Source organism: Bacteroidales bacterium, assembly GCA_035353855.1.
Lineage (GTDB): Bacteria > Bacteroidota > Bacteroidia > Bacteroidales > CG2-30-32-10 > DAOQAK01.
In genome coordinates this window covers 1-50,193 of record DAOQAK010000028.1, presented here as the reverse complement: position 1 = coordinate 50,193, position 50,193 = coordinate 1, and the positions used below count along the sequence as shown (strand labels likewise).

The window sequence follows — 50,193 nt, the reverse complement described above, 5'->3', positions numbered from 1 at the left end:
ATTCAACTATTTATAAACATTTACTGTTCATAACTCTTATCCCGAACTCAGGTTAATACGATGTCTTCATAAAAAAATATTGGAAAGCAAACTTAGTAAAAAGAAGCATTTAATAAATCACAATTTTTTCAAAAGTGTTTTTATCTCCCGAAATAATGGTTATAAAATATATCCCTTCATTATATGAAAATGCAGGTATTGATGTGGATTCGCTTATGGTATATTCGTAAATCTTTTGGTTGGTAGTGGAGTATATTGTTACGGTATAAATATTATTTTCTTCATTATTAAATACAATATTTATATTATCACTTTTTTTAATGTAACTTGGTAAAACAGTTATAAAAGGAGCGTCAATAGAATATTCTATATATATAATTATAGAATATTCGTACTTCCCGTCAAAATCAGTTTGTTTAATTCTGTAATAGTTTACCCCTTCAATTGGATTATTATCAGCATAACTGTAATTGATTAATGAATTGCTATTCCCAGAACCTTTAATTATTGAAAGAGGTAAAAAATTTATTCCATCAGATGCTCTTTCAATAGTGAAATAATCATTATTTGTTTCGGAAGCAGTAGCCCAATTTAAATCAATGTGTTCATCATCTTTAACAGCATTGATATCAATAAATTCAACAGGCATAGGATCATTTTTAAATCTCCAGCTGAATTTAGCTAAAGTATCTATTCTGAATCCATCCCACCATGTATTCATGGTTCTTACATCTCCAAATAAATATGGCCAAGTATGTGCCGGTCCATACTCACCTTCTATATTAGTTGTTCCATCAGTGAAGTTAGAATCATCCCAGTAAATTTTACAAGAGCCGGAAACAGGGCGGATCCGGTTTACGATATACCCTTTATCGTTTGTTTCCGGATCATAAAGGGGGAAATTAGTAACACCAGAGTAAAATGCAGCTGAAGAAACAACAACTTCATCGGATTCAACAGTAATACCTTCACCATCTTTTCCATCCCATGAAACAGTATCAATAGTACCACCAGTTACCGCTTTTACAATTACTACATCTCTTGAGTTAGGCTGGTATCCGGGGGTTCCGTTCAACTCAATAACCATTTCAATTGTTCCGGATTCACTCATCTTTAAAGTAAATAAAGCAGGTTCACCAACAAAAGGTGTATCAACAAGCGCCAGGTTTTCCATCATGATAGGTATATCACCGGAAGGATAACAATTTATATCAGGATCGTTAAGGAAAATTTTATATTGCGGTCTTGTTGAATTTCCGGCAACGGATTTTCTGTTTTCATTTGCATCGCCTGTAACAGAAGTTCCGGAATTATTACAAGAAATAGTAAAACCAAAGGGTTGAATCCCATTCATACTAAACTCCGAAACATACATATCTTCGGAGTAACTGTAAAATTTACCCCAATACCTGTTCGAGTAACTTCTGGTATTTAGATCCCAACAATATGACCACATTCTGCCTTTTATCCTGTTTGTTGTAGATGTTGCTACTGTTAAATCAAATAAATCAAAATGATATGCTGTAGTTGTGCCTTCGTAACTTGTAGTAAATTCAATGTAATAATCCCCATTCATAGTGGGTGTGAATACAATTGGTGTATAACCTTTAACGGGTGTTCCTGAAATTATTGGTCCGGCTACAGCCTGGGAATAATATTTTATGTAACCAGTTCCTGATGCGGGAATAGTTTTCCTGGTTTTAGCTACATTCCCATTGGGATCCATAATTCTATACGTTGCAGTTTCAGAACCTGATAATACATGTTTAAAACCAATATATACTTTTTCAGTGGTGTAATCTTTAATGTGAAAATATAAACGGTGCATTAAATCGCTATTTGATTCTAATGCAAATGGACGCCCCATGTCATTGATTTGCATGTTTCCATAATAGGATGAATCTGGTCGGAATTCTTTTGTCCCTTCAGCTTTTACAATAATGATATTTAAAAAATAGAAAAAAGAATAAAGCAGTATGGTTATTTTGAAGGATAATGTGTAAAAATTGGGTTTCATTAAAATCGTTCATTATAATATTGCTTTCTTATCTCCAATATAAGAAATTTTTCATGAAAAGTCAATAGAGATACTATTGTTTAGTGCTAATACCAATTATTATAATACAAATATTTACAATCAGTCGATGACAATAAACATGAAAGTAATTAAAATATCAATAAAATAGGGGAGATTACCATTCTGATAAAAGGGAGTCCATTTCGCGTCTGTCTTTTTTAGTGGGACGTCCGCTTCCTTTGTCGCGTGTAATGAAATTAGATTTATGTATCATTTCAATTTTTTTATACTCTTCAGGGGGAGTAAGGTCTTCAACAAATTGAACGGCCAGCTTTGCTGATACCCGATTTTCTGTCAAGCCGATGACTTTTATTTTTTTATTTAATTGACCAATTCTTACATAAATAATTTCACCGATTTTCACTTCACGTGAAGCTTTAACAGTTGCTTCACTAATTTCAACTTTCCCTCCTTTACAGGCATCAGCTGCAAGACTGCGGGTTTTAAAAATACGAACAGCCCAGAGCCATTTATCAATCCTGACACTTGTTACTGTCATCATTTTTTCCTGAAAAATATTTGAATAGGTACACCTGAGAAATCAAATAGTTCGCGTAGTTTGTTCTCCAGGAAACGTTTATAAGAATCACGGATATATTGTGGAAGGTTACAGAAAAAAGCAAATGAAGGTGCATGAGTGGGCAACTGGGTTATGAATTTTATTTTTACAAATTTACCTTTTACAGCAGGCGGAGGGTTTCTTTCAATAATTGGTAAAAAAGTTTCGTTTAATTTTGATGTAGGTATTTTTTTATTGCGGTTTTCGTAAACTTTATTTGCTATTTCGAGTGCTTTGAAAATACGTTGTTTTTTTAATGCAGAAATAAAAATTATTGGAATGTCAGTAAATGGAGCAATCTCATTTTTTATTTTCTCTTCAAAAGATTTTGAAGTATTTGTTTCTTTTTCCATCAAATCCCATTTGTTCACACAAATAACAATACCTTTTCTATTCTTTTCAGCCAGGTGCAGGATATTCATATCCTGTGCTTCAAAACCCAGTGTAGCATCAATCATTAAAATGCATACATCACAATTTTCAATGGCACGAACAGAACGTAAAACAGAATAAAATTCAAGATCTTCATGAACTTTTGCTTTTTTTCTTAACCCGGCTGTATCAACTAAAACAAAATCAAGCCCGAATTTGTTATAACGGGTATAAATCGAATCACGTGTTGTTCCGGCAACGGGTGTTACAATATGTCTTTCTTCTCCAAGCAAAGCGTTTATTAATGAAGATTTGCCTACATTCGGTCTTCCTGCTATTGTAAATTTAGGTAATTCGGGAACTTCTTCTTCTTTATTTATTTCAAATTCTTTTACAATTTCATCAAGCAATTCACCTGTTCCTGAGCCATTAATTGCAGAAATACAATATAACTCACCCAGTCCGAGCTGGTAAAATTCAGCTGCCTCATGGTGTTTGTTTATGGAATCTACTTTATTTACAACAAGATATTTTTTCTTCTCGCTATGACGTAGGATAGATGCTACATCTTTATCCATATCAGTAAGCCCTTCCTTGAAATCAACAACAAAAACGATAACAGAAGCTTCTTCAATGGCCAGTTCTACCTGTTTTTTTATTTCAAGTTCAAAAACATCATCAGAATCATTAACATAACCCCCGGTGTCAATTACTGAGAATTCGAATCCGTTCCAATCAGTGCGACCATAATGCCGGTCGCGTGTAACACCGCTGAAAGAATCAACTATAGCCTGACGCTGACCTATTAACCTGTTGAATAATGTTGATTTACCTACATTCGGGCGACCAACTATAGCTATTATATTGCCCATGATTCTTAATTTAGAAAGCATGCAAAGTTAATGGTTTTTAATTTAACACTGTAAAAGGAAATTTTTTTGGAAAAATTTTGTTAAAAAACATTCATATTAAAACATTGATTACTAAAAATTAGCATATTCAAAAGCTTTTTATATTTTTGCAGCTGCTTAAAGCTGTTTTTTATCAAGGGTTTATAGCAATATGAAAATTAATTTCAAAATATTGTTAACAAATTTGTTAAATAAAAAATTAGTTTTACCTTTGCACTCCCGTTTTATAAGGGGATTTTTTATTTTTTTGAAATAATAACATTTAGTAATGGATACATTAACGTATAAAACAAAATCTGCAAATAAAGATACTGTCAATAAAGAATGGCTGTTAGTTGATGCAGAAAATGAAATTCTTGGAAGGCTTGCATCTGTTGTTGCACGGTTACTTAGAGGAAAATTAAAAACTGAATTTACACCTCATGTTGATTGTGGTGATAATGTAATTATTATCAATGCTGAGAAGATAAGACTTACTGGTAATAAGATGACCGATAAAGAATATGTTCGTCATACTGGTTACCCGGGTGGACAAAGATTTGCAACTCCTAAAGAACTTCTGGCTAAGAAACCGGAAGCAGTTATTGAAAAAGCAGTAAAAGGAATGCTCCCCAAAAACAGGCTTGGTGCCCAGATTTATAAAAATCTTTATGTTTATACAGGAACAGAACATCCTCATGCTGCACAGCAACCTAAAGCTATTAATATTAAAACAATCAAATAATATATGGAAGTTATCAATGCAACTGGTAGAAGAAAAAATGCTATAGCCAGTGTTTTTATAAAGGACGGAAACGGAAGTATTACAGTTAATAATAAAGATTATAAAGTATATTTCCCTACACCTACATTACAATATGTAGTGAATCATCCTCTCGAAACGGTTGAAGCAATAGGAAAATATAATATTATTGCAAATGTAAACGGCGGTGGTGTTACCGGTCAGGCTGAAGCTTTAAAACTTGCTATTGCAAGAGCTTTATGCAAAATCAATCCTGAATCAAGACCTCCTTTGAAAGCAAAAGGTTTGATGAGAAGAGATCCCAGGATGGTGGAACGTAAAAAACCCGGTCAGAAAAAAGCCCGCAAAAGATTTCAATTTAGCAAACGTTAATATTTTACAGGAAATAAATATCACATGACAAAAGTTAGTTATAATGAATTGTTAGACGCAGGTGTTCATTTTGGTCATCTGAGAAGAAAGTGGAATCCTAATATGGCTCCTTATATTTTTATGGAAAAAAACGGGATTCATATTATCGATCTAAATAAAACAGCTGCAAAAATTGATGAAGCTGGTACTGCTATTAAACAAATAGCAAAATCTGGAAAGAAAATCCTTTTTGTAGCAACAAAAAAACAGGCTAAAGATATTGTTGCCGAGCACGTAAAACGTGTTAACATGCCTTTTGTTACTGAAAGGTGGCCTGGAGGTATGCTTACAAATTTTGCTACTATTCGTAAAGCAGTGAAAAAAATGTCGGGTATCGACAAAATGTTCACCGATGGTACTTCTGACAATATGTCGAAAAAAGAAAGACTTCAGATTACCCGCGAAAGAGCTAAACTGGAAAAAAACCTTGGCAGTATTGCCGATCTTACAAGACTTCCTGCTGCTTTATTTATAGTTGATATTTCTAAGGAACATATTGCTGTTGCTGAAGCCAAAAAACTCAGCATTCCAACTTTTGCAATTGTTGATACCAACTCAAACCCAAATGAAGTTGATTTCCCAATTCCTGCAAATGATGATGCTGCAAAATCAATTTCACTGGTAGTTAATGCAATGGTTGAAGCTATCGAAGAAGGTCTAGCTGAAAGAAAATTTGATAAAGACAAACAAATTGAAGATGAAAGAGAAGAAGCATTTGAAGCTGCAGAATTAAAATCAAAAACAATAGTTGAACTTGAAGCACAGGAAGATGAAGAAGAAGTGAAGAAAACCAAAAAAGCTGCTGCTAAACAAGTGTTGAAAGCTAAAGATACTGTAGATACTGAACCTATTGAAAGAAAAGATAAAAAATTCATTCCACGCGGACCCAAACCACAATTAAGTGTTAAAAAGCCCGGTATTGGAAAGAAACCTATTAAATAATTTTAAATAAACTGTACAATGGCAAATATTACTGCAGCCGATGTAAATAAATTACGTCAAATGACTGGTGCGGGAATGATGGACTGCAAAAAAGCTTTAGTTGAAGCAAATGGCGATTTTGATGCAGCCATTGATTACCTAAGAAAAAAAGGACAAAAAGTGGCAAGCAGCCGTGCCGACAGAGCTGCAAATGAAGGCATGGTATTAGCTAAAACCTCTGCTGATTCTAAAAAAGCTATTATTGTAATGATTAGTTGTGAAACAGATTTTGTTGCTAAAAGTCAGGATTTCATGAAACTAACTACTGATGTTGCTGAATATGCAATTAATAATACTCCAGGGAATATCGATGAATTGAAAGCTGCAAATTTGAATGGACGTTCAGTTCAAGAAAACCTTACCGATTTAATAGGTAAAGTTGGTGAAAAAATGGAAGTAGCCCGTTATCAGGTTATCGAAGCTGCAAGAACATACGCATATAATCACCCGGGAAACCGCTTGGGAACAATCGTAGGTTTTAATAAAGACAGTGTTGAAGGACTTGACATGGTTGGAAAAGAAATTGCAATGCAGATAGCAGCTATGAGTCCTGTTGCTATTGATAAAAGCGATGTTACCCAGGAAATGATTGATAAAGAAATTGAAATTGGAAAAGAACAAGCAAGACAAGAAGGAAAACCTGAAGAGATGCTTGAAAAAATTGCCCAGGGTAAATTAAATAAATTCTTTAAGGAAAGTACTTTATTAAATCAGGAATTCGTAAGAGATAATAAAAAAACCGTAGGACAATATATTACGGAAATTGATAAAGATCTTAAAGTAACGGCATTTGCTCGTTTAATGTTAGGAGCATAATTAAAATCAATCAATAAAAAACAAATAATAATTTTATTAAAATGGCAAATCAATACGAAACCGTTTTCATAATGACTCCCGTTTTATCTGAAGACCAGATGAAGGAAACGGTAAGCAAGTTTCAGAAATTGCTTGCAGAAAAAGGTGCTGAGATAGTCTACCAGCACAACTGGGGATTGCGTAAAATGGCATATCCTATCCAGAAAAAATCAACTGGGTTTTATTACCTGATTGAGTTCAAAGCAGAAGGTAATACTGTGAGAGATCTCGAGATTAACTATAAACGCGATGAACGCATACTTCGTTTTTTAACGGTAAAACTCGACAAATATGCAATAGCATATAACGAAAAAAAACGTACTAACGAAAAAGAAAAAGCTAAGCCTTCTAAAGAAAGAGCAGAAGCGTAACCAGGTAATCATTTAAAAAATTATTAAAATGGCACAACAAGGTTCAGAAATAAGATATTTAACACCCATTAATGTTGATATCAAAAAGAAAAAATATTGTCGTTTCAAAAGAAGCGGTATTAGATACATTGATTATAAAGATGCTGATTTTCTTCTGAAATTTATTAACGATCAGGGAAAAATATTACCTAAACGTATTACAGGAACATCTGATAAATACCAAAGAAAAATTGCTCAGGCAGTTAAAAGAGCTAGACACATTGCACTATTACCATTCGTTGGTGATATGTTAAAATAAAATCAGGAGGAAAAGAAAATGGAAGTTATTTTAAAACAAGATATACATAACCTCGGATATAAAAACGATGTGGTTAAGGTTAAAGAAGGATATGCTCGCAATTTCCTTATTCCTAAAAATATGGCTACAGTAGCTACTGAAACTAACCGGAAGATACTTGCCGAAAACATGAAGCAGAGAGCTTTTAAAGAAGAAAAAATTAAAAAAGAAGCTCAGAAAGTTGCTGAAACCCTCGGAAGCATTACTCTTAAAATTGGTGCTAAAGCAGGTACATCAGGTAAAATTTTTGGTGCTGTTAATGCTCTTCAAATTGCTGAAGCAATACAAAAACAATTTAATGTTGAAATTGACCGTAAAAAAATTCATGTTGACGGTGAATCAATAAAAGAACTTGGAACTTATTCAGCTAAAGTTATTCTTCATAAGGAAGTTAAACTTGATGTGAAATTTGAAGTGGTTGCTGAGTAATTAGTTATAAAAATATTTAAACCCGCTGAGAAATCTGCGGGTTTTTTTATTCTCAAAATTATTTTAATTCATAATGAAAGAAAAGTTATTCAACAATAAAATTGTATTAAATTTGACACTTAATTTAGAATGAGATTTTTATGACCGTATTAATTAAAGAAGTCAAAAACAAATCGGATATTAAACAATTTGTTAATTTCCAATTCGATTTATATAAGAATAATAAATTCTGGGTTCCCCCAATAAAATCAGCAGAAATTAAATCATTGCTTCCTGAAAACCCTGCAAATGATTTTTGCGATTCACGTTTTTTCCTTGCATTTAAAAACAACAAATGTGTTGGAAGGATTGGTGCTATAATTAATAAAAATTATAACGAAAAAGTAAATCAAAAATTCGGAAGAATTAATCGTATTGAATTTATTGATGATTATGAAGTAAGCGAAAAGCTTATCAATACAGCTATCGAATGGTTTAAAGAACAGCAAATGGAATTTGTTCACGGACCACTAGGTTATACTAATCTTGATACTCAGGGATTATTAATAGAAGGTTTCGATTATTTGCCTTCTATTGCTTCGGTTTATCATTTGCCTTATTACAAAGACCATTTTGAAAAATTGGGTTTTGAAAAAGAAAATGATTGGATTGAATTTCGCATGACTATTACTGAAGAGCCTTTGAATAAAGCAAAACGCGGTGCAGAAATTGTAAAAAAAAGATCCGGAGTACAGGTGCTTAATTTTACAAAAAGGAGTGAATTATTACCTTACAGCGAGAAAATGTTTGAAATTTTAAACGATGCTTTCCAGTATTTGCCTTATGTTTCGCCACTTAACAATAAAATGATAAAATTATATTCCGATAAATATTTTAATATACTGAATCCAAAATTTGTCAAGATAGTTGTAAAAGATAGTAACCCGATTGGGTTTTTCGTAGGATTACCATCATTGTCAGTAGCAATGCAAAAAACAAAAGGGAAATTATTTCCATTTGGATTTTTTCATATTTTGAAAGCATTGAAGAAACCAGAAGTGGTTGATATGCTGCTTACCGGTGTTTTGCAGGATTTTCAGAATGCCGGGATTGCTGTAATATTAATTTCTGAATTACAAACCGAAATGATGAAAGCAGGAGTCAATACTCTTGAAACAACAGGTGTTTTTGAAACCAACCAGAATGTTATTGCAAACTGGAAAAACTACGAACATATCCAGCATAAAAGAAGAAGGTGCTTTGTGAAAAAAATATAACGTAAAAAGATTCAGTTATACTGAGTGTTAGAGGTTGCAAGTATATTGAGCCGTAGTCGAAATACGCAAACTCATTCAGCCGAAGTATAAATAATATTTTTGCTACTTGTTCCGTATCGGTATAAATTCAATAAATTTGCATAAATAAAAGCATTATAATGCAAATTAAAACAGATTTTCTGGTAATAGGTTCTGGCATTGCAGGGCTTAGTTATGCGCTTAAAGTTGCTGAATATGGAAAAGTAATTATTATTACTAAGGAAGAAGCGCGGATTTCAAATACAAGTCTTGCACAGGGAGGAATTGCAGCAGTGATGTATAATCCCGATACTTACGAAAAGCACATTCAGGATACTATTGAGGCTGGTGCCGGGTTATGTAATGAAAATATTGTTCGTATCACTATCACAGAATCAAAAGAAAGAATAGATGAATTAGTTAAGTGGGGAACAAACTTTGATAAAACTGTTTCAGGAAGGTACGATTTGGCAAAAGAAGGAGGGCATTCCGAGTATAGGGTACTTCATCATAAAGATAATACAGGAAAAGAAATTATAAGAGCTTTATTAGAGCAGGCAAGGAATCATCCCAATATTGAATTTTATGAAAATTATTTTGCTGTTGACTTAATAACACAGCATCATTTGGGACAAATAATTACCAAAAAAACCCCTAATGTTACTTGCTTTGGAGCATATGTACTAAATCCTAAAACCAATTTAATTGATAGCATATTATCTAAATTTACTTTAATGGCAACAGGTGGGGGAGGTAATGTATATTCAATTACTTCTAATCCTCCTATTGCTACAGGTGATGGCGTTGCTATGGTTCACCGGGCGCGTGGAAAGATTGAAAATATGGAATTCATCCAGTTTCATCCTACTATGTTATATAATCCTTCTGAGAGACCTTCTTTTTTAATTACTGAAGCATTAAGGGGTTTTGGTGCTGTGCTTAAAACAACAGATGGCAATGAATTCATGGAAAAGTATGACAGAAGAAAATCACTGGCACCCAGGGATATTGTTGCAAGAGCTATTGATAATGAAATGAAGATTTCTGGCGATGACTACGTATATCTTGATTGCAGGCATTTGAATAAAAATGATGTGATCAATCATTTTCCAAATATTTATGCAAAATGTTTGAGTATAGGAATTGATCTTTCAAAAGATATGATTCCTGTTATCCCTGGGGCGCATTATTCTTGTGGTGGCATACTAACTAATGAACTGGGGCGGTCTTCAATAAATAATTTATATGCTGTTGGAGAATGTGCATGTACAGGTTTACATGGCGCTAACAGACTTGCTTCAAATTCTCTGCTTGAGGCATTGGTCTTTTCTCACAGGGCTGCTGTGGATTCAATAGGATTAGTAGATTCGGTTAATATTAATGAAGAAATTCCTAGTTGGGATGCTGAAGGTACAGTTCTTAATGAAGAAATGGTATTAATTACGCAAGCAGTTAAAGAATTACAGTTTATTATGTCATATTATGTTGGTATAGTTCGTTCCAATTTACGACTCAAACGTGCTTTAGATAGGCTACAGATTATTTATAGAGAAACAGAAGATTTATATGAAAAATCAATAGTTACCCGAAAAATATGCGAATTACGAAACCTCATTGATATTGCATACCAGATTATAAAATCTGCAATGCGAAGGAAACAAAGTCTGGGACTTCATTATTCATTGGATTATCCATCAGTTAAAAAAAAGTGATATGGCTATAATAAAAACATTAAAAGGGGTTACCCCAAATTTTGGCGATAATTGTTTTTTAGCTGATACAGCAGTAGTAATAGGTGATGTAATTATGGGCGATAATTGCAGCATTTGGTTCAACGCTGTTGTTCGCGGTGATGTTCATTATATTAAAATGGGGAACAAAGTGAATGTACAGGATGGTGCTATCATACATTGTACTTATCAAAAAGCTCCGGTAAATATTGGTAATAATGTATCTATTGCTCATAATGCTGTAGTTCATGGATGTACTATTCATGATAATGTTTTGATAGGAATGGGTGCCATTATAATGGATCATGCGGTAATAGAAAGCAATTCAGTAATTGCAGCGGGAGCATTAGTTCTTGAAGATACAGTTGTTGAATCGGGAAGTGTTTATGCTGGAGTGCCTGCTAAAAAAGTGAAAACAATTGATAAAGAATTACTCGAGGGGCAAATAAACAGAATAGCCAACAGCTATATTATGTATTCTGGATGGTATAAAGAAAAAGAGGAATAAAAAAACCCGCATTTGCGGGTTTTTTTATTATTTATTTTATTCCTAATTTCTTTTTTACTAAAGGCATGATATCATCTGTTTCTGTAGAGTAAAGAATAACTCCGAGAGCACTGTCGAAAACATAAGTAAACCCATTTTCTTTAGCCACTTCTTCTATAGCTTTTTTAGCTTTATCAATAATAGGTTGAAGCAGTGATGTCTGTTTTTTCTGCAATGAATCGGAAGCATCAGTCTGGAATTTTTCGATACGAGTTTGTAAATCCTGTAATTCTGCAAGTTTTGTTTGTTTTATTAATTCAGATAAAGTAGTATAATTTGTTTGGTATTCAGATGCTTTAGTTTCGTATTCTGAATTCATAGTAGCAAGTAATTTTTGATACACAGCAGCTTCTGCCTGTATTTTAGCAATAGCAGAATCTCTTCCCGGCATCAGCTTTAATAATGAATCGGAATTAATGTGACCAAGTTTAACTTTAGCTTGAGCAAATACGTTAACGGCACAGAAAACCATCAGGATAACAACAGTAGTTTTTACTAAATTTTTCATATTACTTAATTAGGTTAATGTAAATTGTATTAAAATGAATTCCGGGCAAAATTATAATAATTAATTAAAAATCCATTTAATAAGTGATGAATTTATATTTTTTTTTGAAAATACCCGGTAATGATAATTATTCTTTCGTTTTATCATCTTTTACTGTTCCTGGTTTGTATCCAAGTTTTTCAAGTACTTCATCGCTTTTATCAAGTTTAGGATTTGTGTATAACATTGTCAGAGAACCCGATTTATCGAATATAATTCCATAAGAACCTTCTGTTGCCAATTCTTCAATAGCATTATAAACTTTATCCTGTATAGGTTTTACCAATTCCTGACGTTTTTTATATAAGTCGCCATCAGTTCCAAAGCGTTTTTTCTGTAATGCTTTAGCTTCTTTTTCTTTGGTGATAATATCATTTTCTCTTTTGGTTTTTAGATCTTCCGGCAAAAGAACAGATTCCGTTTCAAATTTTTTGTATAAACTGTCAATTGTTTTAAATTTAGCTTCAATTTCTGCCTGCCATTCTATAGAGAGTTCATCAAGTTTGTCTTGTGCTGCTGCATACTCAGGTATATTCTCCAGAATATAATCGCTGTCAACATAAGCATATTTTTGCTGCGAGAAAGCTACTGAACAGAAAAGAGCGAACGCTATTACTAATACTGAACTTTTCATGGTTTATTCCTCCGTTAATTTAATATTTATTTTGCTTAAAATTTATTTGATTAATCAATGGATTGGTTTATTGAAAAATGGAATTGTGATTTATTTGCTCCTGAATCGCCAGGAATTTCGTCGAAGCCATAGCCCCAGTCGAGTCCAAGTAATCCAAACATCGGTAAATAAATACGTACACCAACACCGGCAGAACGTTTAACATCAAATGGATTGAATGTCTTAAAATTACCCCATGTATTTCCTGCTTCTAAAAATCCAATAGCATATATAGTTGCCATAGGATTCAATGATACAGGATATCTTAACTCAAGTGTATATTTATTAAAAATGATACCCCCGATATAATCGCCATCGGAATTAGTTTGTGTTAAAGAATTGTTTGAATATCCTCTCATACCTATTATTTCTCTGCCATCGAGAGCGAAGCCTGATAATCCATCACCTCCAAGATAAAAACGTTCGAAAGGCGGAGGTCCAACTTCTTTTTTGTAATAACCTAAAAATCCAAACTTCGTTCGCGAGCTTAATACCAAATCTCCTGCCAATTTTGTATATACCGATGCTCCAAATTTCCATTTATGGTATTCGAGCCATTTATATTTTTGTTGAGCAGTTAATGAATCATAGTTTCTTTCATTTCCGAATAATTTTTCTAAAACAGAATATGGTGGTGTAGCCTGTATTGTTAATGAGAATTCAGAACCTGAACGTGGATATATTGCATAATCGATAGAATTCCTGTTTAACATCCAGCTGTAATAAAAGTTATTAGATTTTCCGTTAGTGAATGCAAAAGAAGTATAATTTGTAACATTATATACCTGGAAATTGAGTCCATGGTAGCGATTAAAATAATCGTCAGGCCATTTAAGTTGTTTTCCAAGTTGAACAGAAATACCATCAATTATAATAGATTGACGATTCGTTTCACTTTTTGCCACTCCATTTGATTGAACAGAATGATATGCTGAAACGCTTAATGCATTAGGTTTTTTACCTCCCAGCCAGGGTTCAGTAAATGATGCATTGTATGATTGGTAATATATTCCATTGGATTGGGCTCTTATACTTAACTTTTGTCCATTGCCTGATGGCAAAGGTCTCCAGGCATCTTTTTTAAAGAAATTACGAGCAGAAAAATTATTAAATGATAATCCAAGAGTACCGACAATACGCCCAGCTCCCCATCCTCCTGAAAGTTCAACCTGGTCAGAGGAAGTTTCTTCAACTACATATTCAATATCAACGGTACCATCAGCTGCATGGGGGGTAGGGTTGACGGCTAATTTTTCTTCATTAAAATATTTTAATTGTGCCAGCTCACGTTGGGTTCGTATAATATCTGCACGGCTGAATAACTGTCCGGGTTTTGAGCGAACTTCACGAAGGACAACATTATCATTTGTTTTTGTATTGCCTGTTACTGTTACTTTGCTTATTACAGCTTGTTTTCCTTCATATATCCTTATTTCAAGATCAATAGAGTCATTTTCGACTTTTACTTCAACAGGTGTAACTGAAAAAAATAAATAACCATCGTCAAGATAAAGTGAACTAATATCTTTGCTGTCGGTGTTCATGTATAGATTTGCATCAAGAGCTTTCTGATTGAATACGTCTCCTTTTTTTACTTTAAGGATTGCATTCAGGATATCAGAAGAATAGATAGTATTTCCAATCCATGTTACATTTCGAAAATAATATTTGTGTCCTTGATTCACATTAATATCAACATTGATTGTTTTATCATCAAATTTATACACGGTATCTTTTATGATTTTGGCATCCCTGTACCCATATTCATTTAACTTTTCAATGAGGTTGACTTTATCATCTTTATATTCGGATTCAGTAAAACGTGAAGTTGAAAAAATTTTATAAAAGTGTTTTTCCTTGGTTTTCTTCATTGCGTGTTTAAGTTTACCGGATTTTACATCTGTTATTCCGCTTATATTAACCTGGTTGATTTTGACTTTACTTTTTTTATCTACATTGATATAAAGTACAACACCGGTTGAAGTTGCGGTATCTTTTTTCTGAACAATATTAACAGTTGAAAATAAGAAACCTTTATCAGTAAAATAATTTAATATTTTATTTTTTGTGGTCATGATAAGGTTTTCTGTAACCGCATCACCTCGCTGGATTTTTATTTCATCACGGAGTTTATCGGCTTCCGATTTTTTTACACCATTAAATGAAAATCTTGATAACTTGGGTCTTTCAGAAATATAAATATCAAGAAAGATTGTAGTACCAACAATTTTAGAGGCAGAGATTTTAATATCTTCAAAAAGTCCTTGTTTCCATAGGTTATCAATAGCTTTGGTGATTTTATCACCGGGGACTTTAATTTTATCTCCAACAGTTAATCCAGATAAAGTAATTAAAACATTATTATCATAGTTTTCAACACCGGAAACTGTAATACCGCCAATTTCGTAATCTTTTGGATTTGAATAATCAATTTTTGTGTTATCGTCAGATAGAATAACCTGGGAAAAAACAGAATATGAGTTAAACAGTAAGATTATTATTCCAGTAAAAATTTTTTTCATCATCATTTCTTTTTAATTTGTTCGCTTGTCATACCAAACCTTCTTTCTCGATTCTGGAAATCAACTATTGCTTTATAAAGGTCTTCTTTTCTGAAATCGGGCCATAATTTCTGGGTGAAATAGAATTCCGTATATGCAATTTGCCAGAGCAGGAAATTGCTAATGCGGTATTCTCCGCTTGTTCTTATTAACAGTTCAGGATCAGGAATTCCAATCGTAGTTAAATAATTACTGAACATTTTCTGGTCAATTTCATTAATATTTATTTTCCCTTTTTGTACTTCTTGAGCAATTCGTTTAGTTGCATTAACAATTTCCCATTTTGAGCTATAGTTCAATGCCAAAATCAGCGACATTCTTGTGTTTCCTGCAGTTAAATCAATGGCTTCTTTTAGTTCTTTTCTGCAATCTGCTGGAAGCCCATCGGTGTCGCCAATTGTTAGCAAACGAATATTATTCTTTTTTAGTGTTTTGGTTTCTTTATAAATTGTTTTAACCAATAAATTCATCAAAGCATCTACTTCTTTTTGAGGTCTTTTCCAGTTTTCAGTAGAGAATGCGTAAAGTGTTAAATATTTTACTCCTAGTTCTGCAGCTGCTTCTGTAGATTCCCTGACGGATTTGATGGCATTATAATGCCCAAATATTCTTGTTTTTCCCTTTTGTTTTGCCCAGCGTCCGTTGCCATCCATAATGATAGCAATATGCAGAGGCAATTTATTTGTGTCAATTTTTTCTTTTAAACTCATTAAAAAAAATATTTATAAAAAAGACCTCATTGTTAAAAATGGATGAGGTCATAATGAATAACCAATATTTAAACTATATTCAATCTTTTCTTAAAAAATCTCTAAACTTATGATGTTTGCTGCTAACGCCGGGACATGGAATATCACCGCCAGTTTTAAATTTAAAAGTAATAAATCCTCCGACGAAAGAATACCAATCTTTGGTAACGGAATTTCCTCGCTGTAATCCGGTATTATCGCTATCACCTGTTTTGTCGGCCAGAGCTGCTGCAACGACACCATTTTCGGCAGAAAGTATTGCTGGGTCAGCATATGTGGTGCTTACATCATCAATGTAATCAGTAATAGTTTTTCGTAAACCCCATTCTAAACCAACTGAAACTTTTTTCCCGATACTATATTTAAATCCCAGTCCAAAAGGAAACGATATATTGGTTAGTGAATATGGTTTTCGTACAGAAGAATATTGTGAAGTTCCTTGTCCTTCGGTTCCAAGCGGTTTTAAGTCATACCAAGTACCGTTATATTCTGCTTTAGGGTTAAAACTGAAAATTGCAATGCCTCCAAAGATGTATGGTGTGAAATAATTTTTTTCTTTATTACCGGTAATATAAGGCAGAAAATTCAACTCCAGTTGAGGAGATATTTCAAAAATATGAGATTTAAAACTAAGATTACGTTGTTCATTAAATTTTGCAACAGCATCATCACCTTCAACATTTCCGTACAGTCCATCAATTTTTAAAGCCCACCGCGGATTGAAAATATACCTGTAAATAATGCCTCCTGCTGGTTTTGACAGAAGAAAATGTTTATATGGATTCAAATCGCCAAGATAGTATGTTGTTCCCAGCAGAATGCCAATTTCATTACGTTGAGCAGAAACATTCAAAGCAAAAGAGTAAGTACAAAACAGTATTATAATTATTTTTTTCATTTAGGAAAAGTACCTTATTTAAATTTAGGTAACGTAAATCTACCCTTAGGTATTTTGTAATAGAACGTAATTATTCCAAACATATAAGAATCTTTATCGCGTACATCTCCTCGTTGTTGCCCGGGATAGGTTACATTATAAGGATTTCCGCATTCGGGTGGTAAAGAATAATTTGTTGGGTTTGAAAAGTATGCTGCTAAATCACCTTTTTCCTGTTGAAGAAAATGTGGGTTCACATATGTTTTGCTTACATCATCAATATAATCAGTAAAAGTTTTTCGAATTCCATATTCGATACCAACCGACCAATCTGTGCTTAATGCATATTTGAATCCCATACCAAAAGGAATTATACATTGAATTGACGAATATTTTCTTCGTGTTGGTAAAAATCCTTCTCCTTCTGTACATAAGGGTTTTAAAGCATACCAACTACCATCTTTTTCTCCTTTGGGATTAAAATACATCAGACCTATTCCGGCGAAGAAGTAGGTTTGTACCTGGATATACCTCCATCCTCTGATACCTTTCAAATTGTAAATGTGCCCGGGACGTTCCCTGCCAACAACGTATTCGTATTGTGAAGAAAGTTCAATAACCGGTGAACGAAAATTACAATTCCTATTCTGACGAAACGGTTCTTTTGTTAATTTATCATTTCCATATAAGAAAGCATAAGCCAGGTTAAATTTGATTGCAGTTTCTTTTGTAGTACGATAACGGTAACCTACATAGAAATCAGGGCGTATAGCGGGGAAATCAAAATCGCGTAACCCATTTGTACCTACCTGGTTTGCACCACCTAAATCACCAAGAAAATTGTTTGCACCTGCTCCAAAAATAAATTCTCTTCTTCTTCTTCGCCATAAAGTAGTCTGGGCTTCACAGAAATCCTGTAAGCCTAATATTATTAACAAAGTAAGAATAATTATCTTTTTCATTTGGAAAAAGTTGAAGCCAAGTAAGATAATATCAATAAAAAATGAGTGTTTATATATTTTGCAAAAATATTCTTTTTTTAAAGAAAATGCAAAATTAATTAATCGCTTCTGTTAAAAAGTCTTAATACAAGTAACGAAGTAATTTCCAATAAATTATTTATATAATCGATTTTACTGAAAAAATTAAATTTCATAATCAATATAAACACGTTTATTGCGAATATTTTTCAGTAATTGAATTATCTTAATATGTTCAGGATGTTCCTGGTATTCTTTTAATCCTGAAATATTTTCAAATTCGCAATACAACGCAAGATCAAAAGCTCCATCTCTATGAGTAATATTAATGCCTGTTTCAAGTTTTCTTACTGAAGGTATTTTATTTTTTAAACCTTCAAGTCCATTTATCGCAAGCTGAATATTTTCTTCTTTGCTTCTGCCTTCGGCTGTTTCGTGAAATGTCCAAAAAACAATATGTTTTACCATGATAAATTATATTTTATTTCAAAAATACGATTTTATGTTTTATTAAGAAAATTAGAAATTTTACAGAAAGAAAATTATTTTAAATTTGTCAAAAACTCATATTATTCATAATGGAAAATTTTATTGTATCGGCAAGGAAGTATAGGCCTGTAACATTTGATACGGTTGTGGGGCAGAATGCCATTACTTCTACGTTAAAAAATGCGATCCGAAATAATCATCTTGCACAGTCGTTTCTGTTTTGCGGACCACGTGGAGTTGGCAAAACTACATGTGCGCGGATACTTGCAAAAACTATTAACTGCGAGAATTTGACATCAAATGTTGAAGCTTGTAACCAGTGTAAGCCTTGTCTTTCTTTTAATACATCAAACTCATTCAATGTTTTTGAACTTGATGCTGCTTCGAATAATTCGGTTGATGATATAAGGAACCTTATTGATCAGGTGCGAATACCGCCGCAAATAGGGCAATACAAGATATATATCATCGATGAGGTTCACATGTTGTCGTCTTCTGCTTTTAATGCTTTTCTTAAAACTCTTGAAGAACCACCGGTATATGCAAAATTTATTCTGGCTACAACGGAGAAACATAAAATAATTCCTACGATACTTTCACGCTGCCAGATTTTTGATTTTAATCGCATAACTATTGATGATATTGCAAAACATTTAGCATATGTTGCACAAAGTGAAAATGTAGAAGCAGAAACTGACGCATTACATATCATTGCCCAGAAAGCTGATGGTGCATTGCGCGATGCACTTTCTATTTTTGACCAGATAGTAAGTTTTGCCGGAGGAAATGGAATTACTTACAAAACAGTTATTGAAAATCTAAATGTTCTTGATTACGATTACTTTTTTCATGTTACCGATTATTTATTACAGGGAAATATTCCTTCAACACTTTTGATTTTAAATGATGTGATTGAACATGGCTTTGATGGGCATCATTTCATCAGCGGGCTGGGCGAGCATTTCAGAAATCTTCTTGTTTGCAAAGACGCTTCAACATTAAAACTTCTTGAAGTGGGCGATAATATTCGCGATAAATATAAAAGCCAGGCACAAAGTTGTCCAATTGACTTTCTGCTTAAAACCCTTGATGTTGTTGCAAAGTGCGATGTAAATTATAAAACAGCAAATAATAAACGTTTACTTTTAGAACTTGCATTGATGCAAATGTGCTGTATCCTTCAGCAAAGTAATCCGGCAAATATAAAATCCGAAACGATAAAGCCTATTGTCAAAACCAGCACTACTCCTGTAGTTCAGCAAAAAGAAATTGCAAAACCTATTGAAGAAAAAAAAACCGAAGCTCCTGTAGTGCAAAATGAAAATGTTGTAAATGAAACTCCACCGGTTAAACAAGTTGTTAAAAAAATTGTAACAGGAACCAGTTCAATATTGGAGAACCTTGCCGAGGAAGAAGAAAGTAAATTATCGAAACAATCTTCATCCCAGGTTAACGATAATTTTGAAAAGCCACAAGAAAAATACACTCCAGAACAATTTGAAAAAGCCTGGTTAAAATTTGCCGGACATTATAAAAATACAAACCCGGATTACTATAGTACACTTACATCACGGATGCCTGTGCTGAAAGAAGAAAATTTGATTGAACTTACTATTGAGAATAAAGTTCAGGAAAAAGAAATCAGCGACAGAAAATTGGATATTCTATCTTTCATTAGAAAAGAATTGAATAATTATAGTATTCAATTACAAACGGTGATTAATAAAAGCGCTGAAAAAATAAAACCATTTACACCACAAGATAAATTCAATAAAATGGCTGAAAAAAATCCGGCAATTAAAAAATTAAAAAATGAATTTGATTTGGAGATAGATTTTTAATTGAAAAAATTAGAATAATTAAAAAGATTGATGACTTTGGATGCTAAATAATATTTTTGTTTAAATAGTTAAAATTATGGGCGAAAAAATTAATCAATTTGAAGATATTGAAATATGGAAACGGGCTGTTGAAATTGCAATTGAAATATATAAAATTACTGAGGATGGGAAATTAGCGAAGGATTTTGGGTCAAGAGACCAGATCCGTCGTTCAGCAACTTCTATATCAAATAATATTGCAGAAGGGTTTGAATACAACAATAATAAAGAATTCGTGAGATATTTAAAATATTCAAAAGGTTCAGCAGGAGAGTTGAGAAGTCAATTACATATTTTATTTAAATCGGATTATATTCAAGAAGAATTTTATTTTGAGATGCATGATAAATTAATAGCGCTATCGCAGCAAATAGCTAATTTTATTAAATATTTAAGAAAATATGAAAGAGATAAACTTATAAAAAATATTGCGAGTTTTTTCTTTTTTATGAAATAACATAAAACAAATTTTTCAATCTTTTAATCTTTACAATCTTTCAATTAATAAATATTTTTAAAATAATAAAACATGAGAAAATTAAATTTACTGCTTTGTACAGCAATTTTTTCGTTCCTTTTCTGTTTTTCATACGGACAAAAAGGAAACGTTAATCTAAACGATTCGCTTAAGGTTGACCCTAATGTTGTAATAGGTAAGCTTGATAACGGGATTACATATTATATCCGGAAGAATGCTAAGCCCGAGAAACGTGTTGAACTTCGTTTGGCTGTAAATGCGGGTTCAATTATGGAAAATGAAAGCCAGAAAGGGCTTGCTCACTTTACCGAACATATGTGTTTTAATGGAACAAAAAATTTTCCACATAATGAATTGGTGGATTTTTTACAGAAAACAGGTGTAAAGTTTGGCGCTGATATCAATGCTTACACAAGTTTTGATGAAACGGTGTATATGTTACAAGTCCCGACAGACAATAAAGAATTAATTGAAAAAGGAATGCAGGTTATTGAGGACTGGGCACATCAGGTTACATTCGATGGGAAAGAAATTGATAAGGAAAGAGGCGTTATTACTGAAGAATGGAGATTAGGATTAGGCGCAGATGACCGTATGCGTAAAAAATATTTCCCTGTAATTTTTAAAGATTCACGTTATGCAGAACGTCTTCCTATTGGTGATATTAATGTGATTAAAAATTTTGCTCACGATACCATCCGTAAATTTTACAGCGACTGGTATCGTCCCGATTTGCAGGCAGTAGCTGTTGTTGGTGATATTGATGTTAAAGAAATGGAAGCCATGATAAAGCAACATTTCGGAAGTATTCCTAAACCTGTAAATCCACGTCAGCGTACAATTTTCGATATTCCCGATAATAAGGAACCGCTCATAAGCATTGTTACCGATAAAGAAGCCACAAGTTCTGCAGTGATGTTATTTTATAAACATGATTCAAAAGAAAATGTTACTGTTGGTGATTATAAACAATATCTAACAGCAACGTTATATACCGAAATGCTGAATGCTCGCTTGAATGAAATTACTTTAAAGGCTGACGCACCTTTTATTATGGCTCAGACTGATTACGGCAGTTTTCTTGCACGTACAAAAGATGCATACGAATTATTTGCAGTATCAAAAGAAAATCAAATTGAAAAATCATTACAAACATTATTGATAGAAAATCAGCGTGTGAAACAATTCGGGTTTACAGAAACCGAGATGGAACGTATAAAAGACCAGCTACTCAGCGATTATGAAAAAGCAGCTAAAGAATTTGATAAAACTGAATCGGGAAGATTAGTTGGAGAATACGTTAGTAATTTTTTAAGCAAAGACCCGATCCCCGGTGCACAGGCTGAATTTAAACTAGTGAAAAAACTTCTGCCTGAAATAAAATTAGAAGATGTAAATGCATTAGCTTCAAAATGGATTACTGATAACAACATGATTATTGTTGCCACTGCTCCCGAAAAAGAAGGCATTACAGTTCCTACCGAAAAACAATTACTTAATGTAATTGCGGAATCTAAAAAAGCTGTAGTTACTGCATATGTTGATAAATTCAAAGCAGAACCTTTGGTAAAAGATGAACTGAAAGGAACAAATGTAACTTCCAAAAAAGAAAATAAAGAATTAGGATATACTGAACTTACTTTTGGTAATGGAGTTACTGCAATCATAAAAAAGACCGATTTTAAAAATGATGAAATTCTGGTAAAAGCATACAGTACGGGCGGAACATCATTATATTCCGATAACGATTATGCTTCTGCTTATTTTGCAAGCAGCATAATTGACCAGTGTGGTATTGGCAATTTCAGCAATACGGAATTAGAGAAAAAATTAAAAGGAAAAGATATAAGTCTTAGTCCGTATATAGATGATATTAAACAGGGATTGTCTGGTAAATGTGGGCCTAAAGATTTTGAAACGTTATTACAACTTACCTATTTATATTGCAAAGCACCACGAAAGGACACTGCTGAATACAATGCATTTATGTCGAAAATGAAAACACAGTTAAAATTTTTAGGTTCAAATCCTATTTATGCATTTTATGATACATTATTCAAAGCAGCTACCAGCAATAGTCCCCGGGTAATTGTTATTCCAAAAGAAAAACAATTAAACCAGGTTGACCTCGACCTTGCATATAAAATTTATTCTGAACGGTTTGCCAATGCTAACAATATGAAATTTTTTATCGTAGGAAATATTGATGTTGATTCCATTACACCTATGCTCGAAAAATATCTTGGCGGACTTCCCGGAACAGGCAAAGAAGAAGTATGGCAAAATAAAAATCCGAAATTCCCTGTAGGAGTAACCGATTTTGTTATAAATAAAGGTACAGAACAGAAAAGTATGGTTGGAATTATGCAGAATGAAAAATTCGACTGGAACGATAAAAACCGTATCTGCCTTGCAATGATAAAAGAGATTATGAGCATTAAACTTATTGAAGTGATTCGTGAAAAAATGAGTGGTGTATATTCTCCACAGATACAGCTTTCAGCTGATCAATATCCTGAATCGGAATACAGCCTGATGATTATGTTCGGATGTTCTCCTTCCAGCGCGGATAAATTAACTAAAGCCGTATTTAAAATAATGAAATCTATTCGCGATAAAGGACCAGAGGAAATAGATTTATCAAAAACAAAAGAAACACTTATCCGTGGAAGAGAAGTGGATGTAAAAACAAATAAATTCTGGCTCGACAGGCTTGAATCATATTATTTCAATAAAGATGATGCTGAATTAATTACAGATTATACAAATAAAGTAAATGCAATCACTTTAAAAGATATCCAGGAATGTTTTTCAAAATATTTCCCGAAAGATAATTATGTAAGAGTTGTATTGAAACCAGAAGAAAAGAAATAAAATGCGATTGACATTTTGAACAAGATACATTGAACATTATTAATCGTTCGTTTAAACTTCCGGTATTTTTATCGGAAGTTTTTTTTTAATTAAAAAAATTAAAATACTTTTAACGCATTAAAAATATAAATTATGAAAACAAAATTTTGTTATTTGTCAGCGATAACATTAATGATGCTGATATTTATTCTGCCTGTAAAGAGTCAGAAAACCTACACTTACGACACCGTTCCAAACGATCCGTTAAAAGCAAGGATTTATAAACTGGATAACGGACTTACTGTATACATGACCGTATATAAAGATGCTCCAAGAATTCAAACTTACATTGCAGTAAGAGCTGGTAGTAAAAACGATCCTTCCGATGCAACAGGTCTTGCGCATTATTTCGAACACCTGATGTTTAAAGGAACAAAAAATTTCGGAACAGCAGATTATGCAAAGGAAGAACCCTATTTAAATCAGATCGAAAGTTTGTTTGAAGTTTATCGTGTAACTACAGATTCTTTAAAAAGATTAAGTATTTACGAAGATATTGATAGCTTATCACAGCTGGCTTCACAGTATGCTATTCCAAATGAGTACGACAAACTTGTAGGATTAATAGGCGCTACCGGAACCAATGCTTATACTTCGGTTGATCAAACTGTTTATGTAAATGATATTCCATCGAACCAGGTTCAGAACTGGCTTGAAATAGAATCCGACCGGTTTAAAAATAATGTGATTCGTTTATTTCATACGGAATTGGAAACTGTATATGAAGAAAAAAATATGACTCTTGCAAGCGATCAGCGTAAAGCATCGCAGGCAATGATGGAAGGGCTTTTTAAATATCATACTTACAAAGTACCAACTATTGGAGTTGCTGAACACCTGAAAAATCCGTCAATAACAAAAATTAAAAATTATTATAATAAATATTATGTAGCAAGTAATATGGCAATATGTCTTTCCGGCGATTTTGATCCTGATGCAACAATAAAATTGATTGATAAATATTTTGGTTCATTTGAGAAAAAAGAAGTTCCTGCATTTACATACAAACCTGAAGATCCTATTACTTCTCCTGTTGTTAAAGAAGTTGTTGGTCCTGATGCAGAAAATATTACTATTGCTTTTCGCTTTAATGGTGCTTCATCAAAAGATGCCGATATGCTCACGATGATAGATATGATTTTGTCAAACAGCACAGCAGGCTTGATTGACCTTAATCTTGTTCAGAAACAAAAAGTATTAAGTGCATCTTCGGGTTACTATGATATGAATGATTATACTGCTGAAGTATTATCTGGTAAGCCTAAAGAAGGACAAACACTGGAAGAGTTACGCGACCTGCTGCTTTCGCAAATTGACCTTATTAAAAAAGGCGAATTTCCTGATTGGCTGATGACCGCCATAATCAATGATATGAAACTGCAACAGATGAAAAGCTATGAAGATAACGGATCCAGAGCATCTGCATTTGTAAATTCATTTGTTCTTCATATTCCATGGAAAGATGAAGTTGGTAAAATAGACCGTCTTTCTAAAATCACCAAACAGGATGTGATAAATTTTGTGAAAGAAAAATTCACAGAAAATAATTATGTGATTGTTAACAAGCGCACAGGTGTTGATAATAGCATTGTAAAAGTTGCTAAACCCAAAATAACACCTCTTAAAATAAACAGAACGGATCAATCGGCATTTTATAAAAAAATTGAAAGTAATAAAGTCAATGAGATCGAACCTGTTTTCCTTGATTATACAAAGGATATAACTACGCTGAAAACAAAAAGCAATATTGAAGTTGTTTATAAACAAAATATTGAAAATGGAACATTTAATTTTGATTATAAATTTAATATGGGCAAAAACAATAGTGCAAAATGGAGTATTGCCCTTAAATACCTTGAATATCTGGGAACTTCGAAATACACAGCAGAAGAATTAAAACAGGAATTTTATAAAATTGCATGTTCCTATAGAATTACTGTTGGTGATGAAGAAACTTATCTTACACTTTCCGGTTTAACTGAAAATATTGGAAAAGCTATGGAATTGTTTGAAAGCATGCTTTCCGATCCAAAATCAGATAAAACATCATTAGATAATTTAGTAAGCGATATTCTTAAAAAACGAAAAGATGCAAAATTAAGCAAACAAAGTATTGTAGGCGCTCTCAGAAGTTATGGCGAATGGGGTGCCAATGGTCCTTATAAAAATATTCTTTCCGAAACAGAATTGAAAGCGCTTACTCCTGAAGAATTGATTTCTGTAATTAAAGGAGTAAACTCATATGAACATCGGGTGGTATACTATGGAAGCCAGGGCAAAGAAGCGTTATTAGCATCATTGGAAAAGTATCACAAAGTACCGGCTGCATTTGTTCCGATACCTGCTACAAAAATATTTGCTCAACAACCTACTTCGAAGAACCAGGTTTATTATGTTGATTTTACTATGAAACAAGCGGATATTTATTTGCTGAATAAAGGAGATTTATTTAATAAAGAACTTCAGCCTACGATTACTTTATTTAATGAATATTTTGGCGGAAGCATGAATTCAATAGTATTTCAGGAGCTTCGTGAAGCAAGAGGTTTGGCATATACAGCAAGATCATTATATCAAATACCACAGGATAAAAATAAATCGTATTTCAGTTTGTCATATATAGGTACACAAGCCGATAAACTTGGAGAAGCTATGAACGGAATGTTAGACCTGATGAATAAAATGCCTGAATCTGAAAAATCATTTGAACTGGCAAAAAGCACGATAATTCAGCAAATGAAAACCGACAGAATTACAAAATCAGATATCTTATACAATTATGAAAAAGCAAGAAAATTAGGTCTTACTTATGATATTCGCAAAGACGTTTATAATAAAGTTTCAAGCCTTACTTTTGCCGATGTTAAAGCATTTGAAGAAAAATATCTGAAAGATAAACCTCATACAACATTAGTGGTAGGAGATAAAAAGAATATTGATTTTACATTGCTTGGAAAATATGGAGATATAACTTCTCTGACACTTGAAGATATTTTTGGTTATTAATGCTGGAAGGCTTTGTATATAAGCAATCCAATATTTTAAATTTTAATATCATTGAAAAGGCTGAATTTTTCAGCTTTTTCTAATTTTATACTCGTTCTTATCAGGTTTGCAAAGGCAAAACTGTTTAGAACGAGTTATACCGTACAGAAAACAAAAAATATTTTTGCAAACCTTTTCTGTCGGTATAATATTTTTTGAAATTAAAAAATTTCTACTTTTAATGCCTCAAATACAAAAAAATGAAAACAAAATTATTTTATCTGTCAGTTATCACAATGTTGATACTGGTATTCGTTCTGCCTGCAAGAAGCCAGAAGACCTACACTTACGAATCGGTTCCCAACGATCCGATGAAAGCACGAATATATACACTTGACAATGGATTGAAAGTGTATATGTCGGTATACAAAGATGCTCCTCGTATTCAAACAGCTATAGCTGTAAAAACCGGAAGTAAAAATGATCCTCATGATAATACCGGGTTATCGCATTACCTTGAACATATGATGTTCAAAGGAACAGATAAGTTCGGAACACAGGATTACGCTTCCGAAAAAGTTCAGCTCGATAAGATTGACAGCCTTTTTGAAGTGTATAAAAAAATTGCCGATACCGTTCTTCGTAAAAAAACATATCATAAAATCGATAGTATTTCCGGTATTGCAGCAAAATTTGCTATAGCAAACGAATATGACAAAATGCTGGCTGCTATTGGAGCCAAAGGTACCAATGCTTATACCTCAGTTGAACAAACAGTGTATATTAACGACATCCCTTCAAATCAGCTTGAAACATGGCTTTCGATAGAAACAGAACGATTCAGACATCCGGTTTTTCGTTTATTCCATACCGAACTGGAAACTGTGTATGAAGAAAAAAATATGAGCCTTGATAATGATGATGAAAAAGCCTGGGATTCGCTAACTTCAGGAATTTTTCAAAAGCATACTTACGGAACGCAAACAACAATAGGTACTGTAGAACATCTGAAAAATCCTTCACTGAAATCATTGCGTGAATATTATAATGAAAAATATGTTCCTAACAACATGGCTATTTGTATCAGCGGTGATTTCGATCCCGATGAAACCATAAAGCTTATTGATGCAACCTTTGGCAAACTTCCCAAAAAAGAAGTAAAACCTTTCATTCCTCCAGTTGAGGATGAAATCAAAGCGCCTATTGTAAAAGAAGCTATTGGCCCAAATGCAGAATCGATGATGGTTGCTTTCCGCTTTGGTGGCGCTGCAACTAAAGATGCCGATTTGCTTGCACTTACCGATATGATACTTTCGAATAGCGTAGCCGGACTTATCGATTTAAACTTAAACCAGGAACAAAAAGTTCTGTCTTCCGGAACTTATGCTGATGTAATGAAAGATTACAGTATGCATGTTTTCTGGGGCAATCCCAAAGAAGGACAGAAGTTAGAAGAGGTAAAAGATTTATTATTATCACAAATTGAACTTGTGAAAAAAGGCGAATTTCCCGATTGGTTATTACCTGCAATTATTAATGATATGAAATTAGCTGAAATTAAATCGGAAGGAAGTAATATGTCGCGCGCTTTTGCAATGGTAGGGTCTTTTACATCAGATATTCCATGGAAAGATGAAGTAAATCGTATGGACCGTTTATCAAAAATTACAAAACAGGATATTATTGATTTCGCAAATAAAAATTATAAAAATAATTATGTTGTAGTTTATAAAAGAACAGGCGAACAAAAGGATGTAAAAAAAGTGATCAAGCCCGAACTTACTCCAGTTACTATAAACCGCGATGTGCAATCCGATTTTGTAAAAAATATTTTAGCACGCGAACCCAAATTAGTTGAACCTGTTTTCCTGAATTATGATGATATAAAGAAAACTCAAATTAAAAACGGACAGGTACAGATTTTATATAATGCCAATACCGAAAATAAAACTTTCGATATTTATTATGTTTTCGAAATGGGAAACAATCATGATAAAAAACTCGGACTAGCTGTTGATTATCTTTCATACTTAGGAACAAAAGACCTTACACCTGCTCAAGTTCAGGAAGAATTATATAAAACAGGATGTTCGTTTAATGTATTTTCTTCTGAAGATAAGGTTTACGTAAGTCTAACCGGTCTTACCGAAAATTTCGTGAAAGGTTTGCAGTTGTTTGAGAAACTTCTTGCCGATGCACAGCCCGACCAGGAAACATGGGATAACATGGCTGCCGATATTTTAAAACAACGTGCCGATAACAAACTTTCAAAAGATGAAATTCTTTGGAGTGCAATGTATAACTATGGAACTTATGGCGCAAAAAATCCATACACGAATATTTTATCGGAAACCGAACTGAAAGCCTTAAAAGCATCAGAGCTTACCGATATTATTCACAAGCTGAATTCGTATGAACATCATGTTCTGTATTATGGTTCTATGCCTTCCGATTCAGTTGCATTTTATCTTGAAAAATATCATAAAACTCCGGCAAAACTTTTGCCAGTTCCAACAGAAACAAAATATGAACAATTAGCAAATACCGAAAATAAAGTATACGTTGTTGATTATGATATGAAGCAGGTAGAAATAATCATGCTATCAAAATCGGAAAAATTTGATAAAGCAAATATTCCTGCAATCCGCGTGTTTAATGAATATTTCGGAGCCGGAATGAACTCAGTGGTATTCCAGGAAATTCGCGAATCGAAAGCACTTGCATATAGCTCATACGCAGTATATACAAATCCGGCAAGAATCGACAGGAATCATTATATCTATACTTTCATCGGTACACAAAACGACAAATTGCCCGAAGCCATGAAAGCCATGTTTGATGTAATTAACAATATGCCCGAATCGGAAAAAAGTTTTAATGCCGCAAAAGATGCAATAATAAATAAAATCCGCACCGAACGCATTACCAAAGCGAATGTGCTTTTCAATTACGACAATGCAAAACGTATGGGTATAACTTATGATATAAGAAAAGATGTTTTTGCAAAAGTTCCTGAAATGAAATTTGCCGATTTACTTGCATTCCAGCAGAAATATTTAAAAGATAAAAAATATACAATTCTTGTTATAGGAAAGAAAGATAGTTTAGATGTTAAAACCCTTGAAAAATATGGTAAAATTGAATACCTCAAATTAGAAGATATTTTTGGCTATTAATATTGAAGCATAGAAAATTTTAAAGGGATTCGGAAACGAGTCCCTTTTTTAATTTATTATGAAATCGTTTTTATTTTTTACCACATTACTTCAATAAGAAATTTATGTAAATAGTTGATGGGCTTGGCTGCTAGTCCGGTAAAGAGTTTTAAGTTTTTTGTGATAAAGGTTATTGAAAAATTTTTATCCAGAGTTCGGGAAAATAAAAAGTAGATTTAAATACTTTTGATAAATAATATATTTCTCTAATATTTTGATTGCTATTGTTTGTCCTGTAAGGACAACCGCTTGGTACAATGAAACAATAACATGATCAAATGTGCCATCGGCACTACCGCTTTAGTTAAAAAGTTTTTAGTTGATAAGTGTAGTGACTACCAGCCTCATTAGCTCTACAATGAAGGCGGACGGTATATTTGCTTAATCACATTTAATAAATAACAATAAACTATTTACATGATTTATTGCAATTCGTAAATCTGAAATTACTTTTGGTGTTGAGGCGAAAGGTTATAATTTTCAGGATATTTGGCTGTTTTGGTTTTGTAAAAATCGGTGATTATTTTAAAATCTTCTTCATAGTTACCGGTAGGATAGAGCACAGGTCCTATGCCTCCTTCTTTTTTCCTGTAATCAACATAACTCATTACTATAGGAACTTTGGCTGAAAGTGCAATATGGTAAAAACCTTTTTTCCAGTTTTTATTTAATTTTCGGGTACCTTCAGGAGTAATGATTAACCTGAAATTTTCGTTTTCATTAAACATTTTATCAATAGCAATGATGGTGTTGTTATTGGCTTTGCGATCGACAGGAATTGCGCCTAAAGCCTTTAGTAATCCACCAAGAGGGAATTTAAACATTTCTTTTTTAATCATGAATTTAAGATGGGTTACCCGCAGGTAGTATGTGCCAATGCGGCCATAAAAAAAATCCCATCCCGATGTATGCGGAGCAGAAATAATAACACATTTTTTAATGTCAGCCGGGAATGAACCTTTTATTTTCCATCCGCTGACCCAAAGAAGTATTGCAGAAATTATTCTCATAATATATTCTGCAAAAGTATTTATAATTTGAATAGCTCTTCTTAAATACTTTAAAAGAGCAGAATTTTTTCTGAATAATAAAAAAAATATTAACAAATCACAAACTTTTTATTAACATGTAACTAAATGATATTAAATATTATATAAATAATAGTTAATTACTGAAAATATATATATTTTACTCTTATGGTATAAATTGAATATATAGATATGCATGATATTGCATATCTGAAAATATCGATTTATATGCACTTTGGTAATTATTGCTATCTTATCCATGCAGATATTTACTACTCTTATGTGCCTTTATATGTCTTAAATTACCAAATTTGTCTAAGTGTAAATACGTATTGATTGTTGCCATATTTTATTATATATTTGTATACAATAAGATGTGGACCATCAAAAATGACAGAAAGTATGGTTTATACTTATAGCTGTAAATGAAAAACATACAATTATGAAAACATATACTCCCATTCGTTATTTGAAGTTTCTACTCAACATGCCTATGTTGGGGAAAACTAAAACAAAGCTTATAGCTATCACCCTTGTTACTTTGCAAATGTTTGCAATTAGTAATGTTGGGTTTGGACAGGCTGCATCTGCAACTTGGGCTTTAACTAGTAATGCTCCAGTGTCAACTTCCGGAAGTGTAACTGCTACAAATGCTACTGGTGGAACTGGGATCGGAACAATTAATTATGGATCAAATGGGATGTATGCAAATAGCTGGACTAATAGTTCTTCGAAAGATTTTACAGATTACTTTGAATATACAATATCTCCTTCTAGTGGTTATGATTTAACTGTAACAAGTATATCGTTATATACTAGTACAAGTACGGCTACATGGACAATGTATGCCGATGTTTATTATTCTCTTGATGGTGCTTCATTTACTCAGGCAGGTAGTACAATTAATGTTACAAACACTTTGACTCAAACAACAATTAGTAGTGATTTAAGTATATTAGTTGCTGATGGTGGTACACTTACATTAAGGGTTTATGGTTATCATTCTTATGAAAGTATTTCACTTTTTAGAAATAAATCAGTTGTGATATCAGGAACAACAAGTTCTTCAGGTCCTTCTATTGCTTTATCAGATAATGGCACACAGGTAACAGCGGCTTCTGTGGTAGCAGGAACTAGTGCTGTTGTTTTACATAAATCAGCTTTAGCTGTTACAGGAGGAAGTGCTACACTTACAGGAATGACATGTACTACTGCAGGTAATTACGTTTCGGCTGATATTACTAATATTAAAGTCCGTTATTCAACTGATGCTACACTTGATGCTGGCGACGCAACATTAAGTACATATACCACTCCGGGAACAGCCGGTGCTAAAACCTTTCCGTCTTTTACATCGCAGGCTATTAGCAGTGGTTCCACTGGATATATTTTTATTACAGCCGATGTTGCAAGTGGTGCTACTATTGGAAAAAATATTAATATTAGCGCTCTTACAACTAGTAATTTTACTTTTAGTTCGGCTTCAAAATCGGGCTCAACTACAGCTGGGGGGACACAAACCATTACCTGCTCTTCCCCCACTACATTACTTGATCCAACTGGTGTTGGCGGTTTTGAAAATGCTACATCTACTTTTGCAGCAAATGGATGGACAGTTGTTGGATCTACAGGTCCTACATGGTATGTTGGAACAGCTGCTGGGTGTACCGGAGCAACAGGTGGAAAAGCTGCTTTTTTTGGACCAACGTCAACTGGTTATACTGGTAGCACTACTTTAAGAGTTGTGCATTTTTATAGAGACATTGCTATCCCTACTGGTGCAACAAATGTATCTCTATCATTCTATTTAAAATATCCTGTTGCCGATAATGGAAATGATTATTTCAGAGTTTATACAACAACAACTTCGAATACTCCTACATATGGAACATCTGGCGGGACTGGTTTTACAATGAAATATGAGAATACTTCAAATACATATGCAAACTATACTGCAATAACACCAATCGATTTAACTTCATTGGCAGGAACAACAGTAAGATTGGTATTTACATTTGTCAATAATGGAGTTGCTCCAAATGCATACCCTGCCGTTGATTATATAAGCTTAACATATTGTCCGTCTTGCACTAATCCAACATGTACTGCCCCGGCTACAACACCTGTAACATATTGTCATGGGGCTACAGCGAGTGCGCTCACAGTTAGTGCTACAGCAGGAAGTGGCTCAATAAGCACATATCAATGGTATAAAAATTCAACAGCATCAAATTCAGGTGGAACTACAGTTGGTACAAACAGTAATTCATATACTCCGCCTACAACAACCGATGGAACATTATATTATTATGTTGTAGTAACTAATTCGGAAGGTTGTACTATTACAAGTGATGTATCAGGTGCGGTAACAATAACAGCTACTCCAACCACTGCAACCAATGGTTCAGCGCAAACTATTTGTGATGGGGCAAGCGGAACCCTATCGGGAAATAATCCCACGGCGGGAACTGGCACATGGACTGTTCAAAGCGGGCCAAGTACTTCATCATCACAATTTGCAAGTACTTCCACTTATAATACAACATTTACTCCAAGCGGTGGTGCAGGAAGTTACGTGGTAAGATGGACAATAAGTAATTCGCCTTGTACTGATTCATATGCAGATGCAACAATTACAGTTATAAGTGCTCCTTCATCACCTGGTTCTATTACAAGCAATTCTCCAAAATGTGAAGGGACAGGTGTTACGTTTACTCAAGGTACATGTCCTGCAAGTTGTACATGTTATTGGGAAAATTCTGCAACTGAGACTTCAACTGCGCTTAATTCTGCATCTACATACACATCTTCTACAGCAGCAGGAACATATACTATGTATGTTAGGGCTTATAATGGAACATGTTGGAGTACTGCTGTTTCTTCAACCGGAACAGTAAATTCAAATCCTACAATAAGCGGAACAACATCGGTTGTAGTTGGAGGTACAACAACTTTGACAGGAAGTATAACTCCCGGAACATGGAGTAGCAGTAATACAGGAGTAGCAACAATAAGTAGCGGCGGAGTTGTAACAGGGGTTTCGGCAGGTTCTTCTACAATTACATTTACTGTGGATGCAACGGGTTGTTCTGGTACAACAGGTGTAACAGTAAGTTCTTGTTCTACTCCAACAAACCTTACATCGTCATCGGTAACTCAAACATCGGCTGTTATTACCTGGACTGCTGCAAGCCCTGCTCCAAGTTCTGGTTATAATATTTATTATAGTACTTCATCATCAGCGCCTACTGGTGGAACAACACCTTCTGCTTCTGTTGGTGCTGGAATTACTACATATACAATTGGGGGATTAACACCTGGTCAAATTTATTATGTATGGGTGCGCTCTAATTGCGGTAGCAGCGCATACAGTTCATGGACTTCATCGATTAATTTTACATGTACTAGTTGTGGTGGAGGTAGTTATTATTATTATAGATCAATAAGTTCAGGTAACTGGAGTATTAGTTCTACAGGTACTTGGGAAAGAAGTTCTGACGGTTCATCATGGAGTGGCACTTCTACAACACCTACTTCAAGTAACTGTTGTTGTGCAAGGATACAAAGTGGTCATACTATTACTTTAAATGCTGATATTACTGCTCCAAATACAATTGTAGATGCTAATGGAACATTAGCAATATCAAACAATGCTATTACTTATGGTAATGGTTATGTTGTTACAAATAATGGAACAATAACAGTTTCGGTTGGGGGTTCTCAAGTTAGTGCATGGGATAATAAAGGGTTAGTTATTAATGGAACAGGAACTTTAATAAATAATGGAACAATTACAATAAATACAGGTGGGACACTTACCCTTTCAAGTACCGCATCTGGGGCTAAAATAATAAATTATGGTACTATTGATAATTATGGAGGCAGTTTTTCAAAAATATCTGAGTGCATTTATTTATATATTGCAATTTATGGAGGTATTAACATTCAAGATAAAACATTATCCAGTACAGTTACAAATTATGGAACAATAACAAATCATCCACCTTCCATTTCATCGGGACATTATTATTATGCATCTTCAGGTAATTATTATTTTAGGGGTTATGCAGCTTTTTATAATTTAGATAATTATGGAACCATTGCAAATGGCAGTGTTGTTACAACAAAATGTAATTTTGGTATTATAGATTTAATAGGCCATTCTGGCATTTTTAATAATTATTCGGGAGGTACAGTTAATAATTATTCTGTTCTTTTTATAGGGGTTGATGGAGTAACATGTTATTCGTCAACTTATAACAATTATGGCACACATAATGATTATTCAGAAACGGCTATTGATTATGGTTCAACTTTTAATAATAAAAGTGGTGCTAATTTTAATATTAAATCTACAGGATCATTGGCATTACAGGAAGTAGCAGCTTGCGGTATTTCAAGAGGAACAAACGATGGTACTATAACAAATTCAAGTACAAATAACGATGATTATGAAGTAGGTATGTATATTGATGGTAGTTCTTCATTTACAAATAATAATATAATATATGATGAAGGTAAAATATATAATGATGGGACTTTTACAAATACTACAGCAAGCCAATTTATATATAGACAAACTTCCGGTTCTATAACAGGAACTAATACATTGGAATATAAAGGAAATGCATTATTAAAATATAATGGAACGGATGCTCAAACTACAAGTAAATATGAGTTTCCTCTTTCAACAAGTTACAGTCCTTCTTATGTAGAAATTGATAATAGTAGTGGTGCTTCAAAGGGAGTAACATTACATGATAATCGTACAATAAATTACAATACAGGAAACCCTCCAAGCAATGGTGTCCCATATTTAACTTTAACTAATGGAGCATTTAAACTTAACAGCTATACTCTAACAATTGAAAGTTCATCGAGTTCGGCTATTGCCCGTAATGGAACGACACAAACAGGATATATTGTAAGTGAAACATTAAATAATGGATCGTCTACTTCATCCGCTACACCAACAAATACATGTACCAGCCGAATACAATGGAATGATTTAGGCACAAGTGCAAGTGAATATACACTACCTTTTGGTACAACCGGCGGAACATATATTCCATTAAAAGTAAATGTTACATCCACGGCTACTGGTGCTAATGGGTATTTTACTGCAGCAATATACCATACAAGTACTAGCAATTATCCTTATCCAAGTTACCCTGAAACTGTAACAAATATGAATAATAAATACGGTGATAATTCATCAAATGCTGTTGATAGATTTTATTTAACGTCATTTAGCGGTTATTCATCAAACCCTACTGTAACATATACTTTTTCTTATGACGGAAGTAATGACCTTAATGGTATTACTGAAAGTTCACTTTATGCTCAATATTGGGATAATTCTTCTTCACAATGGAAAAGATCGGGAACAGGTACTGCAGACCCTGCAAATAACCAGGTTAATTCTGTTTCTGGTAATAATGTTTCAAGGGATTGGGTATTATCAAATTCAAATAATCCATTGCCTGTTGAGCTTCTAAGCTTTAATGCTGTGTGTAGAAATTCAAAAGTATTTTTATCATGGACAACTGCCAGTGAGATAAATAATGATTATTTTAAAATAGAAAGAAGTAAAGATATTGATTTATGGGAATATATAACAACTGTTAATGGTTCGGGTAATAGCAATACTCCTAAAAACTATTATGCAATTGATGATATGCCTTATTCCGAAACGATTAAAGGATTAGAGTCTTCTTATTATAGATTGATACAAGTGGATTATGATGGTAAATCAAAAAATTATGGTCCTGTTAAAGTGGGATGTGTTAATGATGATGAAGAAAATACATTTACAGCTTATGTTGGCGAAAACAAAAATATAATTGTAAAATTTGAAGCACATGGAGAACAGGATTATTCTGTATATCTTTTCGATAACCAGGGACAAAAACTAATAAATATTGATGATATATCATACGAAGGAACGAACCAGTTAACTCTTAATACTTCTACCTTCAGTGAGGGCATCTATGTTATTTATTACAAAAAAGGTGAAAAAATTATTACTCAAAAAATTGTATTGAACTAACCGACTAATATTTTTCAGTTTAGAAAACGGATGTATATATGCATCCGTTTTTTATTTTTCTAAGAGCGTACAATTCTTAAATTTGCATTTAATTCCAATTAATATTCATAAATAACAAAACTGAAATTCCTAATTAGTGAATCATTATAAAAAAATATTATTTTTCATTATACTTTGCAGTGCCTGGTTTTTCTATTCCTGTAATCCTACAAAAAATATTGCCGATGGTCAATACCTGGTAAACAGGAATAAAGTTTCAGTCGATAACAGCGATATCAGTACCGATGATTTATCAAGCTATATAAAACAAAAGCCAAATCGGAGAATATTGGGAGTTTTTCGTTTTCATCTTGGCGTATACAATTCATCTGTATTATGGAAGAAGGCCAGGGCCAATATTGGCGAGCCGCCTGTTATCCTTGATACATTATTGACTCAAAAATCAATAAAACAAATTAAGCTTTACCTGAATTCAAAAGGATTTTTTAATTCGGAGGTACAAACAAAAATTAATTATAAAAGAAAAAAGGCGAATATCAAATATATCGTTCATACTTCAAAACCTTATTGCATTAGGAATATCGCTTATAACATAGAAGACGAATATATAAGAAGCCAGGTAGTTGCTGATACAATGAATAGTTTGCTGAAAAGAGGCGGTCGTTATGATGTTGATGTGCTCCAGTCGGAAAGAGAACGATTAACAGTAAAAATAAAAAACGATGGATATTTCTTTTTTACTAAAGAATATATATTGTATGATATCGACAGCGCTCTTAATAATCATCAACTGGATATTACAATGGGAATAAGGAATCCGGTGGAAAAACTAAAAAATCATTCCGATTCTGTAGTGCCTTCAATTCATAAAAGATATACTATCAATAATATTAATATTTACCCGGATTACAGCCTGTTCAATGTGGATACTGCTAATTATAAAAGACTCCGGTATTGGGCTTTGCCCCGAAAAAAAACAGCTGCACCTTCTTTATATACTTTTGTGTATAAAGATACACTGAGGATAAAGCCAAAAACAATAACCCAATCGGTGTTCTTTAAAAAAGGAAATGAATACAAACTTACCGATGTTGAAGATACATACAACCGACTGATGGATATTAAACTTTTTAAGTTTGTGAACATACAGTTCTTTATATCAAAAGATACATTATCAAAAGATACTAACCTTCTTGATTGTGATATTTTATTAACCCGTACTCCTATACAAGCTATATCAGGCGAGGTTGAATCGACTAATACAGCAGGAAATTTTGGCGTAGCAGGAAATATATTATATCAGAATAAAAATATTTTCCGTGGCGCTGAAATTTTTAAAATAAAATTTCGCGGGGCAATGGAAATTCAGAAATTATTAAGCGATAGCGTTGATGAAACTGGATTGGAACAGGTGCTGCCATTCAATACTGTTGAAACAGGAATTGATTTCGGACTGGATATTCCTAAATTTTTTCTTATACCTGTTAAACAAGAACGTTTTTCAAAATATTTCATACCTAAAACCAATGTTGTTGCAGGTTTGAATTACCAGAAACGTTCCGATTATACACGTTATGTTATTAATTTTACATACGGGTATGAATACAAACCCTCGAAAAATCAAAAAATCTTTTTTTATCCGGCTGATGTAAATTCAGTAAAAATAACTACTTCACCTGCTTTCGACAGTCAGCTGGAAGCAATTAATGATCCTAAAATAAAAAACAGTTATATCGACCACATGATTACTGCCGGAAAATTCAGTTATATTTTCAGTAATCAGAAAATGGAAAAGAATACCAGTTTTAGCTATTTCAAAGGGAATGCAGAGTGGGCCGGAAACCTTTTAAGAGTGAAGAATCTTTGGTTTAAAAATTATCAGAATGCTGATGGAAGCTATGAGCTGTTTAATATTAAATATTCGCAGTATGCCCGTGCTGATATTGATTACAGGCATTATTTTATTTTTGATAAAATAAATACTTTGGTTTTTCACGGAATAGCGGGAGCAGGAATTGCTTACGGGAATTCTATTGTTCTTCCTTATGAAAAAAGTTTTTTTGCCGGTGGTGCCAATGGTATGAGGGCATGGAGGGTGTATTCACTGGGACCAGGTTCCTATTCTGATGAAGAAACAAATTTGCTGAGTCGCACGGGAGATATAAGCCTTCTGGGTAATGTGGAATATCGTTTCCCTGTATACAGTTATTTAAAAGGAGCTTTTTTTGTTGATGCAGGAAATATTTGGTTGAATAAAAAAAATGATAACATGCCTGAAGCGGAATTTACCTCTTCATTTTATAAACAGGTTGCAGTAGGCACAGGGTTTGGAATGAGATTCGACTTCAGCTTTTTTATCCTGCGTTTTGACTTTGCTTTAAAAGCAGTGAATCCGGCAAATCCGGAAGGACAACGATGGGTTCTGCATTATATTAAACCAAAAGATTTTGCAATAAACTTTGGAATAGGTTATCCTTTCTAATTTTTATAAAAGCCATGACTAATGCCGAATTGAACAAATTGCTTCACGAAAATTTCGCTTATACGCCTACTGAAGGTCAATCCGAATTTTTAAAACTTACTGCAGAATTCCTTCTTGACAGGGAAGAAAGAAATGTATTAATAATGAAGGGATATGCAGGTACCGGCAAAACTACAATTGTAAAATCGGTAGTTGATGTACTGGAAAAATACAACCACTCATGTATGTTATTAGCGCCAACAGGGCGTTCAGCAAAAGTGTTATCGAATTATTCTGCGAAACCGGCATTTACCATTCATAAAAAAATATATAAACTTCGTCCCGGTGCCGATGGCGCGATGCAACTAATACTTTTGCCTAATCTTCATAAGAATACATTATTTATTGTTGATGAGGCATCAATGATCCAGAATAATTCGGGAAGCGACAGGGTAGGCTTTTTCCCGATGCGTTCATTGCTTGATGATTTAATGGAATATGTTTTTAACGGAAATAATTGCCGCCTGGTGTTAATCGGGGATACCGCGCAATTACCGCCAATAGGCATGGAAGCAAGTCCCGCATTAGATGAGAATTATATGAAAGCTGCTTTTGGAATCCAATTACGTTCATATGAATTAACAGAAGTGGTAAGGCAGGAGAGTATGTCGGGAATTCTTCAAAATGCAACAATAATCAGAAAAAAAATTAAGGAAGAAAAAAATAATATACCTAAAATAAAAAGTTGCGCCGACGTTCTTTTTATTAATGGTGCTGAGCTGGAAGATGCCATTCAGCAGGCTTACACCGATTACGGGGAAGAGGAAACAATAATTTTATGCCGTTCGAATAAAAGAGCGAATATTTTTAATGCCCAGATAAGAGCAAGAATACTGCGGCGTGAGTCCGAAATTTCAGGCGGCGATTTAATGATGGTTGTGAAGAATAATTATTTCTGGCTGAACGAAAATTCAGCATCTGCATTTATTGCCAATGGAGAAATGATTAAAATACAAAGAGTAAAAAGCACAAAAGAACTTTACGGGTTTCGTTTTGCCGAAGCACAAATAAAACTTGTTGATTTTCCTGATGAATCGTCGTTTGATACGATACTTCTTCTCGATACAATTACTTCAGAGCAGTCGGCATTAAGTAATCCCAATAATAAAAAACTTTATGAAAATATTCTTGAAGATTATGCTGATATTCCTGAGAAACGAAAACGTCTGACTAAAGTAAGAGAAGATAAATTCTATAATGCATTACAGGTTAAATTTTCATATGCAGTAACATGTCATAAAGCACAGGGGGGACAATGGAAAGCTGTGTTTGTTGATTTTGGGTATTTAGCTGAAAACAGCTATAATCAAGAATTCTTACGATGGTTTTATACCGCTGTAACCCGCGCTACCGAAAAATTATACCTTGTCAATACTCCTGAAACATTGATCGATCAGAAGGTAAAATAATAACCAATGCCTACAATATAGTCATTCTGCGGATTGTTGACATTATATTCTTTTTGAAGCATATAGAATAATTCTATTTCGTGTGCGCGATTGAACTGGTAATCGAATCCGGCACAATAACGTACATTGTCGATATATAATCCATTTCCTGAAAATAAAGGTGTATATGCTTCGGCTGAAATAAAAGGAGAATATTTTTTATCAAGGTCGAAATCCATGGTTAACTTATTACGTGTATAATATTCGGGAACTTGCCAATCAGGGCTGCAATTAATATCCGTATACTGCGATTGAAAACGTGTACGGAAAGTGAAAGTTACAGGTTTTATTTTTTTTCGTAAAGATAGGTCGAAATAATAACGATGACGCTGGCTGTATGAGTTGTCTAATTGGCGATTATTAGTAAAGCGGTAATTAGCCGATATGCGTATCAGTTTATTTATTTTATACCTGAATCCGGCATCAGTAAAGAATGAGCCCACTTCAGAAATATTTTCGTTCATTCTAATTTCTTCAGAAATGGTGAATGAAAAAGAAGAGGTAATCTTTTTCTCAATATTGACAGACGCCCATAACCTGGCATCGTTCACTTGTGCAAACAGCCCTGAACCTGAAAGCAGGAAAAATATATAAACAATTATTTTCTTCACACTCAATATTTATTTTTCGTAATAATAAATCCTTACAACAGCAACATCGCGTAAGAAATCAATTTTTCTAATGGTAATTCGTTGAATATTTAGTCCTGTACGTTTTTTAAGGTCTTCAATTAATTCCGTATGACGTTCAGGTCTTATCAGTTCAATATTTTCATACTGTACGGATTTGGATAATTCTTTTTTGAAAATTAAATTTCCATCCATGATATAAGTAACAATAATTAAAATACCATTGATAATTGACAACTCATAATATTCAAGCTGTATAGCGCTAATCAAACCCATTCCAATAAAAATGAAAAGATAAGTCATGTCTTTCATTGAAATTCCTTCGGTACGGTATCGCAGCATTGAAAAAACGGCAAACAGCCCGAATGCCGCACCCATTGATATTTTGACTTCATTCAATACATATGTTAGAAGATAAATAACAATATTAAACATGAAATAAGTAAAGATATACTCCATTTTACGGTAGTTAGGATAGTATACCAATAAAATAATCAGAAGAATACTGGCGAGGTTAATTCCAAGATTATAAAAAAACTTATCGGTGATTTCAATAACATCCTTATCTTTTTTCTTCTTCTCATTGCTGGCATTTGTATCGTCAGTTGTTGTTGTTTGAACAGTTTCATCAGTAGGAACAGGCATTTGTGCTTTTACGCTGATCGTTGCAGGCATGCAAAGAAGCATAAAAAGAAAACAGGTAAAAACAAATTTAATTTTTCTCATAACACAGTTTATTTATAGTTCTTAATTTCATTTTAAATCGATTTTTTTTCACATCGGGTTTCAGGCTTAAAATCCCCAGGCAGTATTTGCTAATGGAATCAGATGAAATATGATGTTTTCTCATTAATTCAATAAAAGGGGAGTGCCCCGATTTTCCTCTTTTTACTTCAGCTATAACTAATGCAGGATAGGAAGAAGTGTTGTTTTCGTCTTTAAAACTTAAATCAAAATCAACAGTTAACCTTTCACCACCTAATTTATTTACAAATGTCATACGGTAATAATATACCCATAATTGAGGTACCAGCGATTCGGGACATATTTGTGTAGTATTGGAAAGTAATTCCTCAGCTTTACCTTCTATTTCTTCATGTATTTTTTTCCGTTTTACACGCTCTTTTATAGTTCTGCGTTTATTGCTTTTGAATTTTATTTCAAAGAAATTAAGTTGCGATTCCACATATTGGCGGTAGCGAACTTTATACCTGTTAAGTTTTCCGTTGTGATGCTGCCTGTAAAAATCGAGCTTCTCGGAATCAAAGTATAAAGTTTCGTAACGGTTAGGGATAATTCCATTTACTTCAAGCACACGATAATGTTCAACCATATCTTTTAAAAGAACAGGCAGGAAATCACTTCTGAACACGAACTTGGTATCTGTCCGGTCCATCAGTTTTACATTATCCATTTCCGCAAGGGTAATGGTATGAAAGGTTTTTAATATGTCAGATAATTTATTGGTCAATTTTTAAAATTTATTCATAAGAGTAAACATATTTTTTTACGGATATCAGGACATTAGAAGCATTGTAAGTTTGTTTTGTTAAAGTCAAACCTTTTACATCATATGTATATAATATTTTTTTAGTGATGGTTCCTTTTCCATCAGAAATGGTTTCACTTGCTTTATCACCATTAGCATTGTATGTATATACCGTTTTCTCGGTTATCCCGGCTGCATCATATTTGCATTCTTCGGTTTCATCACCACTGGTATTATATACTTTGGTCTTTTTATTTTTAATGGTACCGTCAGCTTTATATTCAATAAACAAAGTAGTACGTCCACTTTTATCAAATTCTTCGTAGGTATCTTTTACGGGATTTGCAGTGCCGCTGGAATTATTATTTGCATTCCATGTAGTTGTTGATTTTATTTTAAATTCTTTAACTTGTTTTTTGCTTTGTGAAAATACAGCATTAGATATCATTACACAAAGTAGTATATAAAAAAGTTTCTTCATTGAATTATTTTTTAGAATTATTCGTAAGTGTAAACATATTTCTTTACTGACACAAGAATATTTGAAGCATTATATGTTTGTTTTGTCAACCTTAATCCTTTCGTGTCGTATGTAAAAGTGCATTTTTTTATAATGTTTCCCTTTCCATCAGTAAATGTTTCGCTTTGTTTATCTTCATTGGCATTATATGTTGTAACTGTTTTTTTTAATAAACCAGTTGCGTCATATTCGCATTTTTCGATTTCATCCCCATTGGAATTATATACAACACTTTTTTTGTATTTAATAGTACCATCAGCTTTATATTCAATAAACAAAGTAGTACGTCCACTTTTATCAAATTCTTCGTAGGTATCTTTTACGGGATTTGCAGTGCCGCTGGAATTATTATTTGCATTCCATGTAGTTGTTGATTTTATTTTAAATTCTTTAACTTGTTTTTTGCTTTGTGAAAATACAGCATTAGATATCATTACACAAAGTAGTATATAAAATATTTTTTTCATGGTTCTGTTATTTAAAAATGATTATATCATTAACCTGAACATCCTGTTTTTTATCGGTAATTTCAACTTCTTTAATTATAGGTATAACCCCTGAAGGTTCCTGTAATGTTGAGTCTTTGGAATATACATATACTTTATATTTTCCGGGTCTCAGGTATTTGAATTCATAAGTGCCGTCATAGTTTGTTTTTGTATGTTGCCCGTAACTGATTGCGTCACCATAAATAATATATACATCTTCATCCGGTCCGTAGTATTCTCCCTGGAGCACAGTGAAAGTTCCGTTATAATTCTTTACATAAACTTTACCGTAGATTGAAGAATTTCCACCTTCTCCTGGATCCTTTTCACAGGAAAATAAAAAACTTGTTAAAGCTATAATTGTAAGAAGTACTGCAAATCGTTTCATATATATGTTGATTTTTTATTTAATTACAAATTTTTTAAAAACAGATTTATAAGTTGTAGAAGCTTTTATTATATATATTCCTTTATTTAAATCAGAGACATCAATCTTATATTTTGCTGAAGAAAGAGGTGATGCTTCAAAATTAAAATCACCGGAGATTATTTTTTGACCTATGGAATTATAAATCGAATAGGAATGGTAATCTTCAGGATTGGGTATATCCATATAAATACTGCTTGTAGCAGGATTAGGATATAGCAGAAAATCCGATACAGGAGGAGTTGTGCCTACATAATTATGTTTTGCAAAAGTGGGTTGCATAAATACAAAAGGACCATACCCATTTGGATAACGACCATAAGTATTATCATCTTCTTGTACTCCGTATCTTACTGTATCTATTAATTGATTATTACCATATGATAAAAAAAGTTTTCGGTTATTTTCAGGTAGAGAAAAATTAGTATGTAACCCGTTTTGAGAATTATCATTATCAGCCCAAATAATCAGGAAACTATTTTTATCAATTGATGTATCTGGAAAAGCCCATTTAGTAAGGTTCCAGTCTTCATCGGATAAATATAAATTTTTTAAATTTTGTTTCTCGCCTGTAGTATTAAAAATTTCTATCCATGCATCGTGCTCACCATCCTGATCGGTAATGTTAGAGAAAGAAGAGTTCTGAGTCATTATTTCATTGAATACAATGTCGCCGGGTCTTAGTTTTGGTTGAATATTGTAAAATTCATATTCGGCTCTTTCGGGCGAAAAAATTCCGGCACTGTCGTTTTGTGCGTAAATGTAATACTGAACGGTAGTTCCTGACAAAATAAAACTGGTTCCAAAAACTCCATCGCCTGCATTTCCATCATGATGGTTGCCGTCGTCGTACATATGAATTTTTTTAAAGATACCATTTGTTTTAAAACGATATCCAAGAAGAACTTCATTTCCTCCCGATACTTTTGCTGTAATCCATGTATCATTACCTTGAATGGGATAATCAGGTTCGGTAATATCACTAATTACTGGAGCGCCTTGGAAACCGGGGAATGTATCAAGGTATGCTATGCGGGCATTTATTAATTCTTTTAGTCCTATAATTTTATGGGAGCTACTTAGCTTTGCTGTAGTATCAAGGTTAGAGTGAAAAAATTGATATCCATAAAATTTATTAGGATCATTTTGTACATTGCCATCAATCATATTTTGTAATTCCTGTCCCCGTGTATAGTATAAGTTATTTCTTAAATTTTCATTGATGATAGTGCGCATGTGTGCCAAATACATTCTTTTATAAGTGGAATTTTGAATAAGGTTAACTATTAAAGGGCGTTTTGTTGAATGTGAATAAACAATCATGCTTAAAGGATTCAATGATTTTGTATCATCTAAAGTGATACTTGCATTTATACCATCTGTTTCTCTAAAACTTCCAAACGACATATTAAAATCCCAGGGAATAGGATTGAATCTGCCGTTATCATCCATGTACAAATAATAATTCTGAGAATATCCTATATAACTATCAAGGTTAACTAAAGTGTAATTTATCGCATGCATCCATAATGCTCTGTCAACATTTAATATAGTATCCAGATTTATGGTATCGTTATTTAAGATATTAATCAATCTTACCAGGTCGAGCCAACTTGTTTCCGAATTATCCGATTCAAGTTTATAATATGGTTTATAAGCTGCTGTATCTGTTCCATGATAATTAAGGTCAGCGTTATCCTCAAAAGTTGAATAATTTAAAGTTTCAGGAGCGCCCTTAAAAAAACTATTATTTTGAGAATTAAAATGTTTGTCGAGAAAATTTTTATCAACGGCTTCTACATTGGTATATAAACCAATCAATGTATCATTAACATAAACGTTTGCATAACCGGTAAGCGATGCTGGCATATATTTTCTTATCATTTCATAAGAAAGCACTTCTCTGACAAATGACGGGTCTTCTATTACATTGCCAAGTTTCAGTTTAGTGTAACCCTTATAATTTTGATTATTGATGGTATATTCAAGATCAATATTGAAAGGAGTTTTTTCTTGGTTTACACCCCATGAACTGAAACCCTTATAGCGAACACCTACACCATTCAACATATTTCCGTCAATAGAAATGTTTCCAAGCAAACGTCCATCTTCACCAACATTAAGATGTAAACTATCCAGTATATGGTCCCAGTTGCTTTCCTGGAAATATATGCGAATTTCTCTTACGCTATTTGTATTATATAGTTCGTCCTGGGAAAATATTGGGTTAACAATAAAAGCCGATAAAATAGTATAAAGCGCTAGGAATTTTGTTTTCACTACAAGTATTTAAATATTTTTACGAATTTCGGAGTAATTATTTATTCTTTTATAAATTTTCCGTTGTAAGTTTTTCCATCTTCAGTTATTTTAATGAAATAAATTCCATCAACAAGATTTGCAATATTAATTTTTACAGATGAATAAATAGATTGACTTAGCACGCTACGTCCTGCAATATCTGATATTTCTACAACACCTGAATTTATATTGCCATTAATATTCAGATAATCTTGGGCAGGATTAGGATAAATATCAAGAAAATTGTTGCTGTAATTTTCATTTATGCCATCACCAGAATTTGGGTATTTTGATAGTCCTCCGTCGGTAGCAAGCCAGATATTATCATCACTGTCAATAGCAATCCTGTTTACAAATTCGCTATTTAAACCCTGGGTTTCAGAATAGGTAACTCCACTTCCATCTGTAACATCAAATTTTGTTATACCTCCAACTACTACTGATGGTCCATATGATGTAAACTGTGCTATCCATAAGTTTCCTTGTGAATCAAATTTAATATCAGTAACACCGGCATCGTCTAAGCCGTTGTCTTTATCATAGTTTGCAACAAATACATTTGATGAGTTTAATTTATCAACACCTTTTACAGGAACACCAGCCCATCTGTTGTTATTTCCGTCAATAGCAAAAGTGGTATTAGAATTACCTATTGACCCAGTAGTATCTATTGTAGTAAATGTAGTATTATTGTAATATGATAACCCATAATCAGTCGAAAACCATGTATAATTTGAAGCATCAACATATATATGAAAGATTGATGCAGGGTTGCTCATATCGTTTTGAGGTAATTCTGTTTTATAAGTGGTCCATGTCATGTCGCTTAATTTTAACTTTGATGCACCGTTACCATGTGAACCAAACCATATATAACCATCATTGTTAGCGGCAATATAATAAATAGCGTTATCGCAAAGTCCATTAGACGTATTTGATGCATTGTATGTGGTCCAGGTATTTGCAGTTTGATTATAAAATAATACTCCATCACCATCAGTTCCGGCCCAGATATTATTATTCTTATCAACAGCAATGCTAATGATATAATCATTTGGAAATCCGCTATTGCTCATGTTATAAATGGTCCAGTTGGTTGCTCCATCAAATTTTACTACACCTCCGTCAGTTGCAGCCCATATGTTATCGTTGGCGTCAACAGCAACAGCACTTACCTTATCATTAGGCAACTGACTATTGCTAGTGGTGTAATTTGTGAATAATGCTTTTTGAGCATTTAAGTTTACAGCTCCAAACATTATTATGCATAATGTTGCAAAGTAAAATTTTTTCATCGTTTTGGTTTTTTATTGTCTTTTGATTTATTTAATAAATTTCAAAATATTATAACAACGCCTTTTTATTAAAAAAATAAAATCATTCTCTCTTCAGTTATTTATCTGAAGAGAGAATGAAAAGTTTATTGATTATTTCATTATAACTATTTTCTTATTAACTATATTTTTATTTTCAGATTTTACGGTAATATAATAAATACCATTTGAATATGCTGATAGATCTAATAGTTTTGAATTTTTTTCCTGTATGATTATTTCGCCATAAGAATTATAAACGAATACTTCAAAATTATTATCTTCAGTAAATTCATCATTCAAATTTATTGTACCGGTTGTTGGATTTGGGAATAAATTTAATTCTGTTCCTTTTATTGGATTTTCTTGAACATCAGTACATGCATCAACAACTGCTGTAACCGAAGCTGTAGTTGTGGTAGTAATTGTTGTGGAATTAAATGTTCCTGTCATTGTTACCGTAACTGTAAAAGTATAATTTCCGGCAGCCGTAGGAGTAACAGTTGGGTTTTGTGCAGTAGTTGATGAAAATGTTGCAGTAGATGGCGAGGAAGACCAGGAATAAGTGTAAGTAGGGCTGGTAACAACAGGTGCATCTTTTTTTGTAAAAGTTAATGATATTGCGCTATTTGCACAATGTGTAACGGATGGGATGCTTGCCGTTAAAAACCATGGACCAAATACCTCAACTTTTTTAAGCCGGTCAGATTGTATTGTGCCAACTGTAATACTTTGCAACGGTGTTGAACTATTTCTGGTTTCATAAAAAGCCGAATTAGGGCTTGTAATTAAAACATTTCCATTATCCAAAGCCATACAACCGCCTTGATTTTGTACATCAAACGATTTAGTTGTTGGAGTAACAGCTGTAGTAGGACCTACCACAGAACCTGCAGTGTACGTATAATTATACGGATCAGTTGTAGAATAAGTTGGTAAATGTAAAACACATCCTTTTCCACTTTTACATCCGCCATTATGAAAAACACTGATATAATTAGGCCAAACAGAATTTGTTGCCGGAACCCAGCGTGCATCATGTATAATACTAAGTGAAACACCATTACCATCAGTAGTGCATCCGTAATTTTCAGGGCTGCCCCATCTGTAAAGGAAATCGCCACCTTTTCCTGAATTACCTCCGGCATGTGTGGCTGCCTGTGCCGTAGTAGTACTATGGTCAATTACATAAATTTCATTTTTAATATGGGAGCACCATACAATCTGATCAAGAGTTGGATTATAATCAATACCATTTGCATGGAACCAGTCAGATGTTACACCTCCATTGGTTGTGCAGCCTACATAAAATAATTCAGGATGTTGTTTAACATCGGTTACGTAAGTAGCATAAGTATTGGAAGAAGATGTTGTTTGACAAAGATGATTTTTCAGGTGCCATTCCCAAACAACAGTTCCTGTAGTAGTACCGGTAGGTTTTATTTCTTTAATTATAGGAGAACTTACACTTGTGCTTGAACCGCCATAAGTTGAAAGATTTATGGTTTCATCAACAATTATCAATACGTTACCATTAGGCATAGGGCAGATATCATGGTGAGCGCCACTTACAGTATATGTCCAGGTACTAGAAACTGTGTTGTTTCCTGTCCATGCGTATTTTTTTACTGAGCCATATCCACCTGCTGCACTGCCGCTGCCGGATGTGGTATATATTGTGTCATGATAAAAATGAGCACAATATGAAGTAGTGCCTGTATTAAATCGCTGGTAATAGCTTGAAGAAGTAGTGGCATTAGTATCAAGCAAATAAGTATAACTGCTGTTGGCACAAAAAGTATATGATTCCTGTTGTTGTGCAAAAATTCCCGGTATTGCCCAGAAACACACTGCAAAAATAGTTAGTAAAAAATGTTTTTTCATACGCTTTGGTTTTCAGTTTTATAATTTTAATTAATCTTTACATGAAGTAATTTTATAAAAAATAAAAAAATAGTTGTATTAAAATACATTTATTATTTATGCGAATCAAGGGTTGAATTAAGAAATTAAATATAGAGATATTAACTAAAACCT

The 50,193-nt window shown here is 33.2% G+C and carries 38 protein-coding genes; 18 read left to right on the top strand and 20 right to left on the bottom strand.

Annotation, left to right across the window (positions count from 1 at the left end; translation table 11 throughout):
* Window positions 1-109: 109 nt before the first annotated feature.
* From PKK00_08680 to der, 3 genes are all read right to left on the bottom strand, one after another.
* A complete protein-coding gene (locus PKK00_08680; protein ID HNW98468.1) occupies window positions 110-2,017 on the bottom strand; it encodes a T9SS type A sorting domain-containing protein in 1,908 nt (635 codons plus the stop codon).
* Between the two features lie 175 nt (window positions 2,018-2,192).
* Entirely contained in the window at window positions 2,193-2,579 is a 387-nt protein-coding gene (locus tag PKK00_08675; protein ID HNW98467.1) for an RNA-binding S4 domain-containing protein, read from the bottom strand.
* Complete coding sequence (der, locus tag PKK00_08670; protein ID HNW98466.1) at window positions 2,576-3,880, bottom strand: ribosome biogenesis GTPase Der; 1,305 nt, start codon at window positions 3,878-3,880, stop codon at window positions 2,576-2,578. The genes PKK00_08675 and der overlap by 4 nt, the downstream gene beginning before the upstream one ends.
* 307 nt (window positions 3,881-4,187) lie before the next feature.
* Between der and rplM the strand changes: the two genes are divergently transcribed.
* The 10 genes from rplM (at window position 4,188) to PKK00_08620 (ending at window position 11,557) form a co-directional block, all read left to right on the top strand.
* Entirely contained in the window at window positions 4,188-4,643 is a 456-nt protein-coding gene (gene rplM / locus PKK00_08665) for a 50S ribosomal protein L13 (protein HNW98465.1), read from the top strand.
* Window positions 4,644-4,646: 3 nt separating this feature from the next.
* The gene (gene rpsI, locus PKK00_08660; GenBank protein ID HNW98464.1) at window positions 4,647-5,033 is read left to right on the top strand and encodes a 30S ribosomal protein S9; all 387 of its coding nucleotides are present in this window, start codon (window positions 4,647-4,649) and stop codon (window positions 5,031-5,033) included.
* A gap of 24 nt (window positions 5,034-5,057) precedes the next feature.
* On the top strand, window positions 5,058-6,014 hold the full coding sequence (gene rpsB / locus PKK00_08655; GenBank protein HNW98463.1) for a 30S ribosomal protein S2: 957 nt from the start codon (window positions 5,058-5,060) through the stop codon (window positions 6,012-6,014).
* Window positions 6,015-6,032: 18 nt separating this feature from the next.
* Window positions 6,033-6,869 (top strand): translation elongation factor Ts, encoded by an 837-nt coding sequence (gene tsf / locus PKK00_08650; protein HNW98462.1) that lies wholly within the window; start codon window positions 6,033-6,035, stop codon window positions 6,867-6,869.
* A gap of 41 nt (window positions 6,870-6,910) precedes the next feature.
* Window positions 6,911-7,279 carry a 30S ribosomal protein S6 gene (gene rpsF / locus PKK00_08645; GenBank protein ID HNW98461.1) on the top strand — a complete coding sequence of 123 codons (369 nt, stop codon included), beginning with the start codon at window positions 6,911-6,913 and terminating at the stop codon, window positions 7,277-7,279.
* A 28-nt stretch (window positions 7,280-7,307) separates the two neighbouring features.
* Entirely contained in the window at window positions 7,308-7,577 is a 270-nt protein-coding gene (gene rpsR / locus PKK00_08640; GenBank protein HNW98460.1) for a 30S ribosomal protein S18, read from the top strand.
* An 18-nt stretch (window positions 7,578-7,595) separates the two neighbouring features.
* Window positions 7,596-8,045: a 50S ribosomal protein L9 gene (gene rplI / locus PKK00_08635; protein HNW98459.1), complete on the top strand. Its 450-nt coding sequence runs from the start codon at window positions 7,596-7,598 to the stop codon at window positions 8,043-8,045.
* 140 nt (window positions 8,046-8,185) lie between these two features.
* On the top strand, window positions 8,186-9,301 hold the full coding sequence (locus PKK00_08630; GenBank protein ID HNW98458.1) for a hypothetical protein: 1,116 nt from the start codon (window positions 8,186-8,188) through the stop codon (window positions 9,299-9,301).
* Between the two features lie 158 nt (window positions 9,302-9,459).
* Window positions 9,460-11,031, top strand: a complete 1,572-nt coding sequence (gene nadB / locus PKK00_08625; protein HNW98457.1) for an L-aspartate oxidase — start codon at window positions 9,460-9,462, stop codon at window positions 11,029-11,031.
* Window position 11,032: 1 nt separating this feature from the next.
* A complete protein-coding gene (locus tag PKK00_08620; protein HNW98456.1) occupies window positions 11,033-11,557 on the top strand; it encodes a gamma carbonic anhydrase family protein in 525 nt (174 codons plus the stop codon).
* A gap of 31 nt (window positions 11,558-11,588) precedes the next feature.
* Here PKK00_08620 and PKK00_08615 read toward each other — a convergent pair whose 3' ends face one another.
* The 7 genes from PKK00_08615 to PKK00_08585 all read right to left on the bottom strand — a co-directional run bounded on the left by PKK00_08615 (window position 11,589) and on the right by PKK00_08585 (window position 18,451).
* Window positions 11,589-12,104 carry an OmpH family outer membrane protein gene (locus tag PKK00_08615; GenBank protein ID HNW98455.1) on the bottom strand — a complete coding sequence of 172 codons (516 nt, stop codon included), beginning with the start codon at window positions 12,102-12,104 and terminating at the stop codon, window positions 11,589-11,591.
* Window positions 12,105-12,231: 127 nt separating this feature from the next.
* The gene (locus PKK00_08610) at window positions 12,232-12,777 is read right to left on the bottom strand and encodes an OmpH family outer membrane protein (GenBank protein HNW98454.1); all 546 of its coding nucleotides are present in this window, start codon (window positions 12,775-12,777) and stop codon (window positions 12,232-12,234) included.
* Between the two features lie 50 nt (window positions 12,778-12,827).
* Complete coding sequence (gene bamA / locus PKK00_08605) at window positions 12,828-15,338, bottom strand: outer membrane protein assembly factor BamA (GenBank protein HNW98453.1); 2,511 nt, start codon at window positions 15,336-15,338, stop codon at window positions 12,828-12,830.
* 2 nt (window positions 15,339-15,340) lie between these two features.
* Window positions 15,341-16,087, bottom strand: coding sequence for an isoprenyl transferase (locus PKK00_08600; protein HNW98452.1), 747 nt, complete (start codon window positions 16,085-16,087; stop codon window positions 15,341-15,343).
* 79 nt (window positions 16,088-16,166) lie between these two features.
* Window positions 16,167-17,024 carry a DUF6089 family protein gene (locus PKK00_08595; GenBank protein HNW98451.1) on the bottom strand — a complete coding sequence of 286 codons (858 nt, stop codon included), beginning with the start codon at window positions 17,022-17,024 and terminating at the stop codon, window positions 16,167-16,169.
* A 14-nt stretch (window positions 17,025-17,038) separates the two neighbouring features.
* Window positions 17,039-17,965, bottom strand: a complete 927-nt coding sequence (locus tag PKK00_08590) for a hypothetical protein (protein ID HNW98450.1) — start codon at window positions 17,963-17,965, stop codon at window positions 17,039-17,041.
* 183 nt (window positions 17,966-18,148) lie between these two features.
* Window positions 18,149-18,451: a Dabb family protein gene (locus tag PKK00_08585; protein HNW98449.1), complete on the bottom strand. Its 303-nt coding sequence runs from the start codon at window positions 18,449-18,451 to the stop codon at window positions 18,149-18,151.
* Between the two features lie 110 nt (window positions 18,452-18,561).
* Here PKK00_08585 and PKK00_08580 point away from each other — a divergent pair, with 110 nt between their 5' ends.
* The 5 genes from PKK00_08580 (at window position 18,562) to PKK00_08560 (ending at window position 29,904) form a co-directional block, all read left to right on the top strand.
* Entirely contained in the window at window positions 18,562-20,313 is a 1,752-nt protein-coding gene (locus tag PKK00_08580) for a DNA polymerase III subunit gamma/tau (protein HNW98448.1), read from the top strand.
* A gap of 76 nt (window positions 20,314-20,389) precedes the next feature.
* Complete coding sequence (locus PKK00_08575) at window positions 20,390-20,809, top strand: four helix bundle protein (protein HNW98447.1); 420 nt, start codon at window positions 20,390-20,392, stop codon at window positions 20,807-20,809.
* 72 nt (window positions 20,810-20,881) lie between these two features.
* On the top strand, window positions 20,882-23,704 hold the full coding sequence (locus PKK00_08570) for an insulinase family protein (protein ID HNW98446.1): 2,823 nt from the start codon (window positions 20,882-20,884) through the stop codon (window positions 23,702-23,704).
* A gap of 132 nt (window positions 23,705-23,836) precedes the next feature.
* Window positions 23,837-26,749: an insulinase family protein gene (locus tag PKK00_08565; GenBank protein ID HNW98445.1), complete on the top strand. Its 2,913-nt coding sequence runs from the start codon at window positions 23,837-23,839 to the stop codon at window positions 26,747-26,749.
* 239 nt (window positions 26,750-26,988) lie between these two features.
* Window positions 26,989-29,904 carry an insulinase family protein gene (locus tag PKK00_08560; GenBank protein ID HNW98444.1) on the top strand — a complete coding sequence of 972 codons (2,916 nt, stop codon included), beginning with the start codon at window positions 26,989-26,991 and terminating at the stop codon, window positions 29,902-29,904.
* A gap of 485 nt (window positions 29,905-30,389) precedes the next feature.
* On the opposite strand, the gene PKK00_08555 is transcribed toward PKK00_08560, so the two are convergent.
* Window positions 30,390-30,953: a 1-acyl-sn-glycerol-3-phosphate acyltransferase gene (locus PKK00_08555; GenBank protein ID HNW98443.1), complete on the bottom strand. Its 564-nt coding sequence runs from the start codon at window positions 30,951-30,953 to the stop codon at window positions 30,390-30,392.
* A gap of 460 nt (window positions 30,954-31,413) precedes the next feature.
* Here PKK00_08555 and PKK00_08550 point away from each other — a divergent pair, with 460 nt between their 5' ends.
* The 3 genes from PKK00_08550 to PKK00_08540 all read left to right on the top strand — a co-directional run bounded on the left by PKK00_08550 (window position 31,414) and on the right by PKK00_08540 (window position 40,950).
* Window positions 31,414-37,020 (top strand): fibronectin type III domain-containing protein, encoded by a 5,607-nt coding sequence (locus PKK00_08550; protein ID HNW98442.1) that lies wholly within the window; start codon window positions 31,414-31,416, stop codon window positions 37,018-37,020.
* A 136-nt stretch (window positions 37,021-37,156) separates the two neighbouring features.
* Window positions 37,157-39,502, top strand: coding sequence for a BamA/TamA family outer membrane protein (locus PKK00_08545; GenBank protein HNW98441.1), 2,346 nt, complete (start codon window positions 37,157-37,159; stop codon window positions 39,500-39,502).
* 14 nt (window positions 39,503-39,516) lie between these two features.
* A complete protein-coding gene (locus tag PKK00_08540; GenBank protein ID HNW98440.1) occupies window positions 39,517-40,950 on the top strand; it encodes an AAA family ATPase in 1,434 nt (477 codons plus the stop codon).
* On the opposite strand, the gene PKK00_08535 is transcribed toward PKK00_08540, so the two are convergent.
* The 9 genes from PKK00_08535 to PKK00_08495 all read right to left on the bottom strand — a co-directional run bounded on the left by PKK00_08535 (window position 40,935) and on the right by PKK00_08495 (window position 50,040).
* Window positions 40,935-41,600: a DUF2490 domain-containing protein gene (locus tag PKK00_08535; GenBank protein HNW98439.1), complete on the bottom strand. Its 666-nt coding sequence runs from the start codon at window positions 41,598-41,600 to the stop codon at window positions 40,935-40,937. The two genes, PKK00_08540 and PKK00_08535, sit on opposite strands and share 16 nt — an antisense overlap.
* Before the next feature lie 9 nt (window positions 41,601-41,609).
* Complete coding sequence (locus PKK00_08530; GenBank protein HNW98438.1) at window positions 41,610-42,344, bottom strand: DUF4956 domain-containing protein; 735 nt, start codon at window positions 42,342-42,344, stop codon at window positions 41,610-41,612.
* Entirely contained in the window at window positions 42,331-43,089 is a 759-nt protein-coding gene (locus tag PKK00_08525) for a polyphosphate polymerase domain-containing protein (GenBank protein ID HNW98437.1), read from the bottom strand. Before PKK00_08525 ends, PKK00_08530 begins: the two co-directional genes overlap by 14 nt.
* A 10-nt stretch (window positions 43,090-43,099) precedes the next feature.
* Window positions 43,100-43,588 carry a hypothetical protein gene (locus PKK00_08520; protein ID HNW98436.1) on the bottom strand — a complete coding sequence of 163 codons (489 nt, stop codon included), beginning with the start codon at window positions 43,586-43,588 and terminating at the stop codon, window positions 43,100-43,102.
* A 17-nt stretch (window positions 43,589-43,605) separates the two neighbouring features.
* Window positions 43,606-44,094, bottom strand: coding sequence for a hypothetical protein (locus PKK00_08515; protein ID HNW98435.1), 489 nt, complete (start codon window positions 44,092-44,094; stop codon window positions 43,606-43,608).
* A 7-nt stretch (window positions 44,095-44,101) separates the two neighbouring features.
* Entirely contained in the window at window positions 44,102-44,503 is a 402-nt protein-coding gene (locus PKK00_08510; GenBank protein HNW98434.1) for a hypothetical protein, read from the bottom strand.
* Between the two features lie 15 nt (window positions 44,504-44,518).
* On the bottom strand, window positions 44,519-46,822 hold the full coding sequence (locus tag PKK00_08505) for a CotH kinase family protein (GenBank protein HNW98433.1): 2,304 nt from the start codon (window positions 46,820-46,822) through the stop codon (window positions 44,519-44,521).
* Between the two features lie 41 nt (window positions 46,823-46,863).
* Window positions 46,864-48,138 carry a two-component regulator propeller domain-containing protein gene (locus tag PKK00_08500; GenBank protein HNW98432.1) on the bottom strand — a complete coding sequence of 425 codons (1,275 nt, stop codon included), beginning with the start codon at window positions 48,136-48,138 and terminating at the stop codon, window positions 46,864-46,866.
* 132 nt (window positions 48,139-48,270) lie between these two features.
* Window positions 48,271-50,040: an aryl-sulfate sulfotransferase gene (locus PKK00_08495; GenBank protein ID HNW98431.1), complete on the bottom strand. Its 1,770-nt coding sequence runs from the start codon at window positions 50,038-50,040 to the stop codon at window positions 48,271-48,273.
* Between the last annotated feature and the right edge of the window lie 153 nt (window positions 50,041-50,193).

What these genes read in the sequence shown, in the direction of transcription:
- PKK00_08680 (HNW98468.1), bottom strand. Translation starts at nt 2,017, where the DNA reads ATGAAACCCAATTTTTACACATTATCCTTCAAAATAACCATACTGCTT.
- PKK00_08675 (HNW98467.1), bottom strand. Translation starts at nt 2,579, where the DNA reads ATGATGACAGTAACAAGTGTCAGGATTGATAAATGGCTCTGGGCTGTT.
- der (HNW98466.1), bottom strand. Translation starts at nt 3,880, where the DNA reads ATGGGCAATATAATAGCTATAGTTGGTCGCCCGAATGTAGGTAAATCA.
- rplM (HNW98465.1), top strand. Translation starts at nt 4,188, where the DNA reads ATGGATACATTAACGTATAAAACAAAATCTGCAAATAAAGATACTGTC.
- rpsI (HNW98464.1), top strand. Translation starts at nt 4,647, where the DNA reads ATGGAAGTTATCAATGCAACTGGTAGAAGAAAAAATGCTATAGCCAGT.
- rpsB (HNW98463.1), top strand. Translation starts at nt 5,058, where the DNA reads ATGACAAAAGTTAGTTATAATGAATTGTTAGACGCAGGTGTTCATTTT.
- tsf (HNW98462.1), top strand. Translation starts at nt 6,033, where the DNA reads ATGGCAAATATTACTGCAGCCGATGTAAATAAATTACGTCAAATGACT.
- rpsF (HNW98461.1), top strand. Translation starts at nt 6,911, where the DNA reads ATGGCAAATCAATACGAAACCGTTTTCATAATGACTCCCGTTTTATCT.
- rpsR (HNW98460.1), top strand. Translation starts at nt 7,308, where the DNA reads ATGGCACAACAAGGTTCAGAAATAAGATATTTAACACCCATTAATGTT.
- rplI (HNW98459.1), top strand. Translation starts at nt 7,596, where the DNA reads ATGGAAGTTATTTTAAAACAAGATATACATAACCTCGGATATAAAAAC.
- PKK00_08630 (HNW98458.1), top strand. Translation starts at nt 8,186, where the DNA reads ATGACCGTATTAATTAAAGAAGTCAAAAACAAATCGGATATTAAACAA.
- nadB (HNW98457.1), top strand. Translation starts at nt 9,460, where the DNA reads ATGCAAATTAAAACAGATTTTCTGGTAATAGGTTCTGGCATTGCAGGG.
- PKK00_08620 (HNW98456.1), top strand. Translation starts at nt 11,033, where the DNA reads ATGGCTATAATAAAAACATTAAAAGGGGTTACCCCAAATTTTGGCGAT.
- PKK00_08615 (HNW98455.1), bottom strand. Translation starts at nt 12,104, where the DNA reads ATGAAAAATTTAGTAAAAACTACTGTTGTTATCCTGATGGTTTTCTGT.
- PKK00_08610 (HNW98454.1), bottom strand. Translation starts at nt 12,777, where the DNA reads ATGAAAAGTTCAGTATTAGTAATAGCGTTCGCTCTTTTCTGTTCAGTA.
- bamA (HNW98453.1), bottom strand. Translation starts at nt 15,338, where the DNA reads ATGAAAAAAATTTTTACTGGAATAATAATCTTACTGTTTAACTCATAT.
- PKK00_08600 (HNW98452.1), bottom strand. Translation starts at nt 16,087, where the DNA reads ATGAGTTTAAAAGAAAAAATTGACACAAATAAATTGCCTCTGCATATT.
- PKK00_08595 (HNW98451.1), bottom strand. Translation starts at nt 17,024, where the DNA reads ATGAAAAAAATAATTATAATACTGTTTTGTACTTACTCTTTTGCTTTG.
- PKK00_08590 (HNW98450.1), bottom strand. Translation starts at nt 17,965, where the DNA reads ATGAAAAAGATAATTATTCTTACTTTGTTAATAATATTAGGCTTACAG.
- PKK00_08585 (HNW98449.1), bottom strand. Translation starts at nt 18,451, where the DNA reads ATGGTAAAACATATTGTTTTTTGGACATTTCACGAAACAGCCGAAGGC.
- PKK00_08580 (HNW98448.1), top strand. Translation starts at nt 18,562, where the DNA reads ATGGAAAATTTTATTGTATCGGCAAGGAAGTATAGGCCTGTAACATTT.
- PKK00_08575 (HNW98447.1), top strand. Translation starts at nt 20,390, where the DNA reads ATGGGCGAAAAAATTAATCAATTTGAAGATATTGAAATATGGAAACGG.
- PKK00_08570 (HNW98446.1), top strand. Translation starts at nt 20,882, where the DNA reads ATGAGAAAATTAAATTTACTGCTTTGTACAGCAATTTTTTCGTTCCTT.
- PKK00_08565 (HNW98445.1), top strand. Translation starts at nt 23,837, where the DNA reads ATGAAAACAAAATTTTGTTATTTGTCAGCGATAACATTAATGATGCTG.
- PKK00_08560 (HNW98444.1), top strand. Translation starts at nt 26,989, where the DNA reads ATGAAAACAAAATTATTTTATCTGTCAGTTATCACAATGTTGATACTG.
- PKK00_08555 (HNW98443.1), bottom strand. Translation starts at nt 30,953, where the DNA reads ATGAGAATAATTTCTGCAATACTTCTTTGGGTCAGCGGATGGAAAATA.
- PKK00_08550 (HNW98442.1), top strand. Translation starts at nt 31,414, where the DNA reads ATGAAAACATATACTCCCATTCGTTATTTGAAGTTTCTACTCAACATG.
- PKK00_08540 (HNW98440.1), top strand. Translation starts at nt 39,517, where the DNA reads ATGACTAATGCCGAATTGAACAAATTGCTTCACGAAAATTTCGCTTAT.
- PKK00_08530 (HNW98438.1), bottom strand. Translation starts at nt 42,344, where the DNA reads ATGAGAAAAATTAAATTTGTTTTTACCTGTTTTCTTTTTATGCTTCTT.
- PKK00_08520 (HNW98436.1), bottom strand. Translation starts at nt 43,588, where the DNA reads ATGAAGAAACTTTTTTATATACTACTTTGTGTAATGATATCTAATGCT.
- PKK00_08515 (HNW98435.1), bottom strand. Translation starts at nt 44,094, where the DNA reads ATGAAAAAAATATTTTATATACTACTTTGTGTAATGATATCTAATGCT.
- PKK00_08510 (HNW98434.1), bottom strand. Translation starts at nt 44,503, where the DNA reads ATGAAACGATTTGCAGTACTTCTTACAATTATAGCTTTAACAAGTTTT.
- PKK00_08500 (HNW98432.1), bottom strand. Translation starts at nt 48,138, where the DNA reads ATGAAAAAATTTTACTTTGCAACATTATGCATAATAATGTTTGGAGCT.
- PKK00_08495 (HNW98431.1), bottom strand. Translation starts at nt 50,040, where the DNA reads ATGAAAAAACATTTTTTACTAACTATTTTTGCAGTGTGTTTCTGGGCA.